This window comes from Sphaerisporangium sp. NPDC051017, assembly GCF_040683095.1.
Taxonomy (GTDB): Bacteria; Actinomycetota; Actinomycetes; order Streptosporangiales; family Streptosporangiaceae; genus Sphaerisporangium.
In genome coordinates this window covers 1-55,778 of sequence record NZ_JBFBCI010000012.1, presented here as the reverse complement: position 1 = coordinate 55,778, position 55,778 = coordinate 1, and the positions used below count along the sequence as shown (strand labels likewise).

Annotated in this window: 54 protein-coding genes, 2 tRNA genes, 1 pseudogene and 1 riboswitch; of the genes and pseudogenes, 30 read left to right on the top strand and 27 right to left on the bottom strand. The window is 69.4% G+C overall.

Annotation, left to right across the window (positions count from 1 at the left end; translation table 11 throughout):
• Positions 1-35: 35 nt before the first annotated feature.
• From AB0M95_RS13260 to AB0M95_RS13250, 3 genes are all read right to left on the bottom strand, one after another.
• A complete protein-coding gene (locus tag AB0M95_RS13260) occupies positions 36-422 on the bottom strand; it encodes a WYL domain-containing protein (protein ID WP_363763073.1) in 387 nt (128 codons plus the stop codon).
• Positions 423-664: 242 nt separating this feature from the next.
• Positions 665-2,503, bottom strand: coding sequence for a dihydroxy-acid dehydratase (gene ilvD / locus AB0M95_RS13255; RefSeq protein WP_363763070.1), 1,839 nt, complete (start codon positions 2,501-2,503; stop codon positions 665-667).
• 200 nt (positions 2,504-2,703) lie between these two features.
• Positions 2,704-3,390 (bottom strand): nuclease-related domain-containing protein, encoded by a 687-nt coding sequence (locus AB0M95_RS13250; protein ID WP_363763067.1) that lies wholly within the window; start codon positions 3,388-3,390, stop codon positions 2,704-2,706.
• A gap of 286 nt (positions 3,391-3,676) precedes the next feature.
• Here AB0M95_RS13250 and AB0M95_RS13245 point away from each other — a divergent pair, with 286 nt between their 5' ends.
• Entirely contained in the window at positions 3,677-5,095 is a 1,419-nt protein-coding gene (locus tag AB0M95_RS13245; RefSeq protein ID WP_363763064.1) for an amidase, read from the top strand.
• A 23-nt stretch (positions 5,096-5,118) separates the two neighbouring features.
• Here AB0M95_RS13245 and AB0M95_RS13240 read toward each other — a convergent pair whose 3' ends face one another.
• From AB0M95_RS13240 to pepN, 4 genes are all read right to left on the bottom strand, one after another.
• On the bottom strand, positions 5,119-6,111 hold the full coding sequence (locus AB0M95_RS13240) for a hypothetical protein (RefSeq protein ID WP_363763061.1): 993 nt from the start codon (positions 6,109-6,111) through the stop codon (positions 5,119-5,121).
• A gap of 12 nt (positions 6,112-6,123) precedes the next feature.
• Positions 6,124-7,992, bottom strand: a complete 1,869-nt coding sequence (locus AB0M95_RS13235; protein ID WP_363763058.1) for a hypothetical protein — start codon at positions 7,990-7,992, stop codon at positions 6,124-6,126.
• 10 nt (positions 7,993-8,002) lie between these two features.
• Positions 8,003-8,566 (bottom strand): LemA family protein, encoded by a 564-nt coding sequence (locus AB0M95_RS13230; RefSeq protein ID WP_363763055.1) that lies wholly within the window; start codon positions 8,564-8,566, stop codon positions 8,003-8,005.
• Between the two features lie 262 nt (positions 8,567-8,828).
• Positions 8,829-11,396, bottom strand: a complete 2,568-nt coding sequence (pepN, locus tag AB0M95_RS13225) for an aminopeptidase N (RefSeq protein ID WP_363763052.1) — start codon at positions 11,394-11,396, stop codon at positions 8,829-8,831.
• A 354-nt stretch (positions 11,397-11,750) separates the two neighbouring features.
• On the opposite strand from pepN, the gene AB0M95_RS13220 reads away from it, so the two are divergent.
• The 3 genes from AB0M95_RS13220 (at position 11,751) to AB0M95_RS13210 (ending at position 14,355) form a co-directional block, all read left to right on the top strand.
• Complete coding sequence (locus AB0M95_RS13220) at positions 11,751-12,401, top strand: disulfide bond formation protein DsbA (RefSeq protein ID WP_363763049.1); 651 nt, start codon at positions 11,751-11,753, stop codon at positions 12,399-12,401.
• Positions 12,402-12,493: 92 nt separating this feature from the next.
• The gene (locus tag AB0M95_RS13215; protein WP_363763047.1) at positions 12,494-13,897 is read left to right on the top strand and encodes an aldehyde dehydrogenase family protein; all 1,404 of its coding nucleotides are present in this window, start codon (positions 12,494-12,496) and stop codon (positions 13,895-13,897) included.
• Entirely contained in the window at positions 13,894-14,355 is a 462-nt protein-coding gene (locus AB0M95_RS13210; RefSeq protein ID WP_363763044.1) for a hypothetical protein, read from the top strand. Before AB0M95_RS13215 ends, AB0M95_RS13210 begins: the two co-directional genes overlap by 4 nt.
• Before the next feature lie 7 nt (positions 14,356-14,362).
• On the opposite strand, the gene def is transcribed toward AB0M95_RS13210, so the two are convergent.
• On the bottom strand, positions 14,363-14,851 hold the full coding sequence (gene def, locus AB0M95_RS13205) for a peptide deformylase (protein WP_363763041.1): 489 nt from the start codon (positions 14,849-14,851) through the stop codon (positions 14,363-14,365).
• Positions 14,852-14,982: 131 nt separating this feature from the next.
• On the opposite strand from def, the gene AB0M95_RS13200 reads away from it, so the two are divergent.
• Positions 14,983-15,450: a ribose-5-phosphate isomerase gene (locus tag AB0M95_RS13200; protein WP_358523787.1), complete on the top strand. Its 468-nt coding sequence runs from the start codon at positions 14,983-14,985 to the stop codon at positions 15,448-15,450.
• Positions 15,451-15,594: 144 nt separating this feature from the next.
• Here AB0M95_RS13200 and AB0M95_RS13195 read toward each other — a convergent pair whose 3' ends face one another.
• Together AB0M95_RS13195 and AB0M95_RS13190 are read right to left on the bottom strand one after the other, a co-directional pair.
• Complete coding sequence (locus tag AB0M95_RS13195) at positions 15,595-15,804, bottom strand: hypothetical protein (protein WP_363763038.1); 210 nt, start codon at positions 15,802-15,804, stop codon at positions 15,595-15,597.
• 111 nt (positions 15,805-15,915) lie between these two features.
• On the bottom strand, positions 15,916-17,169 hold the full coding sequence (locus AB0M95_RS13190; protein ID WP_363763035.1) for a GNAT family N-acetyltransferase: 1,254 nt from the start codon (positions 17,167-17,169) through the stop codon (positions 15,916-15,918).
• Between the two features lie 119 nt (positions 17,170-17,288).
• Between AB0M95_RS13190 and AB0M95_RS13185 the strand changes: the two genes are divergently transcribed.
• Positions 17,289-18,404 (top strand): PP2C family protein-serine/threonine phosphatase, encoded by a 1,116-nt coding sequence (locus AB0M95_RS13185; RefSeq protein ID WP_363763032.1) that lies wholly within the window; start codon positions 17,289-17,291, stop codon positions 18,402-18,404.
• Between the two features lie 11 nt (positions 18,405-18,415).
• On the opposite strand, the gene AB0M95_RS13180 is transcribed toward AB0M95_RS13185, so the two are convergent.
• A complete protein-coding gene (locus tag AB0M95_RS13180) occupies positions 18,416-19,021 on the bottom strand; it encodes a response regulator transcription factor (RefSeq protein ID WP_363763029.1) in 606 nt (201 codons plus the stop codon).
• 250 nt (positions 19,022-19,271) lie between these two features.
• Between AB0M95_RS13180 and AB0M95_RS13175 the strand changes: the two genes are divergently transcribed.
• A complete protein-coding gene (locus tag AB0M95_RS13175; protein ID WP_363763026.1) occupies positions 19,272-20,576 on the top strand; it encodes a site-2 protease family protein in 1,305 nt (434 codons plus the stop codon).
• Between the two features lie 49 nt (positions 20,577-20,625).
• On the opposite strand, the gene AB0M95_RS13170 is transcribed toward AB0M95_RS13175, so the two are convergent.
• The 5 genes from AB0M95_RS13170 to AB0M95_RS13150 form a co-directional block, all read right to left on the bottom strand.
• Entirely contained in the window at positions 20,626-21,567 is a 942-nt protein-coding gene (locus tag AB0M95_RS13170; protein ID WP_363763023.1) for a hypothetical protein, read from the bottom strand.
• A 49-nt stretch (positions 21,568-21,616) separates the two neighbouring features.
• Positions 21,617-21,751: riboswitch (cyclic di-AMP (ydaO/yuaA leader) on the bottom strand.
• Between the two features lie 66 nt (positions 21,752-21,817).
• On the bottom strand, positions 21,818-22,897 hold the full coding sequence (gene galT / locus AB0M95_RS13165) for a galactose-1-phosphate uridylyltransferase (protein ID WP_363763020.1): 1,080 nt from the start codon (positions 22,895-22,897) through the stop codon (positions 21,818-21,820).
• Entirely contained in the window at positions 22,894-23,694 is an 801-nt protein-coding gene (locus AB0M95_RS13160; RefSeq protein ID WP_358523765.1) for a DeoR/GlpR family DNA-binding transcription regulator, read from the bottom strand. Before AB0M95_RS13160 ends, galT begins: the two co-directional genes overlap by 4 nt.
• Positions 23,695-24,017: 323 nt before the next feature.
• Positions 24,018-24,623 (bottom strand): TIGR03086 family metal-binding protein, encoded by a 606-nt coding sequence (locus AB0M95_RS13155; protein WP_363763017.1) that lies wholly within the window; start codon positions 24,621-24,623, stop codon positions 24,018-24,020.
• 107 nt (positions 24,624-24,730) lie between these two features.
• Positions 24,731-26,080, bottom strand: coding sequence for an NAD(P)/FAD-dependent oxidoreductase (locus AB0M95_RS13150; RefSeq protein WP_363763014.1), 1,350 nt, complete (start codon positions 26,078-26,080; stop codon positions 24,731-24,733).
• Positions 26,081-26,988: 908 nt separating this feature from the next.
• Here AB0M95_RS13150 and AB0M95_RS13145 point away from each other — a divergent pair.
• Positions 26,989-27,180 carry a hypothetical protein gene (locus AB0M95_RS13145; protein ID WP_363763011.1) on the top strand — a complete coding sequence of 64 codons (192 nt, stop codon included), beginning with the start codon at positions 26,989-26,991 and terminating at the stop codon, positions 27,178-27,180.
• Between the two features lie 726 nt (positions 27,181-27,906).
• Here AB0M95_RS13145 and AB0M95_RS13140 read toward each other — a convergent pair.
• On the bottom strand, positions 27,907-28,698 hold the full coding sequence (locus tag AB0M95_RS13140; RefSeq protein ID WP_363763008.1) for a GntR family transcriptional regulator: 792 nt from the start codon (positions 28,696-28,698) through the stop codon (positions 27,907-27,909).
• Between the two features lie 585 nt (positions 28,699-29,283).
• On the opposite strand from AB0M95_RS13140, the gene AB0M95_RS13135 reads away from it, so the two are divergent.
• From AB0M95_RS13135 to AB0M95_RS13095, 9 genes are all read left to right on the top strand, one after another.
• A complete protein-coding gene (locus AB0M95_RS13135; protein WP_363763005.1) occupies positions 29,284-29,682 on the top strand; it encodes a hypothetical protein in 399 nt (132 codons plus the stop codon).
• A 349-nt stretch (positions 29,683-30,031) separates the two neighbouring features.
• Entirely contained in the window at positions 30,032-30,772 is a 741-nt protein-coding gene (locus AB0M95_RS13130) for a GntR family transcriptional regulator (protein WP_363763002.1), read from the top strand.
• A gap of 110 nt (positions 30,773-30,882) precedes the next feature.
• Positions 30,883-31,305 carry a plasmid replication, integration and excision activator gene (locus AB0M95_RS13125; protein WP_363762999.1) on the top strand — a complete coding sequence of 141 codons (423 nt, stop codon included), beginning with the start codon at positions 30,883-30,885 and terminating at the stop codon, positions 31,303-31,305.
• The gene (locus tag AB0M95_RS13120; RefSeq protein ID WP_363762996.1) at positions 31,305-31,604 is read left to right on the top strand and encodes a hypothetical protein; all 300 of its coding nucleotides are present in this window, start codon (positions 31,305-31,307) and stop codon (positions 31,602-31,604) included. The genes AB0M95_RS13125 and AB0M95_RS13120 overlap by 1 nt, the downstream gene beginning before the upstream one ends.
• A 98-nt stretch (positions 31,605-31,702) precedes the next feature.
• Positions 31,703-33,127, top strand: coding sequence for an FtsK/SpoIIIE domain-containing protein (locus AB0M95_RS13115; RefSeq protein WP_363762993.1), 1,425 nt, complete (start codon positions 31,703-31,705; stop codon positions 33,125-33,127).
• Positions 33,124-33,282, top strand: coding sequence for a hypothetical protein (locus AB0M95_RS13110; RefSeq protein ID WP_363762990.1), 159 nt, complete (start codon positions 33,124-33,126; stop codon positions 33,280-33,282). The genes AB0M95_RS13115 and AB0M95_RS13110 overlap by 4 nt, the downstream gene beginning before the upstream one ends.
• 44 nt (positions 33,283-33,326) lie before the next feature.
• Positions 33,327-34,973 carry a replication initiator gene (locus AB0M95_RS13105; protein ID WP_363763297.1) on the top strand — a complete coding sequence of 549 codons (1,647 nt, stop codon included), beginning with the start codon at positions 33,327-33,329 and terminating at the stop codon, positions 34,971-34,973.
• A complete protein-coding gene (locus AB0M95_RS13100) occupies positions 34,970-35,221 on the top strand; it encodes a helix-turn-helix domain-containing protein (protein WP_363762987.1) in 252 nt (83 codons plus the stop codon). The genes AB0M95_RS13105 and AB0M95_RS13100 overlap by 4 nt, the downstream gene beginning before the upstream one ends.
• Positions 35,221-36,429, top strand: coding sequence for a tyrosine-type recombinase/integrase (locus tag AB0M95_RS13095; protein ID WP_363762984.1), 1,209 nt, complete (start codon positions 35,221-35,223; stop codon positions 36,427-36,429). Before AB0M95_RS13100 ends, AB0M95_RS13095 begins: the two co-directional genes overlap by 1 nt.
• A gap of 62 nt (positions 36,430-36,491) precedes the next feature.
• On the opposite strand, the gene AB0M95_RS13090 is transcribed toward AB0M95_RS13095, so the two are convergent.
• A tRNA-Gly gene (locus AB0M95_RS13090) sits at positions 36,492-36,562 on the bottom strand.
• Positions 36,563-36,652: 90 nt separating this feature from the next.
• Here AB0M95_RS13090 and AB0M95_RS13085 point away from each other — a divergent pair.
• A tRNA-Pro gene (locus AB0M95_RS13085) sits at positions 36,653-36,721 on the top strand.
• 188 nt (positions 36,722-36,909) lie between these two features.
• On the opposite strand, the gene AB0M95_RS13080 is transcribed toward AB0M95_RS13085, so the two are convergent.
• Both AB0M95_RS13080 and AB0M95_RS13075 read right to left on the bottom strand, forming a co-directional pair.
• Positions 36,910-37,551, bottom strand: a complete 642-nt coding sequence (locus tag AB0M95_RS13080) for an HNH endonuclease family protein (protein WP_358523754.1) — start codon at positions 37,549-37,551, stop codon at positions 36,910-36,912.
• Positions 37,552-37,876: 325 nt separating this feature from the next.
• Complete coding sequence (locus AB0M95_RS13075) at positions 37,877-38,056, bottom strand: hypothetical protein (RefSeq protein WP_358523752.1); 180 nt, start codon at positions 38,054-38,056, stop codon at positions 37,877-37,879.
• A 488-nt stretch (positions 38,057-38,544) separates the two neighbouring features.
• On the opposite strand from AB0M95_RS13075, the pseudogene AB0M95_RS13070 reads away from it, so the two are divergent.
• A pseudogene (locus AB0M95_RS13070) lies at positions 38,545-38,754 on the top strand (transposase); the annotation flags it as partial.
• Between the two features lie 108 nt (positions 38,755-38,862).
• Here the strand turns inward: AB0M95_RS13070 and AB0M95_RS13065 are convergent.
• The 7 genes from AB0M95_RS13065 to AB0M95_RS13035 form a co-directional block, all read right to left on the bottom strand.
• Complete coding sequence (locus AB0M95_RS13065) at positions 38,863-39,066, bottom strand: helix-turn-helix domain-containing protein (RefSeq protein WP_363762980.1); 204 nt, start codon at positions 39,064-39,066, stop codon at positions 38,863-38,865.
• Positions 39,067-39,281: 215 nt separating this feature from the next.
• Complete coding sequence (locus AB0M95_RS13060; protein ID WP_358523750.1) at positions 39,282-39,737, bottom strand: helix-turn-helix domain-containing protein; 456 nt, start codon at positions 39,735-39,737, stop codon at positions 39,282-39,284.
• A 104-nt stretch (positions 39,738-39,841) separates the two neighbouring features.
• Entirely contained in the window at positions 39,842-40,870 is a 1,029-nt protein-coding gene (locus AB0M95_RS13055; protein WP_363762977.1) for a C40 family peptidase, read from the bottom strand.
• Positions 40,871-41,100: 230 nt separating this feature from the next.
• Positions 41,101-41,253, bottom strand: coding sequence for a hypothetical protein (locus AB0M95_RS13050; RefSeq protein WP_358523747.1), 153 nt, complete (start codon positions 41,251-41,253; stop codon positions 41,101-41,103).
• Positions 41,250-41,819 (bottom strand): DUF6545 domain-containing protein, encoded by a 570-nt coding sequence (locus AB0M95_RS13045; protein ID WP_363762974.1) that lies wholly within the window; start codon positions 41,817-41,819, stop codon positions 41,250-41,252. Before AB0M95_RS13045 ends, AB0M95_RS13050 begins: the two co-directional genes overlap by 4 nt.
• Position 41,820: 1 nt before the next feature.
• Complete coding sequence (locus AB0M95_RS13040) at positions 41,821-42,339, bottom strand: hypothetical protein (RefSeq protein WP_363762971.1); 519 nt, start codon at positions 42,337-42,339, stop codon at positions 41,821-41,823.
• 160 nt (positions 42,340-42,499) lie between these two features.
• Positions 42,500-42,931, bottom strand: coding sequence for a helix-turn-helix transcriptional regulator (locus tag AB0M95_RS13035; RefSeq protein ID WP_358523742.1), 432 nt, complete (start codon positions 42,929-42,931; stop codon positions 42,500-42,502).
• A 256-nt stretch (positions 42,932-43,187) separates the two neighbouring features.
• Here AB0M95_RS13035 and AB0M95_RS13030 point away from each other — a divergent pair, with 256 nt between their 5' ends.
• The 11 genes from AB0M95_RS13030 to AB0M95_RS12980 form a co-directional block, all read left to right on the top strand.
• Complete coding sequence (locus AB0M95_RS13030; RefSeq protein ID WP_358523739.1) at positions 43,188-43,511, top strand: hypothetical protein; 324 nt, start codon at positions 43,188-43,190, stop codon at positions 43,509-43,511.
• Positions 43,512-43,530: 19 nt separating this feature from the next.
• Positions 43,531-44,280, top strand: coding sequence for a hypothetical protein (locus tag AB0M95_RS13025; RefSeq protein WP_358523736.1), 750 nt, complete (start codon positions 43,531-43,533; stop codon positions 44,278-44,280).
• 50 nt (positions 44,281-44,330) lie between these two features.
• A complete protein-coding gene (locus tag AB0M95_RS13020; protein ID WP_358523733.1) occupies positions 44,331-45,833 on the top strand; it encodes a conjugal transfer protein TrbL family protein in 1,503 nt (500 codons plus the stop codon).
• Positions 45,830-47,386 (top strand): SCO6880 family protein, encoded by a 1,557-nt coding sequence (locus AB0M95_RS13015; RefSeq protein WP_358523730.1) that lies wholly within the window; start codon positions 45,830-45,832, stop codon positions 47,384-47,386. Before AB0M95_RS13020 ends, AB0M95_RS13015 begins: the two co-directional genes overlap by 4 nt.
• A 2-nt stretch (positions 47,387-47,388) precedes the next feature.
• Entirely contained in the window at positions 47,389-48,894 is a 1,506-nt protein-coding gene (locus AB0M95_RS13010) for a type VI secretion protein (protein WP_358523727.1), read from the top strand.
• A 1-nt stretch (position 48,895) separates the two neighbouring features.
• Entirely contained in the window at positions 48,896-50,755 is a 1,860-nt protein-coding gene (locus AB0M95_RS13005) for a TraM recognition domain-containing protein (RefSeq protein ID WP_358523725.1), read from the top strand.
• A complete protein-coding gene (locus tag AB0M95_RS13000; RefSeq protein WP_358523722.1) occupies positions 50,739-51,563 on the top strand; it encodes a hypothetical protein in 825 nt (274 codons plus the stop codon). The genes AB0M95_RS13005 and AB0M95_RS13000 overlap by 17 nt, the downstream gene beginning before the upstream one ends.
• Positions 51,564-51,676: 113 nt before the next feature.
• Positions 51,677-52,702 carry a DnaB-like helicase N-terminal domain-containing protein gene (locus tag AB0M95_RS12995; RefSeq protein ID WP_363762964.1) on the top strand — a complete coding sequence of 342 codons (1,026 nt, stop codon included), beginning with the start codon at positions 51,677-51,679 and terminating at the stop codon, positions 52,700-52,702.
• Positions 52,703-52,719: 17 nt separating this feature from the next.
• Positions 52,720-53,046, top strand: a complete 327-nt coding sequence (locus AB0M95_RS12990; RefSeq protein WP_358523716.1) for a hypothetical protein — start codon at positions 52,720-52,722, stop codon at positions 53,044-53,046.
• Between the two features lie 51 nt (positions 53,047-53,097).
• Positions 53,098-54,801, top strand: coding sequence for an RNA polymerase sigma factor (locus tag AB0M95_RS12985; RefSeq protein ID WP_363762961.1), 1,704 nt, complete (start codon positions 53,098-53,100; stop codon positions 54,799-54,801).
• 18 nt (positions 54,802-54,819) lie between these two features.
• A partial coding sequence (locus tag AB0M95_RS12980; RefSeq protein ID WP_363762958.1) for a hypothetical protein occupies positions 54,820-55,778 on the top strand: 959 nt, incomplete at its 3' end.

Here is a 55,778-nt window from a genome sequence, read left to right as displayed (position 1 = left end):
CCGCCGAGGTGCGCGGCCGGGCCGAGGGTGACCGGTCAGGCGGCCTTTCTCCGCTGGAATGGCAGGTAGCGCTCGGCGCGGTGGGGACGCGCGGGCACCAGCGTCGGCTCCACCGCGACGATGCGGTCGAACCGGAACGCCCGGATGCCCGCCGCCGAGCGGCACCAGCCCACGAGATACCAGTGGTCGCGGTGGACCAGGCAGGTGACCGGCTCGACGTCACGCGAGGTGACGCGGCCGCCGGCGTCGCGATAGTGCAGCCGCACGACCTGGCGGCCGGTCACCGCGCCGGCGATCGTGCGGGCGCGCCTCGCCACGTCGGAAGGCAGGGGAGTGGTCAGCGTGTCCAGCGTCTCGGCGATCACCTCGTCGTCGAGGTCGAGCTGTTCGAAAACCGAGCGCAGGCCCCGGCGGGCGGTCACCGCTTGGGGACCTTCACCAAGATGGGCCAAAGACAAGGCGAGAGCGGCGATTTCGGCGGTCGTCAGAAGGGGCGTGGTGACGTTTGCCATACCGCTAGACTACCGCCGGGCACCGACATTTTTCGAACACCCGATCCCGGAAACGCCATCTCGGAGGCGACTCTTCGTGACCTGCGGGTGACGATCATCTAACCCCCGGGAGGGTGCGGCCGCGAGGGCCGCACCCTCCCGGCGTCCGCAGATCAGTGGGAGAGCTGGGACAGGTCGCGCGAGGCGCCCGTGGAGGCCGAGGTCGTGAGCGCGGCGTAGGCCTGCAGGGCCGCGCTGACCGGGCGGGTGCGCTCGCGCGGACGGTAGCCGCCGAGATCGGCCGACACGCGCTCGCGGCGCGCCGCCAGCTCGGCCTCGGAGACCTTCAGCTCGATGCTCCGCCCGGGGATGTCGATCTCGATCAGGTCGCCGTCCTCGACCAGGGCGATGACGCCGCCCTCGGCCGCCTCGGGCGAGGCGTGGCCGATGGACAGGCCGGACGTCCCGCCGGAGAACCGCCCGTCGGTGACGAGCGCGCACGCCTTGCCGAGCCCCTTGCCCTTCAGGAAGCTCGTCGGGTACAGCATCTCCTGCATGCCGGGACCGCCCTTCGGCCCCTCGTAGCGGATTACTACGACATCGCCGGCCGACACCCGGTTGCCGAGGATGCCGTCGACCGCGTCCTCCTGCGACTCGAACACCACGGCCGGGCCGCTGAACTTCCAGATCGACTCGTCGACGCCCGCCGTCTTGACGATGGCGCCGTCGGGCGCGAGGTTGCCGTACAGGACCGCCAGGCCGCCGTCACGGGTGTAGGCGTGGCCGAGGTCGCGGATGCAGCCCTCGGCGCGGTCCAGGTCCAGCGAGTCCCACCGGGCGCTCTGCGAGTAGGCCTTGACCGTCCGGACGTTGCCCGGCGCGGCGTGCCACAGCTCCAGCGCCTCGTCGGTCACGGTGGGCGACTGCGGGTCCCAGGCGGAGAGGTACTCGGTCAGGGAGGACGCGTGGATGCTGTGCGCGTCGCGGTGCAGCAGCCCCGCGCGGTCCAGCTCGCCCAGGATGCCCGGGACGCCGCCCGCCCGGTGGACGTCCTCGACGTGGTACTTCGCCGTGGCGGGCGCGACCTTGCACAGGCACGGCACCCGCAGGGAGAGCTCGTTGATCTCCTTCAGGCCGAAGTCGACGCCCGCCTCGCGGGCCGCGGCCAGCAGGTGGAGGATCGTGTTCGTCGAGCCGCCCATCGCGACGTCCAGCGCCATGGCGTTCTCGAAGGCGTCGCGGGTGGCGATGTTGCGCGGCAGCACCGACGCGTCGTCCTGCTCGTAGTAACGGCGGGTGATCTCGACGACCTGGCGCCCGGCCTTCTCGAACAGGGCCCTGCGGGCCGTATGGGTGGCGAGCGTGGTGCCGTTGCCCGGAAGGGCCAGGCCGATCGCCTCGGTGAGGCAGTTCATCGAGTTGGCGGTGAACATGCCGCTGCAGGACCCGCAGGTCGGGCAGGCGTTCTCCTCCATCTCCAGCAGGTCGGCGTCAGAGACGCTGTCGTCCGCGGCGGCGATCATGGGGTCGATCAGGTCGAGCTTGCGGCCCGGGGTCTTGCCGGCCTCCATGGGGCCGCCGGAGACGAAGACCGTCGGGATGTTGAGCCGGAACGCGGCCAGCAGCATGCCCGGGGTGATCTTGTCGCAGTTGGAGACGCAGACCAGCGCGTCGGCGCAGTGGGCGTTGACCATGTACTCGACCGCGTCGGCGATCAGCTCGCGGGAGGGCAGGGAGTAGAGCATGCCCCCGTGGCCCATGGCGATGCCGTCGTCGACGGCGATGGTGTTGAACTCGCGGGGGACGGCTCCGGCCTCGCGCACGCCCTGCGCGACCACGTCGGCCACCTCGCGCAGGTGGACGTGGCCGGGGACGAACTGGGTGAAGCTGTTGGCCACCGCGACGATCGGCTTGCCGAGGTCGCCGCCGGCTACGCCCGTGGCCCGGAGGAGGGCGCGGGCCCCCGCCATGTTCCTGCCATGAGTGACCGTACGAGACCTGAGGGCCGGCATGACCGTTCTCCCATCCGACGACTACTACCGCTGAGCCTTCACGCGGAAGGCTTCACGCTGAGTCTTCAAATGGTACGGCCAACGCCCGCCTGACGAGACCCGCGGTCCACGGGCTGGACACCGTGGGGGCGGAAATCCTTCGGGGCTCCCGGGGGCAGTGGTGGAACAGGTGACGGGAACCCCGAAGGCCTTAGGGACGGTCAGCTCTCGGGATAGCGCGCCGGAAGGACCTGCTCGGCGGCGGCGTAGATGGCCTCGACCTCGTCCTCGGTGAGGGAACGTTCCCGGTTGGTGATCCACTTGCGCACGCGCGAGCCGTCGAAGACGTCCACCTCGCGGATGTTGAGGATCTTCCACGGGATGGCCGGGCCGTAGATCGCCAGGGACGGCACCACGGCGATCTCGCGTCCCAGCGCCTTGCCGATCAGCTCGCTCGCCTGGGACGCCTCCCAGCGGGCCTCGTCGAGGCGCGGTTTCTGGTTGAACGGGCCGTGGAACAGCTTGCGGTGGGACTGGACCCGGACCGGAAGCCGTTTGTCCCAATTCTCGGAGTCGACCGCGTAAACCCCGGTGGGCCCGACGACCAGATGGTCGACCTGGGCGTCGCTGTCGGGGAAGCCGCGGGCGTGCAGCGTGAGGTAGCCGTTGCGCTCGAGCTTCTTCAGCTGCGCCTCGGTGCGGCGCTCGGCCGCCGAGGCGCGCCGCCAGGGCCCGATCGTCGAGGTCGTGCGCGCGCGGTACACGGTGTCGGCGATCGCGGCGATGATCGCGGCGACCAGGCCGAGGCGCCAGCTCCACATGGGGATGCCCACGAGGAACGCCGCGCCGACGGCGATGAGGGCGCGCACCCGCAGATGCCGGTATTTGGGCTGCTGAAGCAGCGCCATGAGAGAGACGCGCTCGACGGGCGCGTAAGTCGCCTCGGGAGCCTGGGGCCGTGATTTCGGCTCCGAGGGGCGGTCACTCACCCAAATAGGTGATGTATTGTGACCGTCGTCAGGTTCTAGACCGGAATCCACGTAACTCACGGTAGTTGACGCTCAAGGGTGTGCCTAGTGTTGTCTAGTTCACATTTTTGTGGCCGCACGTTCCCGCATCGTAGGGCGAAAAGCCGGGTATCTAACCCTTTTCTCTCTAGATAACTCGTGGTCATAGGCCCTACTGTGCGAAAGCGTGGCGCACATACATGATCTCACAGCCCTGGAGCTGGCCGCGGCCGTACGCTCCAGAGAGCTGTCGCCGGTAGAGATCACCAAGCACTATCTGGAGCGTGTCGAGCGACTCGACCCCGAGGTCGGCGCCTTCGTCACGCCGGTCCCCGAGCGCGCGCTGGAGCAGGCGCGGGAGGCCGAGGAACTGGTGATGCGCGGCGGGGACCTCCCGCCGCTGCTCGGCGTCCCCGTCCCGATCAAGGACCTCAACCTCGTCAAGGACGTCCCCACCCTGTTCGGTTCCGCGACCTACGAGGGGTTCGTCGCGCCCGTGAGCGACAGTGTGGTCGACCGCCTGCGCGACGCCGGCACGATCATGCTGGGCAAGACCGCCACGCCGGAGTTCGGCCTTCCCTGCTACACCGAGACCGACGTCTCGCCCCCGTCCCGCACGCCGTGGGACCTGACCAGGTCGGCCGGCGGTTCGAGCGGCGGCGCCGCGGCGGCGGTCGCGGCCGGGCTCGCCCCCGCCGCGCACGGCAGCGACGGTGCCGGGTCGATCCGCATCCCCGCCTCGGTGTGCGGCCTGTTCGGCCTGAAGCCCACGCGGGGGCGCATCTCGTTCGCGCCGATCGTCCCGGACCTGGCCGGCCTGTCCACCAACGGCCCGATCACCCGCACGGTCGCCGACGCCGCCGCGCTGCTGGAGGTCATGGCGCACAACCAGCCCGGCGACCTGTACCACGCCCCGCCGTCCCCGGTCGGCTTCACCGAGGCGGTCACGCGCGAGCCGGGCCGGCTCAGGATCGGCCGGTACGCCACGGCCGTCGTGCCCGGCACCGAGGTCCACCCCGACGTCCTCGCCGCCTACGAGAGCGCCTCGCGGCTGCTGGCCTCGCTCGGCCACGAGATCGTCGACATGCCCGCGCCGTTCGACGCCTCCATCGTGGGCGAGTTCGAGAAGCTGTGGTTCTGCTTCGCCTGCATGCACCCGGTGGATCCCTCGCTCGAACCGAAGCTGCGGCCCCTGACGCGGTGGTTGCGCGAGCGCGGGTTCGCCACCAGCGCCCCGGCCTTCCTGCAGGCGCAGGCGGCCCTGCAGACCGCCACCCGGTTCGCGTTCCTCGTCATGAACGAGTTCGACGCGGTGCTCACCCCCACCCTCACCCGGCCTCCCGTGCCGGTGGGCTGGTTCGAGGACGTCGAGGACCCGCAGGAGACGTTCGACCGCATGGAGCGCTTCGCGCCGTTCGCGGCGACGTACAACGTGAGCGGCCAGCCCGCCGTCAACCTGCCCCTGCACTGGACGGACGCCGGGCTGCCCATCGGTGTCATGCTGGCGGGACGCTTCGGGGACGAGGCCACGCTGATCTCGCTGTCGGCGCAGGTCGAGGCGGCGGTCGGCGGGTTCTGGGGGGAGCGGCGCCCCACCGTCTGGTGAGGCGCCCGCTCCCGTCGCCCGGCTCACGCGTGGCGGCTGTGCGTCACGGGCGTCCTCAGCAGCCTGACCAGCTCGCCCGCGACGTCCGCGAGCAGCGTCGCGGGCCGGATCGGCGTACCGGCCACCGCGCCGAACAGGCTCGGCAGTCCCGGCAGCGGGAAGCCGTCGTCCCGGGTCGCGCGGTGGCCCACGCCGTTCTTGTCCAGGTGGGCGCGGCTGCGCGCCCAGGCGTCCAGCACCTCCTCCGGCGAGGGCACCCCGAAGCCGTGGCCGACGGGCGCGGCGTGGCGCAGGCGCACCAGCGGGGTGTCGGCGAACGTCAGCGCCACCTTGCACCGCAGGGCGAGGCTCTCGCGCTCGCCCTCGGGCACCCAGTCCATCGCCGTGCACGGATTGCGGCACCGGGCCACACAGGTCGCGAACGCCCCCGCGAGCTGGCTGTGCTGGCGGTCGAAGTACGCCCGCCAGCCCTCCGGCGGCTCGTGGGCGACCCGCAGCGTGCGCTCGGCGGCCGACTTCTCGGACTTGGTGTGGTCGCAGTCGCGGTCGCCGATCACGCCGAACCGGCTGCCCTCGGCGCGCAGCCCCTCCGGCCAGCGCGCCGGGTCGCCGGAGTGGCCGAGCACCGGCTCGAACGCCAGCAACGGCAGGTACTCCCCGGCGATGTGCAGCGCGGCCATCATCGAGCTCAGCTCACGCCGCTCCCAGCGGATCCTGATGACCTCCAGCAGCAGCCCGTAGGCGGGCCTGAGCGAGGCGAGGGCCCCGCGCGGCTGTTCGCGGGGCGTCTGCGGCATGTGGCAGTCGCGGGCCCGCCGCCGCAGGTCCCCGCGCACGGCCTTGTGGTCGACCTCGGCGGCGAAATCCTCGGCGTCCAGCGTCAGCAGGCGCTGTCCGAACTCACACAGCGCGGGGATCAGCACGGCCTCCGGCACCACCTGCGGGGCCAGGGCGCCGAGGTCGGCGAACGCGTACCTGCGGGCCAGCTCGGTGAGAAGATCGAGGGGCGATTTCACCAAGACACCCTCTCACGCGACGGGTGACCTCCCCTCGGAGCGTTCGACCGCGATCCGGGCCAGGCCCACGAGCGCGTCGGGATGCGGCGGCCCCGCGGGGGAGTGCACGTGGATCGCGAAGGCGCCCCGCGCGGTCCGCGCCGAGACCACGCCGGGGTACAGCATGGCGGCTCGCCCCAGCCCGGGGACCGGCGTTCCGTTGGCCCGGCTGAGCAGGCCGCCGAGCACCATCAGGTAGCCGCCGCTCGTGCCCTCGGCGGCGTGGACGTCGACGGTGACGGGCGTGGGCCCGGTCGCCTCGTAGCGCCGCGAGCGCGCCCGCAGCCAGGACGGCAGGGGCAGTTCGCCGTCGGGGAACGCGCCGCCGGACCCGAAGTCCACGCCGAGCGCCAGCCGTAGGTCGGCGGGGGTGAGCAGTGAGGACGGGCCTCCCGGCGCGTCGTCGCCCGCCTCCTGGGCCGGCTCGGCGCGGGAGCGGCCGAACACGGGGATCTCGCCGACGTTCTCGGGGGCCTCCAGCAGGTGCTCGCCGGTGTCGTCGTACGAGGCGGGCTCACGGTGCCGCGACCTGCCGACGACCTCGACCGACTCGACCCAGCCGAGCCTGCGGTAGACGCGGGCCTTCACGAGGTCGCCCTCGGTGAGCGGCTGATACACGTCGGCCGTGAGGCCGTACGCCCGTACGTCCCGCGCGCGGCCGTCGTCCAGCGCGATCCAGTACGTGTAGCGCGGGCTGTCGTCGTCACCGGTCTTGAAGGCGCGCAGCCGGACGATCTGCCCCTCCACCTCGGCCTTGCCCGCGATGTCGGCGAGGGCCAGGACGATCGGCGTGCCGCCCACGAGGGCCGCGCCGAGGAGGGCCACCGGCACGGGCAGCGACCCCGGCCAGCCGATCAGGGCCTGGGCGGCGATGCCGATGAACCACAGCCAGAACCCGGTGAAGAACGCGGCGGCCAGACCGCGCAGCACGGCCTGTCCCGGCGGGCGTCCCCGGAGGGTCCGCCGGGGATAGGTCACGTTGACGACGTGCCACATGCCGCCGTAGTCGGACCAGGCCCGCCGGTCGTCGGCGGGACGGCCGACAGGCAGGCTGTTCACCGCGCGCCCCGCGAGCCCCAGGGCGGCGGCGTACGCCAGGTGCCGCCCCCAGATGGTGACGGCCGCGGCGGGCTGCTCGGCGAACCCGCGGCCCGCGGCCAGGTGCTCGCGCACGCCCATCCAATACCCGGCCACCCGGGCGCCCTCGGCCGTCCCGCGCTCGCCGTTCAGCCGGTCCATCAGCATGCTCAGCAGGCCCATCGACACGATCGCCGCGCCGAGGCCGGCGCCGAAGCCGTCCTTCTCTGCGGTCGCGGCCACGGCGGCGCCGAACAGGATCGCGGGCACCGCCGCGGCGGCGGTGAGCACCACCACCTGGGACCGGTTCCAGCGCAGCCGCGACAGCCCCCGCTCGCGCGCCTCCGCGATGACCTTCTTGCGGAAGCTCTTCCACCACCGGCCGAGGTTGCGCGCGCCCTCGGCCAGCGCCCCGGTCGCCACCACGCCGTCGGTGGCCAGCGACCGCACGTGGTCGTGCACCAGCTTCTCGTACGGCCGCAGCGGGGTCTTCGGCTCGCGCAGCCGGACGAGGGACAGCTCCGGGCCGACCTCCTCGATCTCGACCGCGCCCCGGGCCGCGAGGTCGAGCAGCGTCGCCGCGACGGCCTCGTCGCAGAGCCGCCAGTTGCCGGTGATCAGGTCGACCAGGGCGGGGGACTCCTCGCGGAGCTCGCTCGTGGGCGGCCCCGGCGTGACGTCCGGGGAACGGGTGGCGAGGGCGAACATCGCCAGCAGCAGCAGCCAGAGCCCGGCGGCCACCGCCGCCGCGAGGAAGTAGACCATGGCCGCGGGGTTAGAAGCGGACCTGGACCGGGCCGCGCTCCTCGCCCGGGGCCTGGAAGTACTCGCGGGCCTGGAAGCCCGTCATGCCCGCCACCACGTTCGCCGGGACCGTCTGGATGCCGTTGTTGTAGGCGAGGACGGCGTCGTTGTAGTACTGACGGGCGTAGGCGATGCGGTTCTCGCTGGTCGCGAGCTCCTCCTGGAGGACCGCGAAGTTCGCGTTGGCCTTCAGGTCGGGGTAGGCCTCGGAGACCGCGAACAGGTTCTTCAGCGCTCCGGTGAGCATGTTCTCGGCGGAGGCCTGGTCACGCGGGCCCTGGGCCATGAGCGCCTGGTGCCGGGCGGCCACCACGGCCTCCAGCGTCCCGCGCTCGTGGGTGGCGTATCCCTTGACGGTCTCGACGAGGTTGGGGATCAGATCGTGACGACGCTTGAGCTGGACGTCGATCTGCGCCCAGGCGTTGTCCACCGCGCCGCGCTTCCTGACGAGGCCGTTGTAGGTCGAGACGAGGAGGAGGACGAGGAGGAGGACGAGAAGGACGGCGAGAACTGCGACGACGGCTAGAGCGATCAAGGGGGGCCTCCCGGACGTGCGATTACAGCGCGCACAGTAGACCCGCGGTGGTCCGCTGTAAACGGCCGCTGTCGCGCTCAGGCTCCCATGTCACACCCGTTTGGTTGCAGCCCGCTTACAGGGCGCTGAAGTGCGCGGGGCGCGAGGCCGACCGGCCCGCCCGACGCTCAACCGGACTTGAGCGTCGGGTGGGCCTGGCTCGGAGAGGGACGCGTCCTGCGAGCGCCGCGCCGCACGTGGGCGGGGCGGGCTCCGTGGAGGGTCAGCCGGCCGCGGCGTCCTTGGCGCGGGCGCGCAGTGCCCGGCTGATGCTGTCGGCGCCCTCCAGCAGGAGACGGCGCAGCGCGTGCGGCGGCTCCTCGGCGGAGATGTAGTCCTGCGTGCGGGCGACCGTGGCGGGCTCGATCAGCAGCACGGGGTAGCACCCGATCGCGAAGCGCGACGCGGTGTCGAACGTCCACTCCTTGTAGATGCGGCCGACCTCGTCGAAGAACGGCTCGCCGAACGGCTGGAGCAGGTCGACGTGGTGCGGGTCCATGAATCCGACGATCGTCGAGCGCAGCACCGCGCCGCTCAGCGTGCCGCCGGTGATGGACGCCCAGGTCTCGGCCTTGGCCTCGGCGGTCGGGATCGCCGCCTGGCACAGGGCGGCCGAGCGCTCGCCGGTGGCCGTCGGGTCGCGCCGCAGCTCCTCGGCGATGTCCTCGGCGGAGTGGACCCCGCCGGAGACCAGGGCGTGGATCAGCGTCCAGCGCAGGTCGGCGTCGACGGTGAGCCCCTCCGGGACGTCGGTGCCGTCGAGGATCGCCTTGACGTAGGCCAGGTCGCCGGGCGAGGTGGCGCCGGTGGTGAACGCGTTGACGTAGGAGAGCTGGTGGTCGGATCCGGGCTCGGCCGAGGCGATCAGGCCGCGCAGCGCCGCCGACAGCTCGGCCATGCCGGTCTCGCGCCAGGCCGGGTCGGCATACTGCTGGGCGGCGAGGCGCGCCTGGCGCAGGACGGTCTGCAGCACCGTGATGTCGGTGATCGAGTGGACTCCGGAGGTGACCAGCCGGACGTAGTCGCGCGTCGCCATCTCGGCGTCGCGCGTCATGTCCCAGGCCGCCGACCAGCACAGGGCGCGGGGCAGGGACTCGGAGAAGGCCGCGATGCCGCCGTCGACCAGCGTGCGCAGCGACCGATCGTCCAGGCGGATCTTGGCGTACGTCAGGTCGTCGTCGTTGATCAGGACGAGGTCGGGCTGCGCCTCGCCGATGAGCTCCTTCACAGGAGTGCGGGCGCCGACCACGTCGAGCTCGACCCGCTTGACGCGCACCAGGGCGTCGCCGTCTCGGGAGTACAGACCGATGGCGACGCGGTGGGAACGCAGCGTCGGGTAGTCGGCCGGTGCCTCCTGGAGCACCTCGAAGTTGAGGAACCTGCCCTCGGGGTCGACCGTGAAGGACGGGCGCAGCGTGTTGACCCAGGCGGTCTCCAGCCATTCCTTGGACCAGGAGGACAGGTCGCGGCCCGAGGTGCGCTCCAGGGCGGACAGCAGGTCCTTCAGCTCGGTGTTGCCCCAGGCGTGCTCGCCGAAGTAGTCGCGCACGCCCGCCAGGAAGTTGTCCAGCCCGACATAGGCGACGAGCTGCTTGAGCACCGCGGCGCCCTTGGCGTAGGTGATGCCGTCGAAGTTGACCTCGACGGCCTGCATGTCGGGGATGTCCGCGGCGATGGGGTGGGTGGAGGGGAGCTGGTCCTGACGGTAGGCCCACGACTTCTCGACGTTGGCGAACGTCGTCCAGGACCCCTGGCCCCAGCGGGTGGCCTCGGCCTGGCACAGCACCGACATGTAGGTGGCGAAGGACTCGTTCAGCCACAGGTCGTCCCACCAGCGCATGGTGACCAGGTCGCCGAACCACATGTGCGCCATCTCGTGCAGGATCGTCTCGGCGCGGCGCTCCACCATCGCGTCGGTGACGCGGGAGCGGAAGATGTAGTCCTCCAGGAAGGTGACCGCGCCGGCGTTCTCCATCGCGCCCGCGTTGAACTCGGGGACGAAGATCTGGTCGTACTTGCCGAAGGCGTAGCGCAGGCCGAAGACGCGGTGGAAGAAGTCGAAGCCCTGCTTGGTGACCTCGAGCACGTTGCCGGCGTCGAGGTGCTCGGCGAGGGAGGCGCGGCAGTAGACGCCGAGCGGGATGCCGTCGTGCTCGTCGCGGACCACGGAGTAGGGCCCGGCGATCAGCGCGGTGATGTAGGTGGACATCACCGGGGTGGACGGGAAGTGCCAGCGCTTGGCGGTCCGCAGCGTGCCGTGGCGGCCGCGGTGCTCCTCGAGGTCCTCGACGGAGTCGGGGGCGGCGTTGGAGATGACCTCCCAGTCGGCCGGGGCGAGCACGGCGAGCTCGAACGTCGCCTTCAGATCGGGCTGGTCGAAGCAGGCGTACATGCGGTGGGCGTCGGCAGTCTCGAACTGCGAGTGCAGGTACACCTTCTGGTCGACGGGGTCGACGAAGCGGTGGAGGCCCTCGCCGGTGCGCATGTAGGTGCAGTCGGCGTCGACGCGCAGCTCGTTCTCGGCCGCGAGCGCGGGCAGGGGCAGACGGCCGGTCTCGGCGTCGTACGTGGCGACGTCGAGGTCGGCGCCGTTGAGGACGGCCGAGCGGAGCTTGGCGCCCGCCAGTTCGATGAAGGAGGCCGCGCCGGGGTCGGTGCAGGAGAAGCGGACCGATGTGATGCTTTCGAACCGTTCGTCACCTTCGGTGAGGTCGAGTTCGACCGAGTAGGACTCGACCTTCAGCAGTCGGGCTCGCTCCCGGGCTTCGTCACGGGTCAGGTTGCCTGCCACATCCGCTCCTCATCACAATCTCCCCCGCCCCTTCGCGAGAGGAATGCATGAATCCTGCCACGTCGGTCGCCGGAATGCCGCACCGGAAGCGCTCCTTCCCCCGCCGGTGAAGGGGCTTACGCTCGCCGCGAAGCGCCGGGCAAGAGGGGCCGCGCGAACGGCCGAAGTTGGAAAAGTCGGGATTTAGTCAAGGACTTCGGACCCTGCACGCCAAGACCGTGACGGCGGTTACGCATGGTGACGACGGTGCCGGTGATGATCGGCTTCAATTCCCTACCGGATTCGGGGGAATATAAGCCGGGGCGGCGGAGGTTGTGGCTGCGAGCTACTGGAATCACGAGCAGGAAGACGGCCATGACTGAACGAACCCCGGTGGACTTCTGGTTCGACCCCATCTGCCCATGGGCCTGGATGACGTCTCGCTGGCTCCACGAAGTCGCCGCCGTGCGGCCGGTCGAGCCGCGGTGGCACATCATGAGCCTCGCCGTGCTGAACGAGGACAAGGACATCTCCGAGGAATACCGCCTGATCCTCAAGCACGCCATCAAGCCCGTCCGCGTCCTGCAGGCCGCCGCCGAGAAGTACGGCGAGGACGTCCTCGGCACGCTCTACACCGAGCTCGGCACCCGCATCCACAACCAGGGCCGCCTCAAGAGCGTCGACATGAGCGACGACGCGGGCGCGGCCTCCGCCGTCTTCCGCGAGGTCGTCGCCGAGGCGCTGGAGGCCGCGGGCCTCGACCCGAGCCTCGTCGACGCCGCCGACGTCACCGACCACGACGAGGCCATCCGCCGGTCGCACGCGAAGGGCATCGACCTCGTCGGCCAGGAGGTCGGCACGCCGGTCATCGCCGTCGGCGACGTGGCCTTCTTCGGCCCGGTCGTCTCCCCGGCCCCGAAGGGAGAGGACGCGGCCAAGCTCTGGGACGGTGTGCTCCTGGTCGCCGGCACCGACGGCTTCTTCGAGCTGAAGCGCTCGCGCACCCGCTCTCCGATCTTCGACTGATCACGGAACGCGTACGGGGCGCCGCCGAGGGTTGCGGCGCCCTGTGAGCCGTGGTCGGATCGGGCTGTGAACCCGTGCGAGGGGTGAGGGGTATGCGGCAGCTCTACGTGCAAGGAACCTGGGCCGACTCCGCGTCGGGCGAGGCGGTCGAGGTGATCGACCCGGCGACCGAGAAGGTCATCGGCCACGTGCCCGCGGGGTCGGCGGCGGACGTCGACCGCGCCGTGGCCGCCGCGCGCGAGGCCTTCCCCGCGTGGGCCGCCACCACGCCCGCCGAGCGCGGCAAGCTGCTGAGATCGGCGGCCGACCTGCTCAAGGCCCGCGCCGAGGAGGTCGCCAGGACGATCGCCACCGACATGGGCGCGCCCTACGGCCTGGCGCTCAAGGTGCAGACGCTCATGCCCGCCGGGGTGCTGGCCGACCACGCCCGCCTGGCCGAAGAGCTCTCCGAGGCCGGGACGCGCGTCGGCAACTCGCTGGTCCTGCGCGAGCCCGCCGGCGTCGTCGGGGCCATCACGCCGTGGAACTACCCACTGCACCAGGTCGTCTGCAAGGTCGCCCCCGCCCTCGCGGCCGGATGCACCGTCGTGCTCAAGCCGAGCGAGGTGGCCCCCCTGGCCGCGTACGCGCTCGCCGAGATCTTCCACGAGGCGGGCCTGCCCGCCGGGGTGTTCAACATGGTCAGCGGCCGGGGCCCGGTCGTCGGCGAGGCGATCGCCGCCCACCCGGACGTCGACATGGTCTCCTTCACCGGCTCCACCCGCGCGGGCAGGCGCGTCGCCGCCCTGGCGTCGGAGACGGTCAAGCGGGTGGCGCTGGAGCTCGGGGGCAAGTCGGCCAACATCATCCTGCCGGGTGCCGACCTCGGCGCGGCCGTCAAGGCGGGCGTCGCCAACGCCTTCGTGAACTCGGGCCAGACCTGCTCGGCGTGGACGCGCATGCTCGTCCACCGCGACTCCTACGACGAGGCCGTCGAGCGCGCCGTGGACGCCGCGTCCGGCTACACCGTCGGCGACCCCTTCGACCCGGCGACCCGCCTCGGCCCCCTGGTGTCGGCCGCCCAGCGCGACCGCGTGGCCCGGTACATCACCCGGGGACAGGAGGAAGGCGCCCGGCTCGTCGCCGGCGGCGGCGTCCCCCCAGGGCCGGGCTACTTCGTCGAGCCGACCGTCTTCGCCGGGGTCGAGCCCGGCATGGCGATCGAGCAGGAAGAGATCTTCGGCCCGGTGCTGTCGATCGTCCCCTACGCCACGCAGGACGAGGCCGTCGAGATCGCCAACGGTACGCCGTACGGCCTGGCGGGCGCGGTGTGGGCACGCACGCGGGACGAGGCGGTGGCCGTGGCCCGGCGGCTGCGCACCGGCCAGGTGGCGATCAACGGCGGCCGGTTCAACCCCGCAGCGCCGTTCGGCGGCTACAAGCAGTCCGGCATCGGCCGCGAGCTCGGCGAGTTCGGGCTGGAGGAGTACTTCGAGCTCAAGTCCCTGCAGTTGTGAGCACGGCGGCGGGGCAGGGCACGCGACGGGTCCGGCGGATCGGCGCGTTCGACGTCGCGCTGGCGCTCGGCGGCCTGCTGCTGGTCGTGCTCGCCCTGCAGAACGCCGGCCCCGCGCTGGCGGCCCTGCGCGGCCAGGGCACGCAGGGCACCTTCACCGCACGGCGGCTGGAGTGCGTCGAGCACCCGGGTCACGGGCAGTGCTCCTGGCTCGGCACGTTCCGGTCCGCGGACGGCAGGGTCGTGCGGGACGGGATCGCCTTCTACGGCAGCGAGCGGGGCACGTTCACCCCGGGGGCGGCCTCGCCCGCCTTCGACACTGGCAGGCCCGGCCATGTCTACGGCCCCGGGGGCTCGAACGAGTGGACGGTCGTCGCCGGGCTGCTGCTCGCGGGCCTGGCGCTCGTGCTCAGGCCCGTCGCGCGGCTGGTGCGCCGCAGGATCGCGGTGGACGCCTGAGGCGGGGTCAGGGGGTCTGCAGGAGGATCTTGCGCGCGGCGTCCTTGGCCAGGCGGTCGACGTACAGGATGCCTTCGAGGTGGTCGTACTCGTGCTGGAAACAGCGGGCGAGCAGGCCCCGGGCCTTCAGCCGGACCGGCCGCCCGAGCCGGTCGAACCCGCTCACCGAGACGCCGGCCGCGCGGGGCGTGCGCGCGTACAGGGGCTTTCCGGTCTCGCGGCCGGGCACCGACAGGCAACCCTCCTCGTCCAGGACCTCGTCGGCGTCGTCGACGGTCAGCTCGGGGTTGATCACGTGCCCCTTGCGCCCTGCGGCGTCGTAGACGAACAACCTCCTGGACACGCCGATCTGCGGCGCGGCCAGCCCGACGCCGTCGGCGGCGTACATCGCCTCCATCATCTCGTCGACGAGCCTGCGCAGATCCCTGTCGAACTCCGTGACCGGATCGGCGGGGGTGCGCAGGACGGGGTCACCGATCACGCGGATCTCGCGCATGAAGCTCTCCTGTAAGAGGTCACCTGGCGTAGTGCCTATTACTGTAATGGAATCGGGGCCGGTGGCGCGCCCGCCGCCCGTACGGCGCGGCCTGATGGACCCGCGCCGGACGGGACTGCGACAATAGGGGGGTGCGCGTCTACATCGCCGCCGATCACGCCGGCTACGAACTGAAGAATCACCTGGTCTCGACGCTCAAGGAGCGGGGTCACGAGGCCGTGGACGAAGGTCCCTTCGTCTACGACGCCGAGGACGACTACCCGATTTTCATATTCCGCGCCGCCGAGGCCGTGGCCAACGACCCGGGCAGCTTCGGCGTGGTGATCGGCGGCTCGGGTAACGGCGAGCAGATCGCCGCCAACAAGGTGCGCGGCATCCGCGCGGCCCTCGCCTGGAGCGAGGAGACTGCCGAGCTGGCCCGCCGCCACAACGACGCCAACGTCATCAGCCTGGGCGCGCGCATGCACTCGCACGAGGAGGCCGCGCGCTTCGTCGAGGTCTTCCTGGAGACCCCGTTCTCCGGCGACGAAAGGCACAGGCGCCGCATCGCCCAGATCGAGGCCTACGAGGCCACCGGAGTGATCCCCCCGCTGCCGTAGGGCTGTGCCTATTGCCGTGCCATCCGGCACGGCGGTTCGGGGCGCCCCTTTTGGCGGCGTTCTTCCGCCCTCAGGCGCAAGGGATCGTTCCTCACCCTTGCCCGCGAGGACTCCAGAACACCGCCTTGCCTCGCTTCGGGCGGGTCAGGAGTCGCGGTGGCGGGGGTCGGGTCTGCGCTGGGGCTCGGCGCCGCGTGTCGCCTCGGTCCTCCTCGCCTGGGGGTCGGCCTTGCGGGTGGCCTCGTCGCGCAGGGGGCGCCGGTCCGCGGCGTCCTGCTGCTCGCCGGTCGGGCGCGAGACGTCCCGCGCCCGCATCGCCGTGATCGGGGTGATCTGCAAGCTCTGAAGTGCCATGTCCAGATGGTAGGCCGCCGCGCCTCGAATCACCGAGCGGAGCGTGGCCATAGGCACAGTTCGGGGAAGGGCGCCCCGCAGCCGTGCCGGAGGCGCGGCCATGAACGCTGTTTAGAAGATGAGTCCTCCCCACGGGCGGGTCTCCCAGGACATGGCCGCCGACAGCGCGCGGATCGCCCCCGGCCGCGTCTCGCGGATGATGCCCGCGGCCTCGTAGGAGCCGAGCGCACGTCCGCCCAGGTACGCGGCCCCCAGCACGCTGACCGGAAGCTCGATGTCGGCCGGGTCGTTCGTGCGGTGGCAGGTGGCGCCCGAGGCGTCGGCGGACAGCCGCCACCGTCCGGCGTTCCACGGGCAGAAGGTGTCGGTGACATCGATGACGACGTCCACGGGCGCGGAGTAGGCGCGGTAGGGCAGGGCGCGGTCGACGTCCACCACGCGCGCCCACATGTCGTCCAGCCAGCCGGCGTTCAGCAGGCGCGGCTCGGTGAGCAGGTGCATGAGGGGGTCGTCCACCGGCCGGCTCGGGGCGAACACCCGCGCGACCAGGTCGCGCTCGAGCACGTGCCGCCACAGCAGCGCGTACGCCGCCGGGTCCAGCCCGAACAGGTCGGACACCCGTAGCTCGCCGTCCGGCAGGTCGTGGTCGGTCACGCCGGCCTTCGCGCGGAACAGGACGTAGCCTCGCGGCCCGGCGTCGTCCTCGGCCACCACGCAGCGCAGCGAGGACCTGCCCCGGCGGGACTTTTCGTCGTCGGCCAGGATCGCGTCCCACATCGCCGGGCTGCGCCGGTACAGGCCGGGACGGCTCGGCAGGACGGACTCGAACACCTTCTCCAGGTCGCCGCGGGCCGCGGCCGGACGCACCACGCGCAGCCGCAGCGAGGGGTCCGACGGCGCGTGGTCGGCGAGCCGCGCGCCGCGCGTCGGGATGCGGAAGAACAGGTTGTCCACGGCCCTGCCGTAGCCGAACCGGCCGTAGATGGCCCCTTCGGAGGCGTACAGCAGCGCCACGGGTTCGCCGCCCTCGTGCAGGCTTTCGAGCTGGGTGCGCATGAGCCTGGACAGGATGCCTCTGCGCCGATGCGAGGGTATGACACAAACGGCCGATACACCGCATACGGGGCGTGGCCCGCCGGGCAGCGTCATGGTCAGACTCAGGCCCACCGTGGAACCCACCAGCCGGTCGCCGTCGTAGGCGCCGAGCATGCGGTCGAACTCCATCAGGGCCTTGAACCGCTCGACCCGCGCGGGGCTGTAGTCCTCGACGAAGGCTTCTTGGTCGATCTCCACCCATTGCGGCCAATCCGACTCGTCCATGGGGCGGATGACCGTCTCTGGCCTGGGCTTTGGTTGGCTGTTCATCCGATTAACGTTAGGACCGGGCAAACCGGATCGGCCACCTAATATCCCCGTTTAATGATCAAGGTCTTGGTCAAGTCTGCTGCCCAAAGGGCCGGGGGACAGATAGAGTCGAGGCCATCATGAGTTCTCGTCCGGCGCCGCTGATCCCTCCACGGCTCCGCGCGATCTTGGTTCGCGTCCCGTTCCTCGTGCGGATCGTGCGCTTCCTCCGCAGGGGGCCACTGGCGCGCGACCGGAACCTTCTCATCACCCTCAGCGCGCTCACGCTCCTGCTCGGCGCGCTCGCCGCGCGGGTCTCCGCCGAGTGGTTCTCGCCCAGCCTGCTCATCCTGGTCACGCTGGTCGGCGGGCTCCAGCTCCGGCTGCGCAGTCTGGCCGTCCTCATCGGCGCGGTGGGGGTCGCGCTGGCCTACATCGCCGCAGTCCTGGGCTTCCGGTCGGTCGGCCCCGGGCTGCTCGTCACCGTCGGCTTCACCACCGTGCTCGCCTTCCTCATGGCCCGTACGCGCGGCAAGCTCGGCGTCCAGGGCCTGCGCGGCGACGCCATGCTGCTGGAACTGCGCGACCGGCTCAAACGGCAGGGCGACCTGCCCGCGCTGCCCAAGGACTGGGGCAGGCGCGTCGTGCTCAAGCAGGCGGGTGGCTCCTCCTTCGGCGGAGACTTCCTGGTCTCCACGCGCCACGGGTCGATCCTGGAGGTCGCGCTGGTCGACGTGTCCGGCAAGGGCGTGGACGCGGGCACGCGCGCCCTCATGCTGTCGGGCACGTTCGGGGGTCTGCTGGGCTCGGTCGAGTCGTTCCTGCCCGCCTGCAACGCCTACCTCCACCGCCAGCCCGAGGGGGAGGGGTTCGTCACGGCCGTCCACCTGCGCCTCGACCTGGCCACCGGGGCCTACGAGATCACCTCGGCCGGCCATCCCCCCGTGGTGAAGTTCGACGCGGGAACGGGCACCTGGCAGGTGTCGGCGGCCAAGGGCGTGGTCCTGGGCGTCGTGCCCGATCTGCACTGCGAGCCCGACAGCGGCGTCCTGCACAAGGGCGACGCGCTCATGCTCTACACCGACGGGCTGATCGAGCAGCCCGGGCGGGACATCGATTCCGGCCTCGACCGGCTGCTCGGAGAGGCCGAGCGCCTGGTGCCCTCGGGCTTCCACGACGGCGCGGGTCCCCTCGTCAACTCGATGTCCGCGGGGCACAACGACGACTGCGCCCTCATCCTCATCTGGCGTCCCTGACCTGCCGGTCTCTACAGCCAGCCCGCCTCGGCGGCGATCCTGACGGCGTCCACGCGGTTGCGCGCCCCTGTCTTGCAGATGATGCGGGATAAGTGGTTTCGGACCGTTCCTACGGATAAATAGAGCTTCGCCGCGATCTCCTTGGAGGCGGCCCCCTGCGCCGCGATGCGCAGCACGTCCATCTCGCGGGGCGTCAGCGGGTTGTCGGCCGAGGTCAGCGCGGCGATGGCGAGGTCGGAGTCGACGGCCTTGCGCCCGGCGGCGACGCGGCGGATGCCGTCCGCGAGGTGCTCGGGGGCGATGTCGATGCTCAGGAATCCCAGCGCGTGGGCCGCGAAGGCGCGCCGGACCTGGCCTGGATTGGGCTGGCCCGACAGCAGCAGCACCCGGCAGCGGGGAGCCTTCTCGTGCAGGCGCGCGGCGGCGGTGAACCCGTCGACGTCCGGAAGGTCCACGTCGATCACCGCGGCGTCCGGGTCGAGTTCAAGCGCGGCCGGGATGATGTATTCGCCGGAGGCGACATCGGCGATCACCATGAGATCCTGCTCCCCGTTCAGCGACGCCACCAGTCCCCGGCGTACCAGCGGGAGATGTTCGGCGACCAGGATGCGTATCAAGGCGCTCCCTTGAGTGGCCCTGGAACAGATCCGGCAAATGCCGCTTCGCCGGTTCATATCCCACGGTGTCTAGATGATTGCTTACCGTCAATGCAGTCTCCCGATTCGGTCCACGCCGCGCAAGTCACTCCTACGGTTGGTCGTCGATGCGGTCTTTCGGGGTACGGCGGGGTCCGCCGGGGAGTTCGGTTAGGCTCGGAGGGGGCAATGTAAACAGCAGGCATCTTCTCCGCAGGTGGGGGTAGCACCTATGAGCTGGCTCATCGTGGCCGGGTTTCTCATCTTCTTCCTCGGGATGGCCTTGTCCATTGCCCTGCACGAGTTCGGGCACCTGGTACCCGCCAAGTTCTTCGGGGTCAGGGTCACGCAGTACATGGTCGGTTTCGGTCCGACGGTCTGGTCGCGGCGCCGCGGTGAAACCGAATACGGCCTGAAGTGGATTCCGTTCGGCGGTTACATCCGCATGATCGGCCCGCTGCCCCCGCGGCCCGACGACGGCGGCAAACTGCGCTCCATGCCCACCGGCCCCTGGCAGGGCCTCATCGAGAGCGCCCGGCAGGCATCTCTGGAGGAGGTCGGCCCCGGCGACGAGGACCGCGTCCTGTACCGCAAGCCGTGGTGGCAGCGCCTCATCATCTTCCTCGGCGGCCCGCTGATGAACTTCGTGCTGGCCTTCGCCCTGTTCTCGGTCGTCTTCATGGGCTTCGGCATCGAGGTCACCAAGCCCACCGTCGCCAAGGTCTCCGAGTGCGTCATGACCCTCGCGCAGGAGACCAAGGGGCAGAAGTGCGACTCGTCCTTCAAGCCCACGCCCGCCGCGCAGGCGGGCCTGCGGACGAACGACACGATCGTCTCCTTCGGCGGCACGCCCGTGCGCACCTGGGAGGACGCCACCCGGCTGATCCGCGCGCACGGCGCCGGCCCCGTCGCCATCGGCATCCACCGCGACGGCAAGCCGATGACGCTCACCACCACCCTCATCGCCCAGGACCGCCCCTCGGCCGCCGATCCGAGGAAGATGGACAAGAACGTCGGCTTCCTCGGCGTCACGCCCGTCATCGTCGTCGAGAAGCAGGGGCCGGGGTACGCCGTCGGCGCGATGTGGAACATGACCGTCCGCACGGCGCAGGCCCTGGCGCAGTTCCCCCAGAAGCTCGTCGGCGTGTACCAGGCAGCCTTCGGCGGGGCCGAGCGCGCGATCGACAGCCCGCAGAGCGTCGTCGGCGCGGGCAGGATCGGCGGTGAGATCGCCGCCTCCAAGCTCCCGCTGGAGGGGAAGATCGCCCTGTTCCTCCAGTTGCTCGGCGGCATGAACCTCGCGGTCGGCATGTTCAACCTCGTCCCGCTGCTGCCCCTGGACGGTGGCCAGATCGCGGGCGCGCTGTGGGAGGGCCTCAAGCGCGGGTACGCCCGGGTGCGCCGCCGCGCGATGCCGGGGCACGTCGACATCGCCAAGGCCCTGCCGCTGACGTACGGCGTGGTGGCGGTGCTGTTCGTGGTCTTCGGCCTGCTGATCTACGCCGACATCGTCAACCCGATCCGCCTGACGGGCTGACCCTCACTCGCCGGAGGCGCCGCCCGGCCGGCGGCGCCTCGTCCGGCGTTCAGTACATCGAGATGTGCACGTGGTCGAAGTGGTTGGCCGTGACGCCGCCCCGGTCCTCCATCGCGCGCCAGCCCGGGAAGCCCAGGTTGTAGATGCGCTGCCGGTAGATGACGTACTTCACGCCCAGCTTGCCGCCGTTCTTGATCGCCCAGGCGGCGATCGCGCCGCCCAGCGCCGCCTGTCCGGCGGACGGCATCGCGCCGCCCGAGCTGAGCATGAAGTCGCAGGCCCTCCCCAGCGGATGCTCGCCGGAGTCCTCGGGCCGGTAGCAGCCGACCGGGAAGCTCAGGTCGAAGTGGCTGCGCACCTCCGCCCGCATCAGGCGCATCCGCGGGGTGATGTTGTCGCTCCCGGCGGGCAGTTCGGGGGCCCACGATCCGTTGGCCCGCTTGCCGGGCGCGTTCGGCACGAGCGCGTCCAGCTTGTCCTTGATCTGGCCGATCAGCCGCTCGGCGTCCTTGCGCTGAGCGGTCACCTCGGCCACGTCGCCGCGCAGGCGCACGGTGAGCCGCGCGGCCTCGTCCGAGGCTTTCCTGCGCTCGTCCCGTACCACCGCGAACTTCGCGATCTTGGCGTTCTGCTCTTCCTGGAGCTGGAGGAGCAGGGCGGCGCCGCCGTAGCCGGGGGACATGAGCTGGCCCGCGACGCCGAGGTCGCCCGCCTGGTACTGGAGCTGGGCGAGGTCGCCCACCTGCTCCTGCACCGCCTCCAGGCCCTGCTCGGCCTCCTTGAGGCGTGAGCGCGACGCCTTCTCGGCCGCCTTGGCCTCGGCCACGGCGACGCGCTTGGCGTTGTACTTCTCGATCAGCCGGTCGACCTGCTTGCCGAGCGATTCCAGTTGTGCCTTGAGCTGCTTCTCCGTCGGTTTGGGGGCGGCGCTCGCGGCCGCCGCCGGGGCGAGCGTGTGCCCGGCCATGGTGAACATGGTGAGAACGGTCATGACGCCTGCGGCCACGGTGGCGTGGCGGCCGGTGGTCGGGGGCAGAGCCCTCTCCTCTCCATCCGCCGACCGGGTTAGCTGACGGGTTCGGGCCGGAGCAGCCCTACCACGACGTGGATTCACCCCAGAACCGTTGGGTCCCCGGTTCCCGGGCGGGGCACCCGGGATTAGGCGTACCGGCCGTTACGGCCGGTGTTCGATGGATGTTAGTGGTTGACCGTACCTCGCGGTAGCTTTGTGGTGAATTGTCCTAAAAACCGTCTTGTGTCCGGAGTTGTCGGGCCGCCTCCTCGGGCGGCACGTCGTTCACGAAGGCGCCCATGGCGGACTCCGACCCCGCCAGGTACTTCAGCTTCTGCGGCGCCCTGCGGATGCTGAAAAGCTGCAGGTGCAGGTAGGCGAGGTCGCGCCCCTCGCGCACCGGCGCCTGGTGCCAGGCCGCGACGTACGGCATGGGCACGTCGAACAGGCCGTCCAGCCGCCGTAGCACCCCGGTGTACAACGGGCCGAACGCCGCGCGCTCCTCCACGTTCAGCGACCCCAGGTCGGGGACCCGCCGGTTCAGGTACACGTGCACCTCGAACGGCCAGCGCGCCGCGGCGGGGACGAACGCCGTCCAGTGGTCGTTCGCCGCCACCACGCGGATCTCGGCCTTGCGCTCGGCCGCCAGAACGTCGGCGAACAGGTCGCCGCCCGTACGCTCGCGGTAGCGCGCGGCGGAGGCGAGCATCTGCCGGGTCCGCGGGGTCACGTACGGATACGCGTAGATCTGCCCGTGCGGGTGCGACAGGGTGATGCCGATCTCCGCGCCGCGGTTCTCGAAGCAGAACACCTGCTCCACGCCCGGCAGCGCGGACAGCTCCGCCGTCCGGTCCGCCCAGGCCGTCAGGACCAGATCGACCCGCTCGGGGGAGAGCGCGGCGAACGAGGAATCGTGCTCGGAGGTGAAGCACACCACCTCGCACCGCCCCACGCCGGGCCGCACCTCGCTCAGCCCGCCGGGCTCCTCGTAGGTGCCCTCGTGGTCGCTGAAGGAGGGGAAGCGGTTCTCGAACACCGCGACGTCGTACTCGGGGGAGGGGATCTCGGTCCGCCTGCCGGGCACCGAGGGGCACAGCGGGCACTGGTCGGCCGGAGGCAGGAACGTACGGCCCTGCCGGTGCCCGGCGACGGCGACCCACTCGTCCATGATCGGGTCGTGGCGGAGCTCGGAGGCCCGGGGCCGCGCGGGCAGCTCGCGCGTGTCGGGCGCGCCGCGGTCGGCGTCGTCACGCCGGTCGAAATAGATCAGCTCGCGTCCGTCGGCCAGGTGGGTGACGGTTCGCTTCACTGGGCCGCCACCTGCGCCGCCTCGCCCGGTTCCGCCAGCACCAGCGTGCCGACCTGGTCGGACAGCAGGGGCCTCGCCTCCTCCGGCAGGCCCGTGTCGCTGACCAGCACGTGCGCCTCCTCCAGTTTGGCGATCGTGCTGATGCCGACGGTGCCCCACTTGGTGTGGTCGGCCAGCACGACGAGCTGCTGCGCGGCGGCGACGAGCTCCCGGTTCGTCTCCGCCTCCAGCAGGTTGGGTGTGGTGAAACCCGCCCGCGGGTTCATGCCGTGCACGCCCAGCATCAGGGTGTCGACGTTCAGCTCGCGGATCGCGGCCACCGCGACCGGCCCGACCAGCGCGTCCGACGGCGTGCGCACCCCGCCGGTGAGCACCACGGTCTGGTCCGGACGGCCCGCGCGGTGGAAGACGTCGGCCACCTGCAGGGAATTGGTGATGACGGTCAGCTCGGGGACGTCGACCAGGTGGTGGGCGAGGGTCCAGGTCGTCGTGCCGGCCGACAGCGCGACGGCGGTGCCGGGCCGTACGAGCTCCGCGGCCCGGCGCGCGATGGCCTCCTTCTCGGCCTGCTGGCGCACGGACTTCGCGGCGAACCCGGGCTCCTCGGTCGACCCCGCCCCCGTGGCCGTGGCGCCGCCGTGGACCTTCTCGATAAGCCCTCGTTCCGCCAGGACCTCCAGGTCGCGGCGGATCGTCATGTCGGACACCCCGAGCTCGCGCACCAGATCGGCGACCCGCGCCGCGCCGTTCCTGCGTACGCGCTCGAGGATCGCCTGCTGCCGTTGCTGGGCCAGCATCGTCGCTCCTCTTCAACAGATTTCCCCAAATTATCACATATTAGTACCGGTCCAATGTTGGAATGTGATGCCGGAACGCTCACTTCGACGGACCGGCCGCTGTGACGATTCGCGACGTCCCCGGCCCGCGTCTGCGCTCTCTTTGACGTTTGGGCCTTGTGCGGAACCCGGTCACGGGACCAGATTGGAAACAGGAATCGAACAGGAAGGGACGCCAAGATGGCCAGACGTGCGCGCAAGGGCCGGGCCCGCAAGAAGAGGAAGGCCAACCACGGCAAGCGGCCGAACGCGCGCTGACCCTCCCCCGGGCCTCCAAGCCGCGCTCAGGCCCCTTCCGGGGCTCCTTCGTCCTCCAGACGCCCGCTGCGGCCCCAGGCCGCCAGCAGGCGCGTCTGCGCGTCGGCGTGGTCCGGTGACAGCGGGCGATCTCCTATCACTCCTGCCTGCCGGTAGGACTCCTCGGCCCCGGCGAACCACGCCGTGCACACCTCCACCAGCTCCGGGTCGAGGCGGTCGTCGCCGCCGATCGCCGTCGCGAGGTCCCACGTGTGGATCAGCGTGTCCGCGAAGAGCTCGGTGATGTACTCCTCGCCGGGAATGTCCCCGAAGGACAGGCGGACCGTGCGGGTCGGCACGTCGTCCGGCTCCATCGCGCGCACCGCGGCCGCCGCGGCGACGTCGAACGCCTTCACCGGGTCGTCCCCGAGCAGGTCGCCGTCCAGCAGATCACCGAGTTCCCCGGCCGACCTGCCCGCGAGAAGCTCCGGCGCCCACAGGCTCTCGCCCACCAGATGCTCGACCAGAGTGCGGACGTTCCAGTCCGCACACGGCGTGGGGAGACGCCACTGGTCGGCCTTGACCTGGTGCACGTACACGCCGAAGTGGTCGAGAGCCCGGCGGTACGCCTCGCGGATGTCCATCGTCATCATGCCCCTCCCGCGTCCTCGCCCCCGACGTTAACCCGCCGCGCAAGAACTCGTCAGGGGGCCCTGCGCCCGCCTCTCAGCGGGAGGAGCACCGGCGTGTCGTGTCCATTTCACCCGAGACCGGCCAGCGCGTCCTCGACCGCCCGGTGGAACGTCGGATACGCGTAGATCATGCTCCTCAGCCGCTCGACCGGGATCCGCGCGTGCACCGCGAGCGTCAGCAGGCCGAGCACCTCCCCGCCGGACGGTCCCGCGCACGTCGCGCCCGCCAGGACGTTGCCGTCCGCGACGAGCTTCACGAAGCCCTCGGACCGCGCGATCCACCCGCGGGCGGAAAGCGGCGTGACGGCGACGCGCACGTCCAGGCCCTGCTCCCGGGCCTGCCGCTCGGTCAGCCCGACCGCGCCGACCTCCGGATCGGTGAAGGTCACACGCGGCACGGCGTGGTACGCCGCCGTGGGGCCAGGCTTGCCGAGGATGTCGGCCAAGGCGATCTTCGCCTGGTATGTCGCCATGTGGGTGAAGTTGCCTTTACCGGTGACGTCGCCGACCGCCCAGACGCCGTCGGCGGCCCGCATGTGGTCGTCCACGTCGATCGCCCGCGCCGACTCGTCCAGCCCGGCCGCGGCCACGCCGAGCGCCGGGAGGTCGGTGCGGCGCCCCGTGGCGACCAGCAGCCGCTCGGCGCGGTGGCTGCCGCCCTCGGTCATGACCGTGAAGGCCGACCCGTGGTGGTCCACGCGGGTGACCGCGGTGCCGGTGCGGACGGTGACGCCCTCGCCGCCGAACACCTTGGTGATCAGCTCGCCCGCCTCCGGCTCCTCCTGGGGGAGCAGGCTCCCGGCGGCCTCGATGACGGTGACCCGCGCGCCGAATCGGGCGTACACCTGAGCGAGTTCGGCCCCGACCGCGCCACCGCCGAGGACGATCAGCGACTCGGGCATCCGCTCGGCCTCGATCGCCTGATGGTTGGTCCAGTACGGGGTGCCGTGCAGCCCGGGGATCGGCGGCACGGCCGCCTGCGAGCCGGTCGCCACGACCACGCCCCGGCGGGCGCGCAGCACGCGGGCGCCGCCCACGAGCACCTCCCGCGGGCCGGTGAGCTTCCCACGGCCGCGCACGAGGGTGCCGCCCTTACCGATGAACCGGTCGGCGGCGGCCTTGTCGTCCCAGTCGTCGGTAGCCTCCTCGCGGATCCGGCGGGCCACGGGCGCCCAGTCGGGGGAGATGGACGCCTCGCCCGACATGCCCGGGATCCGCCGGCCCTCGGCGAGGAGATCGGCCGCCCGGATCATCATTTTGGACGGGACGCATCCCCAATAGGGGCATTCGCCGCCCACCAGGCCTGCTTCCACCCCGGCGACGGCGAGCCCGGCCTCGGCGAGGCTCCCGGCGACCTCCTCACCACCCGGCCCGAGGCCGAGGACGATGACGTCGAACTCTTCCGTTTCCGCATCCATGGCCATCCTCTGCCCCGACCGATATCCGCCGAACGTCACCTCAATTTAAGGATGTCCGAAAAGTCGAAACTCGACGGCGTATGGGGTGGCTACACGCCTGGCGCGGGGCGCTGGAGAGGCCCCGGACGGTCGGATCCACGAGCTGGCGCAGGCGGGTGCGCAGGACGGCCGGGGTTCCTTCTCCTGGATGATCTTCGACATCCTGACATCGTATGCGCGAACCGTCAGCCGACCCGTGAACGGGCACGCGATGGGCGCGACGCCGAAAACGGCCCCGCAACGGGAAAGGCCCGGGCGGGACGGCGTCCTACCTGGGCCTTCGGAACGAGAGCGGACGACGGGAATCGAACCCGCGTAGCCAGTTTGGAAGATTTCGGCTCAAGATCCCCTGACCTGCTCCGGTGCTGGTCAGAGGCCGTGCGGCCTTGACCGTGACTCCCCGTGATTCCCTCTTGATCGCCGCCCCATCGGGCACGCAACGGGCATGCCGTGCGGACGTCTCAGATCGGCTATGATCGGTCTCGCTGGGAGGTGTATGGGGCCTCTCGCCGAGTCTCTTCGCAACGGAGGGCTTGGTGATCGCCGAGATCGGCAAGATCGGAACACTTGTGAAGAGCACAACTCACGGCCTCAGTTCGACCAGATCGACTGAGCCCGAAGGCGCAAAGCCCGGACAACGTGAGATGAGGGCAGGCAACCTGCCCAGGTCGCTGTACAAGTGGGCCAGAGCGCGGCCTGTTTTGTAGCACCTCCCGGAAGAGGTGCCGCGAGGCGAGAGCTGTGCGCGAGGTGCGCCCAAGGCTGTGAGGCACACCCGCTGGTCATTCGTAGCACTGGCAAGAAACCACCACCCCGACGTTTCTCCTGTTGAGGCCGGGCTCAGCAGGAATGATCCGTAGGGAGTTTTGGTGCTGTCGCTGTTCGAAGCGGCGTGGTCTCACATGCCTGGCGCTACCACTTGCTTCATCATTTTGGTCTTGATCGTTGCTGCCGTGATCGTCATCATCGGCTTGTCAGCGATCAAGAAGGGACGTTCCCAAGACGTTCCGCAGATCCTGCACGAACTCTTCGGGTGGATGAGCTGGAGGAAGCCTAAGTAAGGGCTTCCCACAGCACTGCCCTGCCTGATCGTCCCGTCTGCCGTCGTCCCACCCGTCAGGGGAGCGGGCCAGGGCCAGGGGGTCAAGGTGGAGCGCCCCACCGGACGAACGACCTTGACCCCCTGGCCCTGGTCTGCTCGGCTTGTCCTGGGGCGATGGTAGACGGGACGATCAGGCTTCCTCCTCAGCCCTCCGAGACCTTCGGTTTGGAACCGCGATCCCCCGGAGCCGGAGCGCCCCCGCCGGAGGCATAAAGACGGAGAGCAATCCGCGGTGAGGTCCCGTGGCCGGCGACGGCGCGCCCTGGTACGGCGGGTCTGCGGTTGGTGCGGCGGGCGCTGTGTACGGCGGGCGGCCCGCGTTCCCGCCGCCGTTCGGGACCGGCGCCCACGCCGCACGCCCGGACGGCGGGCGGGCGGCGGGCCGTGCGGCGGCGCGGAGCGCCGTCGCCTTGATTCCTAAAAGCGGGATTCGGCAGTGATCGGGATACGACAAAGGCACCGCTCCGGGGGGAACGGTGCCTCAGTCGTCGCTACTCGGTGGATGGTCTGGTGCCGGATCGGGTTCGTCGGTCGGGTCTAGCCGGGTACCGCAGTTCCAACACGAGCGGGCTATCTGCGGTTGAAAGGACTTGCCGCAGTTCGGGCAACTGGGCCTGAGCGGTATCGGCTCGCCGAACTCGTCTACGAACTCGATGGGCGGTTCTGCCATAGGCGAATCCTCGCGTCAGCGGGGGCGGTCCATCAAGTATGTGAACTGGTAGCGGTCTGTCGGGAAGACGATAACCGCCGCCTCGACCGGCACAAGGTTGTCTGTCCCTTCTTGCGTCGCGCGCACCGTCTGATGCACTTCGAGGACATGCACGCCTTCGGGGATGACGAGTTCTTCCGCCTCCTCCGGCGTGGGCGGCCGAACGATCAAGGTCTCTTCTACCTGCTCGATCGTCCAACCGATGGCGGCGAACCTGGCGTTCAGGCCGCTGTTTGCGTACTCGCCTTCGTGTGGGTGCTTGATGACGGTGTCACCAGTGATCGAGAGTGGTTCCCAGGACACGGACTTGCTCATGGGGCGCTCGCCCGCGAAGATCCGATATTCCGTCGTCATGACCTCCTGTCCTGCGGGGATCTCCAGCCGTTGCGCGATGACGTCTGTAGCAGATGTGACGGTGGTCTGGTGGCGAGCCTCCGGCCTGAGTCCGGCGCGCTCCGCCTCCTGCACGTATGTCCGCTCGCGCCCCTCGAAGTAGCGATGCGGGGCCGTTCGGGTCATCCGCCGGTTTTCGGCAACGTATGTGCCCTTGCCTGCCTTGCCGAAGACCAGCCCTTCCGTGCGCAGTAGGTTAAGCGCGCTCTTGGCCGTGATCATGCTCACGTCGTACTGCTGGCACAGTGCGGCGGCGCTCGGCACAGGGTCGTTCGGCCTCAGAGTGCCGGACGTGATCTGTTCCCTGAGATCACTGGCTATGCGGATGTACGCGGGCCTCTTGGACTGTTCGGCGCTGTCTGCGTTCCGTCCCACACGCGTCTCCCGTCCCAATTAGTTGGTTGGTATGCGTTGACATACCAGGTATGGATCTGCAAGCTTGGTATGGCAATCCATTACAGGTTAGCAGCCATCGGGGATTTGGAAAGGGGCGGCATCGCGTGGACGACTGTGTGTCCTGCGAGGGCAGGGGTTGGAAGTACGTGAGCCCTCGGCGCGGACTTCTGGCCGTGCCTGGCGGGGCTGTCAGACCGGGCCGTGTCCGTGAGGCGTGCTCGACGTGCTGGCGCGTTCGGTCTTCGGCTGCCGCCGAAGGTGAGGACTCGTGAACGTCGGGCGTAGGCCGGCCAAGGATGGCGGCGGCAATCATCGGCGGTCGTCGGGGCGTCACAGGCAGGGCGGGCCTATCCCGGAGGAGGTGTCTCGGCGCGCCTTTGACGTGTCCGCCAAGGCACAGGCGGCCCTACTCGATCAGCTCGAACCCGGATGGCTCGTCTGGTACGGCCAATACGATCGGCTGTTCTACGCATTCGCTCTCACCGGTACGGTTCACCCCGGCTGCGTCTATGCGCCTGACCCTGATGCGTTGCGTGAGGTCATGCGTGAGGCGGAGGCTGCGGCGTGGCTTGGCAGGGCGTCATGACGCCGCGAGAGGGGATCGGTGAGCGAAGGGCCAATGCCCAGCGTGAGGCCCTGATCAGCTTGCGGCACAGCATGAACGGGTCTGGCCTGCGATGTCTCATCGTGGCACGTGTCCGCGTGGTGATGGCCGCCAAGTTCGGGCCGCGTATCTACTTGGCGCCTTACATGGAGGTGCGGCGCGGTACTCGCCTGCTGGCAACCATTTCCGTCAGCGAACGAGTGGGTAGAGATCCCTATTTCGTGATCACCCCGCCCGACCGTCAGGGCTTCGGGGTTGGTGTCGGTGACACTCAGGACGCGGAATCGACGGCCAAGCATCTTCGCAGCGTGCAGCAACTCGCCGACGTCACGACGGATGAAGGCAGTGAGCGGAGCTGACGCGCCGACCTTGGCTGAGCTGGTCGCCAAGTATGGTCGGCGCTGGGAGATCTTGGACTCCTCGGGTGGCGGCTGGATCGCGGTCCGCCGTCACGGGGTATCCGATCGCGCGCTAGCTCGGGGACTGTCCAATGTGCGGTGCGGGGACACGCTTAAGGAGCTTGGCGACTACCTGGCCGCTGAAACCAAGATCGAACAACTACCGCCATCCGTCGCCAGAAAACCCGCGCTTCCCATACCTCCACCACGGGTGGAATCAGATTCCCGGTCCTGACGCAGGAACGCCCGGCTATGCAAGCTGGGAGTTCCTGGCTATCCTGACGATAAGTCGAGTAGTGGGGTTGTTGTCATGTCGGTATCTGATGACGAGCAGTACGCGCCGCCGAAGTACGCGCAGATCGTAACGGCCATCCGGCGCAAGATCGCGGACGGCACGTACCCTCCGGGCTCGCAGTTGCCCTCTGAGACGGCGCTCGTTCGTGAGTTCGCGGTGAGTCGTCCGACTGTGGTCCGGGCGCTCCAGGTGTTGCAGCTTCGCGGCATCATCGACCGCGAGCACGGTAAGGGCTCGTACGTGAAGGCGATTCCCCCGGTCGGTGAAGGGGAGTCGTCTCGGACGGGCCGCGCGGTGCTCGATCGCGTGGAGATCGGGGAGGGTGCGGCGGTGCTCGAAGCTGGGTCGCGCCCTGCGCCGGCGAACGTGGCGGGGATGTTCGCCGTGCCGGAGAGTACTCCGGTGGTGATGCGCCGGGTGCTGCTGAGTGAGGCCGACGAACCGTGTGAGCTGGTCACCGCCTGGGCTCCGATTGAGCTGGCGGAAGGGACCGACCTGGGCCGCGCGCAGCCGTTGACGGTGAGCATCCGCCAACACCTGCAAGGGGTCAAGGGACTGCGGTTTGATCACGTGGTAGAGCGGTTGTCCGCGCGTCACCCGCTGCCGCATGAGATCGACGTGTTCGGCCTGAGCAAGACTGCTGCGGTGCTCGGCGTCGTCGCCCGGGTGTTCGACAGTTCGGGCCGTGTGGTGCTGGTGATCGACGTGGCGCTTCCGGGCTCGATGCATGAGCTGGAAGACGCCTACTCTCTGTGATGTGACGTAGCTCACCCCTCTCCTCGGAAACTCGTATTGTCGAGTGGCCGTTGTGAGAGGCAGAGTCAACTCGACAGTACGAGTTAGCGACAAAACGACAGGAGAACAAAATGGCAATCCCGCGAGCGTTCCGGGTCGAGTTCGGGGAGATGTTCCCGCTCGGCTGCTACATGGTCGGTGAGGTCGAGCAGGTCAAGGACTTCGAGGCGTCCACCCCCGGTAAGCCGGTGTGGGCGCGTGACAAGGACACCGGCGCGTTCGTCTGGCAGGTCACGGTGCTGGACTGCGACCCTGACGCCCGAGACAAGACGCTCAAGATCAAGGTCATCTCGCCGGTTCAGCCGGTGCCCCCGGCCCCGATGCCGGGGCTGCCGTTCATCCCCGTCGAGTTCGACGGCCTGACCGTCACGCCGTGGCAGAACGAGAAGAGGATCGCCTACTCGGTCCGGGCGCGGGAGATGCGCGCCCCCCGGGCGACGGCCGGTGCCACCTCGGCCCGGACCGCTGCGGCCGGTAAGCAGGACGCGGCCTGATGGGCAGGCCGGTCAACGGGTCCTGGCAGACCACGACCCTTCACGTTGACGGGCGCGGCCGGTCGGCCTGCTTCGTCTACCCGCACCGCACGCCGGTCTTTGAGGTCGCGGCCGGTAACGCGGTCATGAAGGTCACCTTGCACGCCAACCGGGTGGATGACGCCTCGGTGACCTTCGCCCGTGAGCTGGCCGAACAGGCGCGCACCTTCGCCGAAGCGGTCGAACGGCTGCACAAGGGCCAGATCCGGCGCGACTCCCGGCAGGCCACCGACCCGGCGACGCCCGGCAAGGCTGCCTGAGCGGTTGCAGGCGGGGCCGCTGGAAGCGCCAACTTCCGGCGGCCCCCGGGATTCCTCTCCCCATCGACTCTCACATCACGAGAAGAGGCGTTCAGTTTATGTTGCGTAAGCTCCCCGGGGACTACACCCGGGACATCGTCTCCACCGTCCCTGACTCGCTGGTGTTCCGGCCCACGGTGGTCAACACCCCGGCCATCTTCACCATCGCCGCGATCGTGCTCCGGGCGGTCGTGGGCCTGGTGCGGGCGGTGTGGCGTCACCCGCTCGCCTGCCTGGTCCTGCTCGTCCCGTTCACGCTGGGGGCGGTGTACGGCTGGCGCGTCGCCCTGGTGGTCGTCGTCGCGACCATCTCGGCGCTGGCGGGGTGGCGGCTGGCCGAACCGGTCTCGTTCTCGGCCTGGGTCGGGCTTCGACTGCGGGCGTGGTGGCGGTGGATGTGGATCTACCGGCGGCACTGGCAACCGGTCATGGTCGTCTCCGGGCTGGCCAAGCACATCGGCGGACGCGAGTACCTGCCCCGGCTGCTCAAGGTCACCTGTACGCCGACCGCTGACGTGGTGGCGGTCAAGATGCTGTCGGGGCGGTCTGCGGCGGACTGGCAGGACCGGGCCGACAACCTCGCGCACGGGTTCGTCGGCCGCGAGTGCCGGATCGCCTCGGCCATACCCGGCCGTGTGACCCTGGTATTCCCTCGGCGTGACCTGCTGGCCTCGCCGATTCCCGCGCTGCCCGTCTCGGGGGATGTGCAGGTGTCGGCGGTCCCGGTGGGCCTGCGTGAGGACGGCTCGCCCTACCGGCTCAAGCTGCACGGAACCCATGTCCTGGTCGCGGGCGCGACCGGTGCGGGTAAAGGGTCGTGGCTGTGGTCGGCAATCCGCGGCTTACTCCCCGCACAGCGGGCGCGGCTGGTGGAGATCTGGGCGCTTGATCCCAAGCTCATGGAACTGTCCTACGCGCGTGCCCTGTTCGGGGACCGGTATGCCGCCGACCCTGCCGACTGTGCCGACCTGCTCGAAGCGGCGGTCAAGGTGATGCAAGAGCGTGCGGGACGGTTCGCGGGAGTCCAGCGCAACCATGTCGCCACCGTCGATGACCCGTTCATTCTGATCATCGTTGACGAGGTGGCGTTTCTGACCGCCTACCAGACCGACCGCAAATGCCGGGAACGCATCGTCGCCGCGCTGGCGACACTCACCACGCAAGGGCGCGCGGTCGGCGTCGGGGTCCTGGCCGCGTTGCAGGACCCGCGTAAAGAGATCTTGTCCATTCGCAACCTGTTCCCTGACAAGATCGCCCTACGGCTGGACGAACCGACACAGGTTGATCTCGTGCTCGGCGACGGGGCGCGCGATCGTGGCGCGCTGGCCGATCAGATCTCGTCCAACCCGGCAACAGGTGCCGGCGTCGGGTATGTGCGGCTGGAAGCCTCCCCCGAACCGGTCCGCGTCCGGGCCGCGTACGTCTCCGATGCCGACATTCGCGCCATGGTCGCCGAGTACGCCGGGGCGGGTGATGCGGCATGAGCATGCTCGCCGAATGCCTGGAGGGCCTTCGCTGCTCGGTGTGCGGCTGCCTGGATGTGCTGTGGCTCGACCCCGTTCGGGGCCTGGTCGAGTGCCGCGAGTGCGGACAGACGGCCATCACGCTGCCCTGTGAGGACGGCGGTGAGGCCCCGTGACCCACCCGGACGACCGTTCCCTTCCCCGGGCCGTGCGCGCGGCCATGCCGCTGGCCCTGGACGTGATCGAAGAGGCGTGCAAGGTCAACGGCGTCTGCATCCGCCCGGTGGTGCTCAAGCGCACCGACACCACCACGGGCAAGGTCGAGTACGTCAACGTCCCATGCGGCGCCACGCTGGCGGCCAAGTGCGAGCCGTGCGCCAATCGGGCCGTGCAGCTCCGCAAGGCGCAATGCCGGGAGGGCTGGCATCTGGAAGCCGAACCGGTCGCCGAACGCAGCGAACCGACCGACCGTCAGCGCTGGCTTGTCGAAGAACGCGCCGACGTCGAAGCGCTGCGGGAATTGGTCATACAGGACGGCGGGGACCTGGCCGTCTGGGATGAGGTGGCCACGACCCTGGAGGATGAGCTAGCCGAATCCGGGGTCCGGGGTCACGTCTTGCCGGGTGAGGGCAAGCCTCGCCGGTCGCGCTCGACCCGTCGTCGGCAGGACGCCCCGGATCTGCCCAAGCGGCAGCGTGAGAACCGCACTGTCGGACGCGCTTTCACCGCTCCGGACGGGCGCGTCTACCGGCCGTCGCTGTTCGTCACTCTGACATGTGACAGCTACGGCAAGGTTCGCCCGGACGGCACTCCGGTCGATCCCTCGACGTATGACTACGTCCGGGCGGCGCGGGACGCGATCCACTTCCCCAAGCTGGTGGACCGGTTCGTGCAGAACCTTCGCCGCGTCGCCGGATATGACGTGCAGTACTTCGCCACCGTGGAGCCGCAAAAGCGGCTGGCTCCCCATCTGCACATGGCCGTGCGGGGCACCATGCCACGTGCAGAGCTCAAGGCCGTAGCGGCTGCGACCTACCACCAGGTGTGGTGGCCTGCGGCGGATGAGGTGCGCTACGAGGGTGCGCACCTGCCGGTCTGGGTTGCTGATGAGCACGCGTGCGACCGTGAGGATGGGCAGGCCGGCGACTACCTCGACCCGGAAACCGGCGAGGTGCTGCCCACCTGGGAACAGGCGCTCGACCAGCTCGACGCCGACGACGACGCCGAACCCCTGCACGTGGTGCGGCTGGGTCCCCAGATCGACGTCAAGGGCGTCATGGCGGGATCACCTGGGGCGGACCTGGGCCTGCGGTACCTGACCAAGTACCTCACCAAGTCTCTGACCGACTGCCACGAGCCGGCCAACGATGCCCAGCGGGCACACGTGGAACGGCTCATGTCGGTTCTGCGCTACGAGCCGTGCGCGCCAACCTGCCCGAACTGGCTGCGCTACGGCGTGCAGCCCAAGGGCGCCAAAGCCGGGATGCGTCCGGGGGCCTGCCGGGGCAAGGCGCACAAGCCCGAACACCTCGGCTACGCCGGACGCCGCGTGCTCGTCTCCCGCAAGTGGTCCGGCAAGACGCTGTCGGAGCACAAGCAGGACCGCCGGGCCTGGGTGCTGGAACAACTCGCCGAACTCGGCCTTCCGGCAACCAACGACCACAGCGACCCCCTTGACCCACACCGCTACATCTGGCGCCCGGTCACCTCGGCCGATCGCGGCGTCCCGCACCGCGCCAAACGCCTGCTAGACGAACTCGCCAAACGCCACCAATGGCGCGCGGCACTCAAACAGGCACAGGCACGCGCAGACGGACAACCCATCGGAGAACTTTCGGCAACTCAGGCAACGAGGAGGGCGGCGTGACGAGAAAGGCCAAGCAAGAGCCGGTGTCGCTCCTTCCGGAGTCGGCGCAAGGCCCATTGCTCACCGTGGAGCAGGCGGCGGAACGGCTGAACACCTCCGTTCGCTTTCCTCGTCGCCTGATCGAGGAGAGGCGGATCACCTTCGTGCGCGTCGGCCGGAAGGTGCGTATCCCCAAAGCGGCTTTAGAGGCGTTCATCGCCGCCGGAGTGGTCCATCCGATCACGGCTCGTAGCGGCAGGGCCGCCTGATGGCCGAGAAGAAGAAGCGGCGGTTCGGTCGCGTTCGGAAGCTTCCGTCAGGCCGCTTCCAGGCGCGCTACGCGGGGCCTGACGGCGTCGATCGCCCGGCGCCCTATACCTTCACCACCCAGAAGGACGCGGAGCGCTGGCTCGTCCTCAAGGAGGCTGAGATCCAGCGGGGCGACTGGATGAGCCCAGAGGCTGGGAAGGTCCCCTTCGGCGTCTACGCGGCGTCGTGGATTGATGACCGGGTCCTCAAGGCCCGGACGGAGGGCTTGTATCGGAGCCTCCTCAAAAACCACCTCGCGCCGACTTTCGGCAACGTGAACCTTGGGGACATCAAGGACGCCGACGTGCGGCGGTGGCGCAAGGAACGGCTCGGCGCGGTGGGACAGTCCACGGTGGCCAAGGCGTATCAGCTCCTCAAGTCGATCATGAATACGGCTGTTGACGACGAACTGATTCGTAAGAACCCGTGCCGTATCAAGGGGGCCGGTGCCCCGGACACGCCCGAACGGCGGATGATACCGCTGGCGAAGGTTCTGGAGATCTTGGCCAAGGTGCCGGAGCGGTATCGGGCGCTCGTGCTTCTCGGCACGTTCACGAGTCTTCGTTGGGGTGAGCTGGCCGGCCTGCGTCGCCCGAACCTCGATTTAGACGAGGGGGTTGTGCGGGTCGTGAGTGAGCTGGCCGAACTCGACGGCGGCAGGCTCATGGAGGACACTCCCAAGTCCCGGGCCGGTCGTCGAGTGGTGACCATCCCGGAAGAGATCATTCCGGAGCTTCGCCACCACGTTGACCAGTTCGCCGAAGCGGGGGAGAACGGGCGTGTGTTCGTCGGCCCGAAGGGGGCATGGCTGCGGCGGTCGGGGTTCCGCCGGATCTGGAACGCGGTCCGCGCGGATGTGGGGCTCCCTGATCTTCACTTCCATGATCTTCGTCACGTCGGCAATACTCTCGCAGCCGCTTCAGGCGCAAGCCTCAAAGAGTTGATGGTGAGGATGGGCCACGCGAGCCCCCGCGCGGCGTTGATCTATCAGCATGCGACGCGCGATCGGGACAAGGTCATCGCGGAAGCGCTTGGGCAGGCACTCAAGGTCGCGAGGGATGGCGAGCCCGAGACGCGGCGGAAGCCGACAGCAGGGAACGGGCACGTTCGCCAGTCGGGCCGCGCAGAACAGGGAACGGGCACGCAACGGGCACGACCCCGAAAATAGTTCGTGAGAGCAGTAAGGCCCGGGTTGGGGATCACGTCCTCTACCTGGGCCTTCGTGGTGAGAGCGGACGACGGGAATCGAACCCGCGTAGCCAGTTTGGAAGACTGGGGCTCTACCATTGAGCTACGTCCGCGCGAGCCGGTCGCCGTCTGGTCTAGACTTCATCCGGTCGTCAGGACGTAAGCGTACCGGAGATTCCGAGTGCGCGAACGGCCCGGCGTTCCGGGGTGTAGCGCAGCTTGGTAGCGCGCCTGCTTTGGGTGCAAGAGGGCCTGATGTCAAGTTACCCCTTAGACCCCCCTTCCGACCTGCTGATATGAGTGCCGCGCCTGCGGACTTCTAACGGCGTGTTAGACGGCCTGTTGGAACCACGGGCGACCTCCATGAGCCGTGGCGTTTGGTGGAGGGCGGAGTTGCCGGTTGGAGTAGGTGCCTCGCCCGCCAGTTGAACAAGGGCGAGTCGAGCTGCCGGTCACCTGATCAGCAGGTGGCGAGCATCTCGGTCAGCGCGTCCCGCTCCGCGGCCTGGAGGGTGAGCGCGTAGGCGTGCTTCACCGCGATCCACGCCGAGGCGTAGGTGCAGCCGAAGCCGGCCAGGGGTGGTTGCCAGGTGGAGGGGTCCTGGTCGCTCTTGCCCTGGTTGACGTTGTCGGTGACCGCCCACAGCTGGGGCGTGGCCAGGTCGTTGGCGAAGGCACGTCGTTGCGCGGTGGTCCAGGCCCAGGCGCCGGACCGCCACGCTTCGTACAGCGGCACCATGTGGTCGATGTCGATGTCGGACGCGGCCATCCAGGTCGCGCCGTCGTAGGGGCTGTACCAGGTGCCGGAGGTGGCGGCGCAGAAGGCGTTGACGACGACGGCGCTGCCATCGCGCCGTAGCACGGTCTCGCGGGTGTTGCAGGTCCCGGAGATGGTGATCCAGTGCGGGAACAGCGTGCGGTTGTAGCTGTCCTGATGGGTCTCCTCGGCGACGACGAGGGCGTTGAGCTGGGCCGCGGCGGTGGCGGGGTCGGGGATTCCTGGCGGCTCGGCCCTCGCCGGCGCGGCGCCGAGTACGGTGAGCAGTCCAGCAAGTAGCACGGTCGCGAAGGATGCGGACGTGAAAGCGGTGAGTCGGGACACCGGGGCTCCTTCGGCCATCCGTCTCGGCCGGCGTCGGGCTGCCGGTCGGGGGCGAGTTGGACGGTTCGCCTCGACCATGACGGTCCCCAAGTGATCGCGCACCGGCTTTCACAGAAAGTGACGGATCAGTCACTCCACGGCCAGGGCGTGGGGGGGCGCCTCATGAGGCACGCCTGGCCCGCTCTCCGCGACGTTGGGCAGGCCGCCTAGCTGGTTTCCAGGCGCGGGGCTCACTAGAATCGCGCTGCCCGGTCGCACATGCACAGCGCCCGCTCCTCCGCGAGGGAGGGGCGGGCGCTTTCTGCGTGTCGGCGGCCGGGTGTGGTCAGTCTGGAAGCGCGTCGAGGATTAGGGGGATGGCGCCGAGCAGTGCGGCTACGGCCAGGACGAGTTTCGCCATGCCGCTGGGGGCGGCGGCGGTGGATCTCCTGATCGCGTAGGCGGCTACCGCGAGGGCGGCGAGGACGATACTCGCTTTCGCGGCTATGAGCAGGGTTGACTCCATTCGGTCTCCTAATATGGATTGCCGGGCTATTGCCGCCTCGTCCGTATTGCTGCGGTTGGTATCGGTCCGCATACGGTCCGCGATCGGCAGTCGCACTCTAACGGAGTGATCGTGAATGCGTATCAGGATCGCCGATCAATCGCATGCGGCCGCCAATGGATCGCCCTGACACCCTGGACAACCAGCGAGGAGACGCTATTGTCGCCCGGGAGCAGGGACCGATTGCCGGGCCTGCGCGTAGGGCGGGGCGCCGACCGGGGTGGTATCCGGGGAGCGCCCCGTCCGCTCATCGCGCAGGCAGAGACACGACCTTCGCCATGTCTGCCAAATTCACGACTCCGGCGAAGTCGTTCATGTCCGCAGACGAGGCTCTCGGCATCACCATGTCCCGCTTACGCCGCTACAAGCTGGACCGGCCGTAGCGGGATCGACCACCCGCTGTTACCGCGTCGATCGCCGTGATCGAAGGCGCCGCAGGCGATGGGATCCGCCGCGATCATGAACGGATCCGCCCGTTCCGGCGAATGCGCAACTGGCGTGTCGGCATCGAAGCCCGCATCAGCCACCTCAAGCGAGGATTCGAGCTCCGCCGCACCCGCCTACGCCGCCTCGAAGGCGCCCAGATCTGGGCCGGAGTCGGAAGCTTCGCCTATAATCTCCATCGGATGATCGTGATCACCCGATGTCCACTCGGCTGAAGCCGACTGGAGAGTGTAAGCCGGATCGGCAAGCATGCCCCCGCCTCACAGGCTGGCCATCAGCCCCCTGCTCAAAGCTTCAATGACCTCTTTTTCGGGAGCAAGTGGCTAGGCGACTGCCTCGGCGAGGTAGCCAGCGAGGTCGGTCTCGCGGAACCGTAGCTGCTTGCCGAGGCGAACGACGGGAAGCCTTCCGGCCTCGACTTGGTCGTACACCCAGCTCTTCTTGACGCCCCAGAGATCGCACAGTTGATCAACGTTGATGAGCCGCAGGCTCACGTAGTCGGCACCTTCGTTGGGGTCTCTGCTCAAGCTGCCCACCTTTCCGATCCCGATACGACCAGCGTGTATCCTCAGCACAAAAATATACTCATGTATATGAGCTGGTCAAGGCAGGTGTGCCTACCTTGTGCTGGATCAGACTCGCCGTGATGCGCCTGTGGTGGAAAGGGCGCGCCTGACAGGGGTGCTGCGCTCCGGATCTGCGCATTCGGTGCGACGAGATCCGCTCCTCAGGCTGTTATCGACTACCCGGCTCGGTGCTTCCCCTGCTCGGTGAGTGCAGGGAGTCCTTCAAGGGTGCGTGCGCGGTCGATCATGTCTTGGATTGTCTTCAAAGTTTCGTCGGAGAGGCCGGCCGCCCGTAGTGCGACCTCTTTGACCGCTTCGTCTCTGAGGGCGAGGTCGACCTTCGTCGCTGGGGCTGTGCCGCCGTCTTCGGCCTCGTCTTCGAAGAAGTACAGGACCGAGACGCCGAAGAAGGCCGCCAGCGCGGCGAGGTGTCGTTTGGTGGGGTTGTCCTTGATGCCCTTGCGGAGTTGCCAGACGTAGGCTTGCGAGATCACCTTTTCGCCGGCGGCGGCGTTGATCGCTTCGGCGACCTCTACGTTGGTGTACGGTTTGCCGCCCTTGGGGTAGACGGTCTGGAACAGGTGCTCAAGCCGGTCGGCGAGCGGGCCGGGTTTGGAAGGCGTGGTGCTCACGGGTCCTTCCCCTCCCTTGGGCGGACGGTCGGTGACGCGCCCCCTGCCGGACTGGTCATAGACTCCAGTACTCGACAATAGGGCGGCGTTTACGTGAGTACATCCTAGCCGGTGATGCGGGCGCCCGCGATGAAGGTCTTGTGCCGGTAGGTTCCTGGTGCCATGGAGTCGAAGCGCAGGTTGGCGCCGGTGAAGGGTGCGTTGAAGAAGCGGTGGTCGCCTGCGTAGATGCCGACGTGGGACGGGGCGCTGCCGGTGCCCGAGGTGCCTGGCCAGAAGACCAGGTCGCCTACCTGGAGCTGATCGTAGGGGACGTGCTTCCAGCGGCGGTCCTGGAACTGGGTGGCGGCGGTCCGGGGGAGCAGGACCTTGCCGCCGGTGGCCTGGTAGACGGCCCAGACGGTCAGGCCTGAGCAGTCGAAGCCCGGTTGGCCGCTTCCGTTGGAGTTCGTGCCTACCGAGGGCCCGTTCTGGTCGCCGCCGCCATACTGGTAGGCCATCCCGGTCCACTTCTGCGCTTGGGCGAGGATCGCCGCGCCGAGGTCGCCGGGTGGGACGACGGTGGGGCAGGCGGTCGCTTTCTCTGCGAAGGCTGCGACGATCTTCGTGGCGAAAGGCTCCCACTGCGCGTAGGCGTCGGGAGTGCCGGACTTCTGGACGGCTTGTGCGGCGTGCGCCAGAGGGATCGTCTGCCAGTTCGGTACCTTGACGAGCGCCGCGTAGAACTTCTTGGAGGCATGGACCGGATCGGTCAGCTGCTCGGGAGTGCCCCATCCTTGGGATGGCCGCTGCTGGAACAGGCCCAGGCTGTCGAGATCGCCTGGGGTTGTGGAGTTGCGGAGCCGGTCTTCCTGCATCGAGGTCGCGATGGCGATGACCGCCGCCCGGGCCGGCAGCTTGAGCTCGGCGGAGACCTGGTAGATGATCTGAGCGTTGCGGGCCTGGCCGTCGTTGAGGATCTCGCCGCGGCCGGTGTCCATGCCAGAGCCGGTGGTGCCGAAGCACGAGGAGTCCACGCCTGACGGGGGAGGACCGGGGGCGGTGCCTGCGGCAGAGCCGAGGGCGATGCCCAGAACGAGCGTGAGGGGCGCGGCGACGGCCGCGACCACGGCACCGACGAGCTTGCCGCTCATAGGCGGACGCGGGAAAGCGAACGGACGCGGGGAAGCGGAACAGGGGTGATCGTGTGCATGTGATCTCCCTTGAACTCGCTGAGATCCGGGTCGGCGCGGGGAGCAACCAGTCTGTTTGCTACAGCAAACGAACCGGTAAGACGGTATTGGGCATCTCGGGCTGACGTCAACTGGGGCAAATGCGATGAGCCTGGTTGAGGCTGCCCTGTTTGCTGGCAGGCTTGCTCAGTTCAATGGAGGAGCTTGTCGGCCCTGGTGTCGGCCGGCTCGCGGGGAGGAGGGCCTGGTCCGCTGCCCAGTAGGGGCGCGGTAGCGGAGTCGAAGATCAGCGTGCACTCGGTTCGCGTGGCGCGCGCGAGGGCGGGCATCTGCGTCTTGGTCATGGATGTCGCATCGCTATTCGGTGGCTGAGCGTGGCACAAGCGGTGGCGACGGCTTCGCAGCGGCGCGCGCCATCGACCAGGCGGAGCCAGCGCACCTCGCCGCGCAAGTCGCTCCCACCGCGTGCCGGCCGTGAAGTCGGTGGTACGTAAGGCCGGCCATGGTGTCGCGCGCCGGCCGCGCAGGTGAGCCAGGCGGCCTCGATCGCGGCGTCGAGTTGCTCTCCTGCCAGGCCATGGCTGACCAGCTCGTCTCGAATCCAGCGATGGTCCTCGTCGGTCACGTAGCCGCGCAGGGCCAGCCGTGCGTCGCGGATCTCGATCGTGCGACGCAGCAGCCGGATGCGGAGATCGGCGAACGAGGTCAGGTCGGTGCGTCGGCTGGGTGGGGCGCCGAGGACGACGTGCGGCGTCGCGTCGGTGAGTTGCTTCCAGAGCGGGCGCAGCGCGTTGAGGTTTCGATAAGCCCAGCAGGCGTCGAGCGCGGCGCTGATGGCCAGAAGCGGCAGGCGCCACAGGGGGACGGTCCACGGGATGGTCCACGGGACGGTGATGAGGAGGATCTTCATTTCAGTCGCGCGGGGTTTGGCTCGGGCGCTGCCAGGCGTTGCTGAGCCGGGTCACCCAGCTACCAGAGTGGGGCGGTGAGACGCTGGCCCGTTCCAGGATCAGGGAGGAGAGGAGCTCGGCTTGAAGTTCGTTGTCGGTGGTGTAGATCCGCCGGCTCAGCCAGTGCCGCACTTTGCCGGGGTCCAGGTCGGGCAGTATCCCGGACAGGCTGAGGGCGTCGGCCACGTCGGAGGAGTGGCCAAGGAGCATGTGAGAGACCTCGTGCAGGATGATCGCGTCTCGATGCAGGGGGCTGGTGTCCTGCTCGTAGTAGATGCGATCGACGTGGTCGAAGCCGACCCACAGGCCGTAGGGGCATGACTCCGCGGTCGGGGTCATCTGGGCCGGTGTGAGGATCATCGGTTTGCCGCGGCGCTCGGACACCGAATCACAGAATGTGGTGATCTCGAAAGGATTCGGAATGGTCAGCTCGCGCAGGAGTTTCTCGCACTGCGCGCGGAAGCGCTTCAGATCGTTCAACCCGAACTCTCCTCGGTCAAACGGGAGTCTGGCAATGGGAGAGTAAAGGAATTTGGAGATCCTTTGGGGGCGGCCTGGGGGCTGCTGGCTGCGGAAACGCCGTGTGGTACGGGGATGTGGGGTCAGGTAAAACTTTACGGCGGGGTCGACAGACGGTGATTCACTGCCTGGGGTCGTCGTCCGGCAGGCCTTCGATCTTCCGGGCCTGCTCGACCATGCCCAAGATCGCTTTGAGGGTTTCGGGGGACAGGCCGGACGCTCGCAGAGCGAGTTCGCGCACGCCGCTGTCGCGGATCGCGGCGATCAGCGCGAGCTGGCTGTCGGTGCGCACGGCCACCTCGTCATCGGCGAAGTAGGTCACGTCGACGCCGAAGAAACGGGCGATGGCACTCAGCCGTTCGTAGCTGGGCCTGGTTTTCTCTCCCGTGCGCAGTTGTGACAGGTAGGCGGCTGAGATGATCGCCTTGCCGGCCTCTTCGTTGATCTGTCTGGCGGCTTCGCGGAGCGTGTACGGCCCGCGACCCTTGGGGTGCACGGTCTTGAACAGGTGGTCGAGTCGCTGCGCCAGCACGCCCGGTTCGCTGTCGATCATGTCAGGTGTAGCCCTCCGTCAGCTCACCAACGCAAGATCCAGCACTGTCCATAGTGTAGTGCTTGCTCCGGCAAAGCGAGTTGACCCTTTGACCGCTTGATTGTTTGCTGTAGTTGACAAGCCTCTTCGTGGGCGCGTATAACCGTTTCCGCGGCGTTCGTACGGAAACGTCGCAGGTCAAACCCCGTCCCCGCGCGATTCAGGCCGCTCGCGTGCCCGGTCGGCGGGCGGGCCCCCTACCCCCAAGGAGCCCGATTTGCCCCTTTCGTTGTCTCTGCATGATGGTGTTCACGCCGCGGTACAAGCGCTGGCGGCTGACATCGACAACCCCGCCCCGCAGGACCCGACCGCGGGCAGCAACGGCGTCAACCTTCTGCTGGCCTACGCCAAGTGGGGCGCCCTGATCGCCTGCGCGGTCGCCGCCGTCGTCTCCGGCGGGCTGATGGCCGTCGGAGCCCTGTCCAACCGGCCCGACCACGCCGACAAGGGCAAACGCGCCCTGGTGTGGAGCCTCGGCGGAGTCGTGGTCACGGCGATCGCCATTCCCATGGTGAACACGGTCTTCGGAGCCGCTTCCTAGCGGCCGGTGCGCAGACGACATGAGCAACACCTTCCTGCAGCGTCGCCGGCCGGCCTTCTACTACCTGCGCATGATCGTGCTTGGACTGGTCACGTTCGTGGCTGTCGGCCTGGTCATCCAAACGGCCCTGATGCCCAGCGACCCCCCGGACTACCGTGTCCCCGCGCCCGGCGCAGGGCCTGGGGATGTGATCGGCATCGACCAGAACGGCAAGCGGATCGGCTTCGGTGAGCACCCGCCGCCGTTGCAGCTTTTGCCGGGAACCCGGATGGTGCATGAGGTCTCGGTCGGTTACCCGCACTCGACGCTCGGTGCGGTCTCCGCCGCGGTGCAGTACTGGGGCCAGATCGCTTCCACGCTCGACCCCGCCCGCGCGGCGCAGATCGGCACCGTCATCGCCGATCCGGCGTGGACGACCGCCGCCGCCGAACTGTCGAAGGGACCGATCAACACCCGCAGGCGCCTGGGCCTGCCCACCAGCGGACCGGCTCCCGACGGCGCGTCGGTGCTGCTCACCCCGATGGCTTATCAGATTCGGCAGATCACGACTGACTCGGTGACCGTCCTGCTGCTGGGCTATCTCCAGACCACGCTGCCGGGCCAGGAGCCGCAAAACCGCATCGGCGTCTTCCCCTTGCGAATGCACTGGGCCGCCGGTGACTGGAAGGTCCCCGCCCCCACGCTCAGCGCGGACTACTCAGGCCTGCAGGCCGCACCCGGCTCCCCGGAGGCGGCCGCCCTGGGGTGGCTGCCGCTGACCTCGCCGTAAGTCAAGCCTCGTGACCACTCACCCCGGGCTGACAGGACAGGAGGTCTCCCATGCCATGCGATCTGCCTGATGTCCTGGGCTGCGCCGGCGACCTCGTCGGCGGGGGCGTCACCAGCATCGCCGGCAGCGCCTTCAACGCGGTCGTCCAGAGCTTTGTGTCGGCGGCGAACACCCTGCTGGAAGGCTTCGGGAAAGCGTTCGTCGCCATCCCGCCGGTCGATTTGACCTCTCCCGGGGTGCGCAGCGTCTACCAGATCTCCCTCAAGGTCGCCGGAGTGATCGCTGTTCTGCTGCTGCTGGGCCAGGTCATCAAGACGGCGATCACGCACGATGGTTCCGCCTTGGCCCAAGGGCTGATCGGCGTCGGGAAGGCTGCGCTGGCGTTCATGTTGACGCTGGTGATCGCGGGGACGTCTCTCAAAGCGGCCGACGAGATCACCAACTACATCGTGGTGCGGAGTTTTGGCAGCACCCGGGCTCTCACCGCCAGGATCACCAGCCTGATTCCGTGGTCCTCGCCGGCCACGGCGGGTGCGCTGATCCTGCTGCTGGCGGTTGTCGGGATTCTGCTCACGCTGGTGCTCTGGTTCGAACTGCTGCTGCGTAACGTGGCCATCGTCGTCTTGGTGGCGACCTCGCCGATCGCGGCAGCCGGGCAGGTCTCGGGGTTCACCACCTCCTGGTGGACCAAGTTCGCGGTGGCCACGGTTCAGCTGATCATCCTCAAACCGGTCATCGCGCTCGTCTTCGCGCTGGGATTCGGGATGACCGGCAAGAGCGAAGACATCCAGTCCATTCTGGCCGGGATGCTCGTGCTGATCCTGGCGGTCTTCGCCTGGCCGGCCATTGCCCGTTTCTTCTCCTTCGCCAGCGTCGCGGTCGGCGGCAGCGCAGGACTTGGAAGCCTTGTCGGTTTTGCCGCCGGACGGGCCGGCGGCGGGGGGCCGGGCGGGGGCGTACCGACCGGTATCGATCCTGATGAGTTCAGCCAGGCGTCCGAGGCCCGGACCATGGCCTCTTTCGGGCAGTCCGGTGGTGGTGCATCAGCGGCCGGGGGCGCCGGGGGGTCTGCGGCGGCCGGGGCCGGTCCCGCGGCGGTTGCCGTCGCGGCACTCCGCGGAGCGCAGAAGGCGATCAACAGCCTCAGCGGTGGCATGGACCAGATGGCGACCCACGCGGGAATGGGCGGGCGACCGGCCGGCTACGCGGCCGGAGTACCGCCTTACGCCGGACAGGGTCGTTACCGGCGCCCGTACGGCGCAGGTACCTCTGCCCCTGGCAGCGGCAGTGCAGGCGGCACGCCCCCCGCTCCGGTGCCTGGCTCCGGCGCGCTGGGGAAGGGGGAAGACCATCAGGGATCATCGCAGGCTGAGCCACCCCTGCCGCAGGCGTCGGCTGCGGAACGGCCGGCTGATACTCCGGCCGAGCAGACCGCACCCCAATCCCCTGCCCTGCCGGATCAGCCTGCTCTGGCAGAGGCCCTTCCAGCGCCGCCGCGGCCGAAGGCGACCCCTGCCGGTGACGGTCATGACCTTGAGGGAGGCGTGGCATGAGTGCCGGTACCGGTGGCGGTACGCCGTCCTCGCGGACGTATTTCGGCTGGCAGGAGGAGAAGGTCGCCTTCATTCTCGGGGTGAGTGGGCAGCGTGCCGCGATGCTCGCGGTCGCTGTGCTTTCCGCCGCCTGGCCGCTGGCCGTCTCCGACATCAGGAAAGGCCTGCTGTGCTGGCCGGTCGCCGGTCTGCTGATCGCCCTGGCGTTCGTCCGGATCGCCGGTCGGACCGTCGATGAGTGGATCCTGGCCGCCGCCTCCTACGGACTACTGCGGTCCCGAGATCAGAACAAGTTCGCCAGTGCCGCGTTCGCTCCGAGGTCCACAAGCCGTCCTGCCGCGCCTGCGCCGATGGACCTGCCCGGCATTTTGGCGCCCGTGACCATCTTGGAGGCCGCCTTCGGTAACGCGGCCACGATCGCGGTGGCGCACAACAGCTACGAGCGGACCTTCACCGCGGTCGCACGGATCGGCTTCCCGGGGATCGGGCTGGTCGACTCCTCGCGCAGAGATCTGCGGGTCGCGGGGTGGGGCGGTTTGCTGTCGGGGTTGTGCACCGAGGGCAACCCGATCGTCCGGGTGCAAGCGCTGCAGCGGCTGGTCCCCGAATCGGGGGCGGCGCTGCGCCGATGGCACGCCGACCACCTCTCAGACCAGGCGCCACCTCTCGCGCGGGAGATCACCGCGATGCTGTTGGCGACCTCGACGTTGGCGACCTCGCAGCGTGAGGCGTTCTTGGCGTTCACCATGGACCACAAGAGGGCAGCGTCGCAGATCAGGGCCGCCGGTGGTGGTACGGCAGGGGCCGCGACCGTGCTGGTCCGTCAGCTCAAGGCGCTTACCTCGGCCATCGGCGGTGCCGATCTGCAGGTGGAAGGCTGGCTCGATCCACGGGATCTGGCCGAGGTGCTGCGGACCGCGTTCGACCCCCACTCGGCTCGTGTCCTGGCCGACCAGCGTGCCGGGGCGATGGCCGCTGCCACAGTGGGCGTCCGCCACAAGGGTGTGCCGGGGGTGGATCCGGCGCTGGCGGGGCCGGCCGCCGCCGAGGCCAAGCCCGGCTCCTACGCCCACGACGGCGCTCACTCGGTCAGCTATGTGGTGCACGACTGGCCGCGAAACCAGGTGTACTCCACCGCGCTGGCGCCCCTGCTGGGGGAGAGCGATCACCGTCGTGCTTTCTCCTTGCACGTCGAGCCCCTCGGCCCGCGCAAGGCGGAACAGGAGGTGATGCGCGAGCGTACGGCCCGCGATGTCGCGATCAGGATGCGGCAGCGTACCGGCCAGATCGTTCCCGAGCACGAGCAGGCCGCCCTTGACCGTGCCCGCTCCCAGGACCGCGAACGTGCGGCCGGTCACGGACTGGTCCGCTTCTCGGCATACGTCACGGTCACCGTCACCGATCCCGCCGACCTGGACGACGCCTGCGCGGCACTGGAAGCCGACGCGGCGGCAGCACGGATCTCCATCCGCCGCATGTGGATGGCCCAGGACGTCGGGTTCGCGCTCGGCGCCCTGCCGCTGGGCATGGGCCTGCCCCGGAAGAGGTTGTGAGTATGGGCCTGCGCAAGAGGAACAGCGCTGCTCTGCCCGCCTTCGACCTGGCCGATGTGCTGGGAACTCCGGCCGCCCCTGTGGCCAAGGCCGGCGGCAACCGGGCCGGGAAGGCCGAGCGCCGTCGCCAGGATGCGCTCGCGCCGCGGCGCGGTCATGCCCACCCCTTCGGGGGACGCGCTCCCCGATTCCCGGCGATCCCTGTCTTCCGCGGGAGCACCGGCCAGGTGCAGGGCCTGTACCCGTGGCTGTACGGGGCGAGCATGCCGCCGGTCGGTGTCTACGTCGGCGTCGACTGCCTGTCCGGCGGCGCGTTCGCCTGCCACCCCATCGAATGGCTGCACCGGGGCCTGATCTCCAACCCGAACATGCTGATCACCGGGGTGCCCGGCGCGGGCAAATCCGCCACGATCAAAGCCCTCATCACCCGGCTCAGCGCGTACGGCGTCAAGACCTTCGTACTCGGCGACATCAAGAACGAGTACGCGCCCCTGGCACGCGCGTTCGGCGTCGCACCGGTCGAACTCGGCCCTGGCCTGGGAACCCGGCTCAACCCGCTGGACGCCGGCCCGCTCGGCGAGAACCTGCCCGCCGACGGCGAGCAGCTGCGCGAGCGGCTGGAGGAGATCCACCGCCGCCGCATCACCCTGCTGTCCTCGCTGCTGGTCATGCGGCTGGGCGGCGACCTCACCCCAACGGAGGAGGCGGCGATCAGCTTGGCGATCAAACACGCCTCCGGGCAGGCCGCCGGCGCGAGCACCCTCAAGGACCCGACCATCCCGCAGGTGTGGCAGCTCCTGCGCGACCCGCTGCCGGAGATGGCCACCGAACTGCGGGTCCGCGGCGATGACGTGGGGGAACTGCGGGAGATGGTCCGGCGGGCGACCGACGCCCTCGGCAACATGGTCCGCGACTCCCTTTCCGGCCTGTTCGACGGACCCACCAGCGTGCAGCTCGACTTCAACGCCCCGATCCAGACCGTCGATCTGTCCCGTATCGACGGCCGCGGGGACGAGACCGTCGCCATGACGCTCGCCTGCGTCTCCTCCTGGGGCCAGGCCGCCATCGACGAACCCGGCGGACCCGTCCGCCTGGTCGTCCGCGACGAGCTGTGGCGCGCCATGCGCGTCCCCGCCATGATCCGCAAAGTCGACTCCGACCTTCGCCTGTCCCGCGCCCAGGGCACCATCCAGGTCCTGGCCACCCACCGGCTCGCGGACTTCGAGGCGGTGGGGCCCGAGGGCTCGCAGGAGGTCACGATCGCCAAGAACCTGATCGCCAGCTGCGACGTGCGCATCTGCCTGCGGCAGGACACCGCCCCGCTGGCGATGACCCGCGATGCGATCGGGCTCACCGACACCGAGTGCGCACACATCGCCTCCTGGTCCGGCGAGCAGATCGGCCGGGCGGTCTGGAAGATCGGCCGCACCGCCAGCCACGTCGTCCAGGTCGTCCTCACTCCCGTGGAGCGCCGGCTCTACTGGACCAACGAGCGCATGGCCGTCTGACATGGCACGAAACGAGACCATCGCCGGCCGCGGCGTGTTCGACGGCCCTGCCGACTACCTGCTGTTCGGTGCGCTCGGATGCATCGTCGTCGCGGTCGTGGGGGTCTGGCTGACCGGGCAGATCGCCGGACTGGTATTCGCCTTCTCCTGGCCCGACACCAGCCTGGGCGACTCCCTATCGATCCTGCAACGGCTTCCCCACCACCTGTCCGACCCCAAGCAAGCCTGGCCGGCCTCGGCACGCGACTCCCTCCCGGGCTGGCCCGGATTCCTGCTCTCGGCCCTGATCACCTTCACCGGCCTGGCGACCGCGGCCGTTGCCGGTATCCGCCGGGTCGCCGGCGGGCGTTCCCAGCGCGGGTTCGCCTCCCGCCGCCACTTGGCCCGGGCGATGTCGGAGAAAGCGGTCCTTATCCGGGGACCGGTCGTCCGCCCGAGCTTGGCAGGCACCGGGTACGCGGTGGAAGAGGTGGGAGTGCGGCTGGGCCGCGCCAGGTCCGGCGGCATGCCGCTGGCCATCAGCTCCGAGTCGTCGGTCCTGGTGATGTCCGCGCCCCGTCAAGGCAAGACCAGCATGGTCATCATCCCGTGGCTGCACCGCTGGCCCGGTCCTGCTCTGGCCACCTCGGTCCGCAAAGACGTCGTCGAGGCGACCGCGCTGCTGCGCGCCGAAGGCGGCCGTCCCGTGCTGGTGATGGCGCCCACCGGGATGATCCGCTGGCCTGACCTGGTGCGCTGGTCACCGACCTCGGGTTGCGAGAACTTCGAAAAGGCCCGCATCCGGGCTGACGTCATGGTCACGGTCGGTAAGACCGGCAGCAACCAGGACTCCGGCAACGCGGCCTACTTCGGTATGACGGCCACGAATCTGCTCGCGGGCTGGCTGCACGCCGCCGCCTTGTCCGGCGGTTCCACCGACGATGTCCTGCGCTGGGCGCTGGATGAGCGCCTCGACCAACCTGTGAAGATCTTGCGCGACCATCCCGCCGCGGCGCCGGGCACCGCCGCGATGCTCGATGCCGCCTACCGGTCTCCTGAGGGCACCCGCTCGAACCTGTGGACCACCGTGCAGACGGCGGTGGCACCGCTGCTGGCCCCCACCGCCCGCGCCACCTTCACCCCGGCGGCGGGGGAGGGCATCGACCTGGAAGTCTTCCTCAAAGTCCGCGGCACGATCTATCTGCTGGTCTCGGAGAAACAGGCGACCGACCTGGCGCCGCTGATCTCGGCGTTCGTCGACGAGCTCACCGAGACCGCCAAGAGGCTCGCCGACGCCTCACCCGGCGGCCGGCTCGACCCACCGCTTGGCCTGATCTGCGACGAGGTCGCCAACGTCGTCCCGCTCCCGCACCTGCCCGCCCTGATGTCGTACGCGGGCGGATCGGGCATCTTCGTCGTCGCCGTGCTCCAGAACATGGCGCAAGCCGAGAACCGGTGGGGCCGCGAAGGCGCGGCCATGCTCTGGGGCGCCTCCACCGTCAAGATCGCCCTCGGTGGTCTGTCCGGTGACGAACTACGTGACCTGTCCGCGCTGGCCGGTGAGCATCGCGAACTCCTCACCACCCACCAGCGTGGCAGCACCGGCCACACCATCCAGTCCACCTTGCACGACCGCAAGACCCTTCCGGCGGAGGCGATCCGGACCCTGTCCGAAGAACACCGCGAGGCGCTGGTCATCCACGCCACCACCCCCGCCGTGCTGGTGCGGATGACCCGCCACTACGAAGGCCCCGACCGCGACGCCTACGCCCGCTCAGTCGCCGCGGCCACCCACATGATCACAAACGCCATCCCGTACACCACCAGCGTCACGACAACCGCCGCGGGCAAGGACGGAACCGAAAATGACCGAGACGCCTAAGCAGCCGGTGAAATCTCAGGCGGCTGTCCTGCTGAAGTCCTCGCTGAACAAGGGCTACCGCGACCAGCACCTCAGCCGTGGCAAGCGTCGTGACCGTCCCACGGCCAAGCCCACCCGGCGCCTGATGGAGTGGCACCGGATGGATCCCGGCGAACGGCAGGCCAACTGGGCGCGGCTGCGGGCCTGGGCGACCTGGCTGCACGACCGTTACGAACTCGGCGTCGAGGAACGCCTGCCGCGCTGCTGGGCCCAGCATCCCGGCCTGATCGAAGAGCTGTGGGCGCTCAAAGCCTGGCGTGAAGAGATCTATGACGCCAAGCAGCCGTCAGGGCAGGCCGCACGCTACTGGCACGCCGAGCTCCGTCAGACCATGCACGCCGCGATCACCTTCTACGCTGCCGGCTGCCGCGCCGGGCACCGCGGAGCCGACGGCCTGGCCGCCGAGGACGCCGCTCTCCAACAGCGCTGGGCCACCGCGGATCCCGCCGCGGGCATCCCTGCCGGCATGCTCCAGGCCGACGATGCCGCACCGGGCCGGTCGGACAGCTACCTGTTCCTGACCGCCGCCACCATGACCACCCACCACGAGCAAGCCGCGGCCGTCCCCCTGGGCACGACGGTCACCGACTTCCTCCACCATGACGGCTCCTGGTGGACCCCCGGCCAAGGCGGCTGGCTCCGGATCATCGATCCCCACCTCGACCGCCGCCTCAACCAGCGATCCGCCGCCCTGGCACTCGCCGATCGCAGCGTCGAGCGCCACAGGGCCTTCAAGGCCACCGGCCGGGCGGCGAAAGGAATCGCCTGATGTCGCCCTTAACCGACCCAGCCACACTCACGCCGCGCTCACAACGACCAAGAGCGCCGCGACCTGGAGCCTCCCTTTTAGGAGGTCACACAACGATAGGAAGCTCCCCGACCATGCCTGATCTCGTCCACCGGACCGAACAAGAGCTCCTCGGCGCGCTGATCTACGATCCGAGTCTCGTCAACGACGTGCCCTACCTTCTTCCCCGGCATTTCCAGCACTCCGATCACCAGGCCATCTTCGCGGCGTTCCTCGACATCTACGCCAACGAACCCGGAATCTGGGGTGCGACGATGGCCGAACGGATCAATCTCCAGATCGGCCAGTCCAGTATCGACCAGACGCGGCTCACCGGCCTTGTTCTGTCCAGCCCCGATCTCGCCTCCGTCGCCGTCTACGGCCGCATGATCCAAGAAGCCGCGCTGCGTCGCGAACTCCTCAGCCACGCCGACCGCCTCACCCAAGCCGCCGGAACCGTCCGTGGCATCGACCCGGAACTGGACCACTTCGCGCTGCTGTCGGACGCCCTGCGCTCCAACGCGGTCCACTTCGACACCAGCCTCACCTATGAACTGGCGGTACAGGCACCGCGCCAGGACCTGCGGACCCTGCGCGAAGAAGCACTACTGGCCGATTTGATCCAGCATCCCGAATACCTACACGAGGTGGCCGCCTGGCTGGATCCCGAGGTGTTCACCAGCCCCGACCGGCGCAGCATCTACGAAGCCATCATCGCCGTCGACCACTACGGCGAGCCGGTGCAGGAACTCACCCTCTCCTGGGAACTCGCCCGCGCTCGATCCGCCGACCTCACCCTGGCCGGCGAACCCATCGACAGCAGGTTCGACGCCACCCCCGCGGCTCCCGGCTACCTCGCTCGCCTGGCGGTCACCGCAGTCGAGGCAGGCGTCTCCATCGAGCTCGGACGTGACCTGCTGGCCGACCACAGCCGCGCCGAACTCGCCGCCGGAGCCGCCCGGATCACCGTGAACGCCGTGAACGCCGTGACAATCGCCCACCAGCCCGCCGCGCATCGGACCCTCCGCCACGAACGCGGCTTCGCACAGGACCACAGCGCGCCGCTTCTCACACCACCCGATCAAACGCTCGGCCTCGACGGCCCCGAGCTGCGCCAGTAGAAGGAGCCACCCAAACCATGTCGCTCCCCAAGCGCCCCGCAGACCAGCCGTCCACCGCCGAACCGGACACCCAGCCAATGATCATCAGTCACGCGGAGATAAACCGGGCCTTCGACCAGGGCCTAGTGACGCCGCTTGGCCAGACCATCGCCTACGTCGTCCGCTATCAGCACACGTGGTGGATCCATTTCGAGAAGGGATGGATCCGCAGTGACAAGCAGCTCGCCGACATGCTCGACGCCGAAGCCGCACGCATCACCGCTCAGGACACCATCGTGGCCCGCAAGGCCGCGATCCGTGCGGCCACCCGGCCCGACCCGCAAGAACGACTGAACCCGACCTGACGGCAACCTGCGATACGTCATGCCGATCCAAATTCAGGAGCGCTGATCTGTGTGTTGAGAGACGATCCCGCCGTACTGGAGCAGCTGTGCCGAGCGTACGGTGATCATCTCTACGACTATTGTCGTTCCCTGCTGCAAGACGACGATGCCCTGTCGGCCACGGTGGGCGCCCTTCACGGGGCCATGGCCCACACCGGCCGGTTGCAGGACGCCAGGCATCTGCGGGCCTGGCTGTACTCCCTGGCCCGCGCCGAATGCCAGGCCAGGCTCGCCGCCGTCACCCACACCCGCTCATACACCCGGCAGGGACGCGGCGGGGCTCCCGAGCTGGCGGCCGAAGTGCTGGCCTGCCTGGAGTCGCGAGAGCGGGAGATCCTCGATCTCACCGCGCGCCACGGCCTGACGCCCGATGAAGCCGCCCGGGTACTGGACATCCCGGTGGACGCGGTGGAGACGGCAGCACGCCTGGGCAGGCGCAATGCCGAGCAGTGGCTGGCGGCCGTCATGGACGCCAGGCGCGCCACTCCGCGGTGCCCGCTACTGGCCGACCTGGTGACCTCGTGGGTGGAGTCGCCGACGCGGCTGTTGCGCGCCCACATCAGCCGGCACGTGCGCTCCTGCAAGCACTGCCAGGCCACGCCGACCAAGGCATCCATCACCACGCTGCTGTCAGCCATGCCCATCAGGACAAGTCCCGCTCCATTGCAACGGCAACGACTGTCCGCCGGCGCCGGCGCCGGCGCTTCGGTCACCGCCGCGGAGACCCGCACCGAAAGCTGGCACCCCGACGGGTTCCCCGTGCAGCCCGACGCGCTTGAGGACCCCCCGCCCCCCAAGGAACCGTTGTCGGTCGAGGAAGGCTTCACCCCCGAACGGCCCGATGACAAGCAGCCGCCCGCGGATTTCTGGGAACACGACCCGCAGGCCGCCGACCCCGAAAGCCGCATCCGGTGGGGCCGCGTCAGCCTGGTCACCCTGGTATCGGTGGCGTCGGCAGCTGTGATCTGGACGCTGCTGTTCAATCCCGGCAACAGCAGGAAGACGATCAACGTGGAGGCGGCCGGAGGAACGGTCGCGGTCACGGCCGGCGAGCCGCTGCCACCCCTGGCCGCCCCTCCGCCCCCACCCGCGGACGCCCGCAGGCTGGCAGACGTCGGTGCACCCAGCGGCACGGCCACGCCGAAGACCAACCAGCGCCGCGCGAGCAGGCTGAACAGCTCCGCGCCGCTGCCGCCGCCGTCCCACCGATCAACCCCGTCAACCAAGCCGACCGGCGAACCCAAGCACAACGCCTCCCCATCGGCTAATAGCGGCCCGAACGACCCTCCGCCTCCGCCTAGGACATCGCAGCCCCGCTCATCCCCGAGGCAGACCTCGCAGCCGCAGGCCAGCACGCCCCCGCCCCCGCCCCCGCCCCCACCGCCACCGCCATCGTTCTCGGCGTCCACCACCTCGGTGAATCTGGGCACCGGCCGGGGGGGAACGGTGACCGTGCACAGCCAGACCGGATCGATCAGCTGGCAGGCGAGTGGCGCCGAGGTGAGCGCGTCACCCGGCAGCGGAAGCGTCGCAGACGGCCAGAGCTCGACCATCAATTTCTCGCTCCAGGTCGCAGTGGGCCACACCGACGACTGCGGCAAGCCCTTGACCACATATCTGTCGATCTTCTGGTCCGGTGACAACAAGGGAACCAAAGGCTCCGGGACCACCGGCGTCACCATCACCTACACGAAGCCCTGCCCCAAGCCCCTCTAGCAACAAAGAGAGACACCTATGCCCCGACTTCGTAAACGCGAATGGATCATCGCGCTCATCGCGGTGCTGTTCACGTTGACCATCGGCATCCCCACCGGCATGGCCCTGGCGGATCCCGGCCAGAGCACCGGCGTCAACAACCAGTGCGACGACATCCTCGGCACCGGAACCCCCGAGTTCATGTACTGCTCGTGGATGGCCGAGACGCCCAAGGATGCCCTGAACGTCCTCGACTTCTGGTCGTACAACGACGGCCAGCGGCTCAAGGAAGCCGTGCCCTACCCCAGCCCCGTCCTGTTCTGCAAGGACAAGAGCAACAAGGGCCCCGGCATGCAGGGCTGCGCCGACTCCGACCAGGTGCTGTGTAAGTACGACCAGAGCGCCGGGAAGTACCTGTGCAAGGACACCGAGGGCAAGCCGACGAACCCGCCCGCCAAGGCATGTCTGGGCGGTGAGTTCGACTGCACGCGCGGCAACGGTTCCACGACCTCGGGAGAGGCGAACGGCACCCCCGCGCCGACGGCGACCGGCGGCGCGCGGACCGGCGGCGACCCGAGCGCCGGTCCGCTCGCCGCCAGCCAGGCGCCGAACGCCGAGGCCTCGGCGTCACCGGACGGCTCCGGGCAACTCGCCACGCCGGACGCCCAACCCGACACTCAGGCCGACCAGCAGACCGAGCCCCAGAAGCAGCAGGTCAACCGGCAGCGGTCCGAGCCGCAGGGCTGGCAGCAGACCGAGCAGCCCGAGCCGACCACGTCCGCCAAACCGCAGCCGACGACCCCCGACAAGCAGGTGCTGACGCCTCCGGACGACGCGACCGGCCAGGCCGCCGCCGCGGCCGTCAAGCTGGGCATGCGCGTGTGGATCGAGAGCGAGCTGGCTCCGGCCTGGACCGCGGGCAAGGACCAGTTCGACGCCGCGGTCGCCACCCTGGCCGCGCAGGCGAGCAGGCCCGGCGTCGTGGGCGTGAAGTTCGC

Bases quoted from the DNA above. Each gene is read 5' to 3' on its own strand.
- AB0M95_RS13095 (WP_363762984.1), top strand. From the start codon at position 35,221: ATGGCCGAGAAGAAGAAGCGGCGGTTCGGTCGCGTTCGGAAGCTTCCG.
- AB0M95_RS13000 (WP_358523722.1), top strand. From the start codon at position 50,739: ATGACCGAGACGCCTAAGCAGCCGGTGAAATCTCAGGCGGCTGTCCTG.
- AB0M95_RS12990 (WP_358523716.1), top strand. From the start codon at position 52,720: ATGTCGCTCCCCAAGCGCCCCGCAGACCAGCCGTCCACCGCCGAACCG.
- AB0M95_RS13185 (WP_363763032.1), top strand. From the start codon at position 17,289: ATGAGTTCTCGTCCGGCGCCGCTGATCCCTCCACGGCTCCGCGCGATC.
- AB0M95_RS13170 (WP_363763023.1), bottom strand. From the start codon at position 21,567: ATGACCGTTCTCACCATGTTCACCATGGCCGGGCACACGCTCGCCCCG.
- AB0M95_RS12995 (WP_363762964.1), top strand. From the start codon at position 51,677: ATGCCTGATCTCGTCCACCGGACCGAACAAGAGCTCCTCGGCGCGCTG.
- AB0M95_RS13215 (WP_363763047.1), top strand. From the start codon at position 12,494: ATGCGGCAGCTCTACGTGCAAGGAACCTGGGCCGACTCCGCGTCGGGC.
- AB0M95_RS13250 (WP_363763067.1), bottom strand. From the start codon at position 3,390: ATGGCGCTGCTTCAGCAGCCCAAATACCGGCATCTGCGGGTGCGCGCC.
- AB0M95_RS13110 (WP_363762990.1), top strand. From the start codon at position 33,124: ATGAGCATGCTCGCCGAATGCCTGGAGGGCCTTCGCTGCTCGGTGTGC.
- AB0M95_RS13010 (WP_358523727.1), top strand. From the start codon at position 47,389: ATGGGCCTGCGCAAGAGGAACAGCGCTGCTCTGCCCGCCTTCGACCTG.
- AB0M95_RS13125 (WP_363762999.1), top strand. From the start codon at position 30,883: ATGGCAATCCCGCGAGCGTTCCGGGTCGAGTTCGGGGAGATGTTCCCG.
- AB0M95_RS13190 (WP_363763035.1), bottom strand. From the start codon at position 17,169: ATGAACAGCCAACCAAAGCCCAGGCCAGAGACGGTCATCCGCCCCATG.
- AB0M95_RS13020 (WP_358523733.1), top strand. From the start codon at position 44,331: ATGCCATGCGATCTGCCTGATGTCCTGGGCTGCGCCGGCGACCTCGTC.
- AB0M95_RS13015 (WP_358523730.1), top strand. From the start codon at position 45,830: ATGAGTGCCGGTACCGGTGGCGGTACGCCGTCCTCGCGGACGTATTTC.
- ilvD (WP_363763070.1), bottom strand. From the start codon at position 2,503: ATGCCGGCCCTCAGGTCTCGTACGGTCACTCATGGCAGGAACATGGCG.
- AB0M95_RS13130 (WP_363763002.1), top strand. From the start codon at position 30,032: ATGTCGGTATCTGATGACGAGCAGTACGCGCCGCCGAAGTACGCGCAG.
- AB0M95_RS13025 (WP_358523736.1), top strand. From the start codon at position 43,531: ATGAGCAACACCTTCCTGCAGCGTCGCCGGCCGGCCTTCTACTACCTG.
- AB0M95_RS13035 (WP_358523742.1), bottom strand. From the start codon at position 42,931: ATGATCGACAGCGAACCGGGCGTGCTGGCGCAGCGACTCGACCACCTG.
- AB0M95_RS13045 (WP_363762974.1), bottom strand. From the start codon at position 41,819: ATGAAGATCCTCCTCATCACCGTCCCGTGGACCATCCCGTGGACCGTC.
- AB0M95_RS13195 (WP_363763038.1), bottom strand. From the start codon at position 15,804: ATGGCACTTCAGAGCTTGCAGATCACCCCGATCACGGCGATGCGGGCG.
- AB0M95_RS13075 (WP_358523752.1), bottom strand. From the start codon at position 38,056: ATGGAGTCAACCCTGCTCATAGCCGCGAAAGCGAGTATCGTCCTCGCC.
- def (WP_363763041.1), bottom strand. From the start codon at position 14,851: ATGCGCGAGATCCGCGTGATCGGTGACCCCGTCCTGCGCACCCCCGCC.
- AB0M95_RS13175 (WP_363763026.1), top strand. From the start codon at position 19,272: ATGAGCTGGCTCATCGTGGCCGGGTTTCTCATCTTCTTCCTCGGGATG.
- AB0M95_RS13105 (WP_363763297.1), top strand. From the start codon at position 33,327: ATGCCGCTGGCCCTGGACGTGATCGAAGAGGCGTGCAAGGTCAACGGC.
- AB0M95_RS13005 (WP_358523725.1), top strand. From the start codon at position 48,896: ATGGCACGAAACGAGACCATCGCCGGCCGCGGCGTGTTCGACGGCCCT.
- AB0M95_RS13220 (WP_363763049.1), top strand. From the start codon at position 11,751: ATGACTGAACGAACCCCGGTGGACTTCTGGTTCGACCCCATCTGCCCA.
- AB0M95_RS13150 (WP_363763014.1), bottom strand. From the start codon at position 26,080: ATGGATGCGGAAACGGAAGAGTTCGACGTCATCGTCCTCGGCCTCGGG.
- AB0M95_RS13155 (WP_363763017.1), bottom strand. From the start codon at position 24,623: ATGATGACGATGGACATCCGCGAGGCGTACCGCCGGGCTCTCGACCAC.
- AB0M95_RS13160 (WP_358523765.1), bottom strand. From the start codon at position 23,694: ATGCTGGCCCAGCAACGGCAGCAGGCGATCCTCGAGCGCGTACGCAGG.
- AB0M95_RS13050 (WP_358523747.1), bottom strand. From the start codon at position 41,253: ATGACCAAGACGCAGATGCCCGCCCTCGCGCGCGCCACGCGAACCGAG.
- AB0M95_RS13055 (WP_363762977.1), bottom strand. From the start codon at position 40,870: ATGAGCGGCAAGCTCGTCGGTGCCGTGGTCGCGGCCGTCGCCGCGCCC.
- AB0M95_RS13120 (WP_363762996.1), top strand. From the start codon at position 31,305: ATGGGCAGGCCGGTCAACGGGTCCTGGCAGACCACGACCCTTCACGTT.
- AB0M95_RS13235 (WP_363763058.1), bottom strand. From the start codon at position 7,992: ATGGTCTACTTCCTCGCGGCGGCGGTGGCCGCCGGGCTCTGGCTGCTG.
- AB0M95_RS13115 (WP_363762993.1), top strand. From the start codon at position 31,703: ATGTTGCGTAAGCTCCCCGGGGACTACACCCGGGACATCGTCTCCACC.